Origin of the sequence: uncultured Kordia sp. (genome assembly GCF_947489565.1) — a bacterium.
Lineage (GTDB): Bacteria > Bacteroidota > Bacteroidia > Flavobacteriales > Flavobacteriaceae > Kordia.
Genome location: NZ_CANLEA010000017.1, coordinates 1 through 57,671, shown reverse-complemented (window position 1 = coordinate 57,671; position 57,671 = coordinate 1). Strand labels below are relative to the sequence as shown.

Annotated in this window: 49 protein-coding genes (1 of these 49 running past the window's edge); 20 read left to right on the top strand and 29 right to left on the bottom strand. The window is 33.6% G+C overall.

The genetic code is table 11. The features are described 5' to 3' along the window. Positions 1-429: the final stretch of a class I SAM-dependent methyltransferase gene (locus Q0845_RS20565; protein WP_298517182.1), read on the top strand. The gene continues 1,131 nt to the left of window position 1, outside the view; only the last 429 of its 1,560 coding nucleotides appear in the window; its start codon lies beyond the left edge, outside the window; the stop codon is at positions 427-429. Between the two features lie 76 nt (positions 430-505). Then, positions 506-895 (top strand): hypothetical protein, encoded by a 390-nt coding sequence (locus tag Q0845_RS20560; protein ID WP_298517180.1) that lies wholly within the window; start codon positions 506-508, stop codon positions 893-895. A 143-nt stretch (positions 896-1,038) separates the two neighbouring features. Here the strand turns inward: Q0845_RS20560 and Q0845_RS20555 are convergent, their stop codons facing one another. From Q0845_RS20555 to Q0845_RS20530, 6 genes are all read right to left on the bottom strand, one after another. After that, the gene (locus Q0845_RS20555) at positions 1,039-4,560 is read right to left on the bottom strand and encodes a reprolysin-like metallopeptidase (RefSeq protein ID WP_298517178.1); all 3,522 of its coding nucleotides are present in this window, start codon (positions 4,558-4,560) and stop codon (positions 1,039-1,041) included. A 271-nt stretch (positions 4,561-4,831) separates the two neighbouring features. Beyond that, a complete protein-coding gene (locus tag Q0845_RS20550; RefSeq protein ID WP_298517176.1) occupies positions 4,832-6,514 on the bottom strand; it encodes a S8 family serine peptidase in 1,683 nt (560 codons plus the stop codon). A gap of 27 nt (positions 6,515-6,541) precedes the next feature. Further along, positions 6,542-8,215, bottom strand: a complete 1,674-nt coding sequence (locus Q0845_RS20545) for a S8 family serine peptidase (RefSeq protein ID WP_298517174.1) — start codon at positions 8,213-8,215, stop codon at positions 6,542-6,544. 27 nt (positions 8,216-8,242) lie between these two features. Further along, positions 8,243-9,931, bottom strand: coding sequence for a S8 family serine peptidase (locus Q0845_RS20540; protein ID WP_298517172.1), 1,689 nt, complete (start codon positions 9,929-9,931; stop codon positions 8,243-8,245). Between the two features lie 13 nt (positions 9,932-9,944). After that, positions 9,945-10,166, bottom strand: coding sequence for a hypothetical protein (locus Q0845_RS20535; RefSeq protein ID WP_298517170.1), 222 nt, complete (start codon positions 10,164-10,166; stop codon positions 9,945-9,947). A gap of 114 nt (positions 10,167-10,280) precedes the next feature. Next, complete coding sequence (locus tag Q0845_RS20530) at positions 10,281-11,960, bottom strand: AraC family transcriptional regulator (protein WP_298517168.1); 1,680 nt, start codon at positions 11,958-11,960, stop codon at positions 10,281-10,283. Between the two features lie 833 nt (positions 11,961-12,793). Between Q0845_RS20530 and Q0845_RS20525 the strand changes: the two genes are divergently transcribed. Next, positions 12,794-13,483, top strand: a complete 690-nt coding sequence (locus Q0845_RS20525; protein WP_298517166.1) for an AraC family transcriptional regulator — start codon at positions 12,794-12,796, stop codon at positions 13,481-13,483. 257 nt (positions 13,484-13,740) lie between these two features. After that, positions 13,741-13,989: a hypothetical protein gene (locus tag Q0845_RS20520; protein WP_298517164.1), complete on the top strand. Its 249-nt coding sequence runs from the start codon at positions 13,741-13,743 to the stop codon at positions 13,987-13,989. 77 nt (positions 13,990-14,066) lie between these two features. On the opposite strand, the gene Q0845_RS20515 is transcribed toward Q0845_RS20520, so the two are convergent. The 7 genes from Q0845_RS20515 to Q0845_RS20485 all read right to left on the bottom strand — a co-directional run bounded on the left by Q0845_RS20515 (position 14,067) and on the right by Q0845_RS20485 (position 23,601). Further along, entirely contained in the window at positions 14,067-16,295 is a 2,229-nt protein-coding gene (locus Q0845_RS20515; RefSeq protein WP_298517162.1) for a M43 family zinc metalloprotease, read from the bottom strand. A gap of 293 nt (positions 16,296-16,588) precedes the next feature. Beyond that, a complete protein-coding gene (locus Q0845_RS20510) occupies positions 16,589-17,245 on the bottom strand; it encodes a CoA transferase subunit B (protein WP_298517160.1) in 657 nt (218 codons plus the stop codon). 232 nt (positions 17,246-17,477) lie between these two features. Continuing rightward, positions 17,478-18,176 (bottom strand): CoA transferase subunit A, encoded by a 699-nt coding sequence (locus tag Q0845_RS20505; RefSeq protein ID WP_298517158.1) that lies wholly within the window; start codon positions 18,174-18,176, stop codon positions 17,478-17,480. A 64-nt stretch (positions 18,177-18,240) separates the two neighbouring features. After that, on the bottom strand, positions 18,241-20,607 hold the full coding sequence (locus Q0845_RS20500; protein ID WP_298517156.1) for a transglycosylase domain-containing protein: 2,367 nt from the start codon (positions 20,605-20,607) through the stop codon (positions 18,241-18,243). Between the two features lie 18 nt (positions 20,608-20,625). After that, positions 20,626-21,114: a gliding motility lipoprotein GldH gene (locus tag Q0845_RS20495; RefSeq protein WP_298517154.1), complete on the bottom strand. Its 489-nt coding sequence runs from the start codon at positions 21,112-21,114 to the stop codon at positions 20,626-20,628. After that, complete coding sequence (locus Q0845_RS20490; protein ID WP_298517152.1) at positions 21,098-22,468, bottom strand: regulatory iron-sulfur-containing complex subunit RicT; 1,371 nt, start codon at positions 22,466-22,468, stop codon at positions 21,098-21,100. Before Q0845_RS20490 ends, Q0845_RS20495 begins: the two co-directional genes overlap by 17 nt. Positions 22,469-22,569: 101 nt before the next feature. Further along, a complete protein-coding gene (locus Q0845_RS20485; RefSeq protein ID WP_298517150.1) occupies positions 22,570-23,601 on the bottom strand; it encodes a rhodanese-related sulfurtransferase in 1,032 nt (343 codons plus the stop codon). 217 nt (positions 23,602-23,818) lie between these two features. Between Q0845_RS20485 and Q0845_RS20480 the strand changes: the two genes are divergently transcribed. From Q0845_RS20480 to Q0845_RS20460, 5 genes are all read left to right on the top strand, one after another. Continuing rightward, positions 23,819-24,478: a hypothetical protein gene (locus Q0845_RS20480; protein ID WP_298517148.1), complete on the top strand. Its 660-nt coding sequence runs from the start codon at positions 23,819-23,821 to the stop codon at positions 24,476-24,478. Between the two features lie 546 nt (positions 24,479-25,024). Continuing rightward, complete coding sequence (gene recA, locus Q0845_RS20475) at positions 25,025-26,032, top strand: recombinase RecA (RefSeq protein ID WP_298517146.1); 1,008 nt, start codon at positions 25,025-25,027, stop codon at positions 26,030-26,032. 145 nt (positions 26,033-26,177) lie between these two features. Next, on the top strand, positions 26,178-26,606 hold the full coding sequence (locus Q0845_RS20470; protein ID WP_298517144.1) for a hypothetical protein: 429 nt from the start codon (positions 26,178-26,180) through the stop codon (positions 26,604-26,606). A 33-nt stretch (positions 26,607-26,639) separates the two neighbouring features. Beyond that, positions 26,640-27,179 (top strand): sigma-70 family RNA polymerase sigma factor, encoded by a 540-nt coding sequence (locus tag Q0845_RS20465; RefSeq protein ID WP_298517142.1) that lies wholly within the window; start codon positions 26,640-26,642, stop codon positions 27,177-27,179. Beyond that, complete coding sequence (locus Q0845_RS20460) at positions 27,172-28,938, top strand: hypothetical protein (RefSeq protein ID WP_298517139.1); 1,767 nt, start codon at positions 27,172-27,174, stop codon at positions 28,936-28,938. Before Q0845_RS20465 ends, Q0845_RS20460 begins: the two co-directional genes overlap by 8 nt. Before the next feature lie 93 nt (positions 28,939-29,031). Here the strand turns inward: Q0845_RS20460 and Q0845_RS20455 are convergent, their stop codons facing one another. Continuing rightward, complete coding sequence (locus Q0845_RS20455) at positions 29,032-29,775, bottom strand: 1-acyl-sn-glycerol-3-phosphate acyltransferase (protein ID WP_298517137.1); 744 nt, start codon at positions 29,773-29,775, stop codon at positions 29,032-29,034. A 134-nt stretch (positions 29,776-29,909) separates the two neighbouring features. Here Q0845_RS20455 and trpS point away from each other — a divergent pair, with 134 nt between their 5' ends. Continuing rightward, positions 29,910-30,878 carry a tryptophan--tRNA ligase gene (trpS, locus tag Q0845_RS20450; RefSeq protein WP_298517134.1) on the top strand — a complete coding sequence of 323 codons (969 nt, stop codon included), beginning with the start codon at positions 29,910-29,912 and terminating at the stop codon, positions 30,876-30,878. Between the two features lie 4 nt (positions 30,879-30,882). Here trpS and Q0845_RS20445 read toward each other — a convergent pair whose 3' ends face one another. From Q0845_RS20445 to dprA, 4 genes are all read right to left on the bottom strand, one after another. Continuing rightward, entirely contained in the window at positions 30,883-31,830 is a 948-nt protein-coding gene (locus Q0845_RS20445; RefSeq protein WP_298517132.1) for a C1 family peptidase, read from the bottom strand. A 103-nt stretch (positions 31,831-31,933) separates the two neighbouring features. Beyond that, complete coding sequence (locus Q0845_RS20440; RefSeq protein WP_298517130.1) at positions 31,934-32,494, bottom strand: DinB family protein; 561 nt, start codon at positions 32,492-32,494, stop codon at positions 31,934-31,936. Positions 32,495-32,547: 53 nt separating this feature from the next. Further along, positions 32,548-33,084 (bottom strand): Crp/Fnr family transcriptional regulator, encoded by a 537-nt coding sequence (locus Q0845_RS20435; RefSeq protein ID WP_298517127.1) that lies wholly within the window; start codon positions 33,082-33,084, stop codon positions 32,548-32,550. An 11-nt stretch (positions 33,085-33,095) separates the two neighbouring features. Beyond that, positions 33,096-34,202 (bottom strand): DNA-processing protein DprA, encoded by a 1,107-nt coding sequence (gene dprA / locus Q0845_RS20430; protein ID WP_298517125.1) that lies wholly within the window; start codon positions 34,200-34,202, stop codon positions 33,096-33,098. A 279-nt stretch (positions 34,203-34,481) separates the two neighbouring features. On the opposite strand from dprA, the gene Q0845_RS20425 reads away from it, so the two are divergent. The 9 genes from Q0845_RS20425 (at position 34,482) to Q0845_RS20385 (ending at position 44,741) form a co-directional block, all read left to right on the top strand. Continuing rightward, positions 34,482-35,444, top strand: a complete 963-nt coding sequence (locus tag Q0845_RS20425) for an SPOR domain-containing protein (RefSeq protein WP_298517123.1) — start codon at positions 34,482-34,484, stop codon at positions 35,442-35,444. 194 nt (positions 35,445-35,638) lie between these two features. Further along, positions 35,639-37,726 carry a TonB-dependent receptor gene (locus Q0845_RS20420; RefSeq protein WP_298517121.1) on the top strand — a complete coding sequence of 696 codons (2,088 nt, stop codon included), beginning with the start codon at positions 35,639-35,641 and terminating at the stop codon, positions 37,724-37,726. A gap of 18 nt (positions 37,727-37,744) precedes the next feature. After that, a complete protein-coding gene (locus Q0845_RS20415; RefSeq protein WP_298517119.1) occupies positions 37,745-38,374 on the top strand; it encodes an HmuY family protein in 630 nt (209 codons plus the stop codon). A gap of 10 nt (positions 38,375-38,384) precedes the next feature. Next, on the top strand, positions 38,385-39,290 hold the full coding sequence (locus Q0845_RS20410) for a DUF6607 family protein (protein WP_298517117.1): 906 nt from the start codon (positions 38,385-38,387) through the stop codon (positions 39,288-39,290). Between the two features lie 6 nt (positions 39,291-39,296). Beyond that, the gene (locus tag Q0845_RS20405) at positions 39,297-40,796 is read left to right on the top strand and encodes an ankyrin repeat domain-containing protein (protein WP_298517115.1); all 1,500 of its coding nucleotides are present in this window, start codon (positions 39,297-39,299) and stop codon (positions 40,794-40,796) included. 64 nt (positions 40,797-40,860) lie between these two features. Beyond that, the gene (locus tag Q0845_RS20400) at positions 40,861-41,295 is read left to right on the top strand and encodes a DUF2271 domain-containing protein (RefSeq protein ID WP_298517326.1); all 435 of its coding nucleotides are present in this window, start codon (positions 40,861-40,863) and stop codon (positions 41,293-41,295) included. A 13-nt stretch (positions 41,296-41,308) separates the two neighbouring features. Next, positions 41,309-43,510, top strand: coding sequence for a PepSY domain-containing protein (locus Q0845_RS20395; protein WP_298517113.1), 2,202 nt, complete (start codon positions 41,309-41,311; stop codon positions 43,508-43,510). A gap of 10 nt (positions 43,511-43,520) precedes the next feature. Further along, positions 43,521-43,874: a DUF6686 family protein gene (locus Q0845_RS20390; protein ID WP_298517111.1), complete on the top strand. Its 354-nt coding sequence runs from the start codon at positions 43,521-43,523 to the stop codon at positions 43,872-43,874. Positions 43,875-44,231: 357 nt separating this feature from the next. Next, positions 44,232-44,741, top strand: a complete 510-nt coding sequence (locus Q0845_RS20385; protein ID WP_298517110.1) for an acyl-CoA thioesterase — start codon at positions 44,232-44,234, stop codon at positions 44,739-44,741. Positions 44,742-44,797: 56 nt separating this feature from the next. Here Q0845_RS20385 and Q0845_RS20380 read toward each other — a convergent pair whose 3' ends face one another. The 3 genes from Q0845_RS20380 to Q0845_RS20370 form a co-directional block, all read right to left on the bottom strand. Beyond that, positions 44,798-45,007: a hypothetical protein gene (locus Q0845_RS20380; protein WP_298517108.1), complete on the bottom strand. Its 210-nt coding sequence runs from the start codon at positions 45,005-45,007 to the stop codon at positions 44,798-44,800. 129 nt (positions 45,008-45,136) lie between these two features. Beyond that, on the bottom strand, positions 45,137-47,116 hold the full coding sequence (locus Q0845_RS20375; RefSeq protein ID WP_298517106.1) for a histidine kinase: 1,980 nt from the start codon (positions 47,114-47,116) through the stop codon (positions 45,137-45,139). A 28-nt stretch (positions 47,117-47,144) separates the two neighbouring features. Further along, positions 47,145-47,879: a LytTR family DNA-binding domain-containing protein gene (locus Q0845_RS20370; RefSeq protein ID WP_298517104.1), complete on the bottom strand. Its 735-nt coding sequence runs from the start codon at positions 47,877-47,879 to the stop codon at positions 47,145-47,147. Between the two features lie 1,376 nt (positions 47,880-49,255). On the opposite strand from Q0845_RS20370, the gene Q0845_RS20365 reads away from it, so the two are divergent. Next, a complete protein-coding gene (locus Q0845_RS20365) occupies positions 49,256-49,450 on the top strand; it encodes a hypothetical protein (protein ID WP_298517102.1) in 195 nt (64 codons plus the stop codon). A gap of 95 nt (positions 49,451-49,545) precedes the next feature. Here the strand turns inward: Q0845_RS20365 and Q0845_RS20360 are convergent, their stop codons facing one another. The 8 genes from Q0845_RS20360 to Q0845_RS20325 form a co-directional block, all read right to left on the bottom strand. Further along, positions 49,546-50,778, bottom strand: coding sequence for a peptidoglycan DD-metalloendopeptidase family protein (locus Q0845_RS20360; protein WP_298517100.1), 1,233 nt, complete (start codon positions 50,776-50,778; stop codon positions 49,546-49,548). Next, positions 50,778-51,548 (bottom strand): DUF4292 domain-containing protein, encoded by a 771-nt coding sequence (locus tag Q0845_RS20355; RefSeq protein WP_298517098.1) that lies wholly within the window; start codon positions 51,546-51,548, stop codon positions 50,778-50,780. The genes Q0845_RS20360 and Q0845_RS20355 overlap by 1 nt, the downstream gene beginning before the upstream one ends. 27 nt (positions 51,549-51,575) lie before the next feature. Then, positions 51,576-52,505, bottom strand: coding sequence for a tetratricopeptide repeat protein (locus Q0845_RS20350; RefSeq protein ID WP_298517096.1), 930 nt, complete (start codon positions 52,503-52,505; stop codon positions 51,576-51,578). A gap of 12 nt (positions 52,506-52,517) precedes the next feature. Beyond that, positions 52,518-53,153 carry a hypothetical protein gene (locus Q0845_RS20345; RefSeq protein ID WP_298517093.1) on the bottom strand — a complete coding sequence of 212 codons (636 nt, stop codon included), beginning with the start codon at positions 53,151-53,153 and terminating at the stop codon, positions 52,518-52,520. Between the two features lie 3 nt (positions 53,154-53,156). Then, on the bottom strand, positions 53,157-54,173 hold the full coding sequence (locus tag Q0845_RS20340) for a sugar phosphate nucleotidyltransferase (RefSeq protein ID WP_298517091.1): 1,017 nt from the start codon (positions 54,171-54,173) through the stop codon (positions 53,157-53,159). A gap of 676 nt (positions 54,174-54,849) precedes the next feature. Continuing rightward, entirely contained in the window at positions 54,850-55,284 is a 435-nt protein-coding gene (gene dut / locus Q0845_RS20335) for a dUTP diphosphatase (protein ID WP_298517089.1), read from the bottom strand. 156 nt (positions 55,285-55,440) lie between these two features. Beyond that, positions 55,441-56,904 carry an oligosaccharide flippase family protein gene (locus Q0845_RS20330; protein ID WP_298517087.1) on the bottom strand — a complete coding sequence of 488 codons (1,464 nt, stop codon included), beginning with the start codon at positions 56,902-56,904 and terminating at the stop codon, positions 55,441-55,443. A gap of 94 nt (positions 56,905-56,998) precedes the next feature. Beyond that, complete coding sequence (locus Q0845_RS20325; RefSeq protein WP_298517085.1) at positions 56,999-57,598, bottom strand: hypothetical protein; 600 nt, start codon at positions 57,596-57,598, stop codon at positions 56,999-57,001. Positions 57,599-57,671: the final 73 nt, after the last annotated feature.

Below are 57,671 nucleotides of genomic sequence, written 5' to 3'. Positions count from 1 at the left end.
AAATTGGAAGAGTTGCTCAATGTGCGTTCTTTCTTGGATCACAACAGACCTTTTAATGAACCATCGGGCAATTATACGGGTCATTTATTATCTACTGGAGCCTTTGCTCATCGTGGAAAGCAATTGCATAATAAGGACGTTGCACAAAGTTTGATAGAGCATTTTCAAAAGTGGAAACCGTATATTGAGAAACACGGTTTATTGTTTATTGAGTTGCATACGGTTGCTCCAAATACGGTAGCTATAAACTTAGGCAAAACACCTTGTACTGCGTATGATGTTACGCATGGTTTTTCGGATCAGTATATTGTGGAATTAGATGTGTTTTTGGATGCGATCGCTAAAGCGGGAATTACCATTGATCCGCTGCATTCGTATCATTTTCCAAGCGATGAAATTTCTACCATTAGTATTAATTTGATACAGTAATTTTTAGTAATAACACAACTTTCGCTGTATACAATAACCACAATGCCTATATTTGGATTTTGTAAGTAATTGAACAATGAAACCTACACCTTTAGCTTGGAGAAAATATCCTGAACCAAATGGAACAACGTATTTTACTGTAGATTTAATAGACAAGTCTAAAGTGATTCAATTATTTGATTTCTGTCAAATACTAGAAGCTTCAATTTGGGATACAGGTTGGAATTTTCTATTTGAGAATTATGGGTTAAATGAGATTCTTGAAATAGATACAGAAAGTGGATGGCTCAATGACGAAGATTTAGGAGCATGGATCAGCTCAATTTATTATAACTCATTCATATCTGGATTTGACCCGCAAAACATGGAGTATGGGAATTATTCCGATGAAAAAGGAACGTTTACAAACAAAGAAGGAGTAGAACGAGAAATTAATTGGAAGGAGATTTACGATTTAAAAAACTAAACTGCGTATAATAAAACCTAAACTTTATTAAAACAGAGTTTCACCAGAATATTAAAGATTCTAATCAACTTTTTTTGGGACGAGACAACATAAAAAAAGCCTTGAGAATTTCTCAAGGCTTTTGGTCTTCATAAGATAGGTTATTATTCTCGAATGAGTTTTTTAGTGGTTGTAGTATCGCCGTTACTTATTTGAATCAAATAGATTCCTCTAGGTAAGTTTGCAACATTTATAGTTTTAGTTGCAAGCACTCCTTCTTTTACATTTCTTCCTACTAAATCACGAATTACATACGTGCTTTGTTGAATTCCTTGATCTTTTAGAAGTAATTTAATTTCGTTACCTCGTACTGGATTCGGATAAATTGTTACGTTAAATACAATTGTATCATCTGTGTCATCTACAGTACTACTTATAGGATTGTCTCCTCTACTTGTAGCGCCACCAACACAGAAATTACTCGTTTCAGAACTTCCAAAAGAAGCTCCTGAAGCCAATACCGTTGATCCTTCATTTAATGAATACGAACCTGTTCCCCAACTACAGCACATTCCGTCTCCGTAACTATCTCTCACAATTAAACTATAGCATCCCGCAGGTAAGTTTTGATTAATTACTAAGGTAGAACCATCTGGTTGTGATCCGTACGTTCCGCCAGAAGCTACTATTTGATTGCTACTATTGCGTATTTCCCAACTTGTTTCTTCTGGATAGTTATCAAAATTAAGCGTTAACGTTACTCCTGTCGCCGCAGATAGTGTCGTTACATTTAAGGCAGCACTTGAAGCAGAAACATTTCCAGCAGCATCTTGTGCTTGTACTGTAAATGCATAGGTTGTAGCTTCTGTAAGTCCCGTTACATTTAGTGATGTTCCAGAAGTTGTTCCAATACTTACTCCATCTTGGAATACTTCATACCCTGTTACTCCTACATTATCGGTAGCAGCTGTCCAACTTAAAGTAGTTTCCGTTTGTGTGGTTCCAGAAGCTGACAATCCTGTTGGTATGCTTGGTGCTTGCGTATCTGGTCCGGCTGCTCCAACAACAACTGTATAATCTTCTACTTCTCCGTAAGTGAATGTTTCGCAAGAAGTTGGTATTCCGTTATATTTCATTGATACACGCATTCTTGTAGCTCCATCAGTTGCTGAGTTTGGAATTGTAAATGTTCCGCTTACTGGAGTATTTGTTGTTGCGGCTCTTGACCAAACTTGTTCTCCTGCATCTGTAAAATCACCATCTTGATTGTAATCTATCCAAACCGAATATCCTTCACTATATACCGTTCCTGTCCACGTTGGCGTTACTGTAATTGTATACGCTTGTGATTTTGACACATCGGTTGAAATTGATGTAAAATCAGTGTAAAACTGACCTCCAGAAGAATTATCAATCGTATTCAGTTGTACTCGACCAATATATTCATCATTGATATTGGTACTTTGAGAATCACAATAATTCAATTGAACACTTGTTGTTGTAAAGTTTGTAGATGTTGAATATGCTGAGTTACCACTTGTACATTTGCTACGTACTTGTACTTCGTATTCGGTAGCTGCAGCTAATCCTGAAAGCGATGTAGATGTTCCTGTTACTGCATTTGTAGTCCAAGAAGTTGTTCCTGTTGCACGGTAACGCACATCGTACGTTGCTCCTTGTACAGCATCCCAACTTACGGAAGCTCCAGCAGCAGTAATACTAGAAACTGTTACGCCTGTTGGCACTGTTGCATTACAAGTTACTTGTCCAGCAATGGTAAAGTTTGCATTTGAAATATCAAAGAAGATATGATTTGATCCTTTTACCATAATTCTATTTTGACTTCCTTGATTGTTTGGCACCACGATATCGTGCGATCCATCGTTCGTTACATTTGAAGCTAGCGTGATTGGATACGTATCTCCACCATCTGTAGATAATAAAATATCCACGTTTGCTGCGTTTACTCCATTTCCGGTAGTTCCTGCAACATTCCATGTTACTGTTTGTGTCGTTCCTGCATTCCAAGTTACAGCACTGTTTGGAGCATTGACTACAAATGGACCAGCAGTTCCGTTTACCGTAACCACCATATCGTCGCTATTATTTGCGGCTCCTCCTGCTCTGTTATCTCTTACTGTCAATCTAAAATTTAGCGTTCTGGCAACATTCGGAACAGCTTCCCATTGCCAAGAAGTTGCACCACTTTTTATAGTTGATAATCTTGGAAAGTATCTACTTGTTGATGTTGTTGGATTAAACGAACGAAATGCAACTCCAGAAGTTCCTGTCACACTTGGATAGGTCGTTGCTGCATTATTTTCATCCGATTGTTCCCAACAATACGTTAAGCTATCACCGTCTGCATCCGTTCCATTTCCTGTAAGTACAAATGGCGTTCCTTTTGGAATTGTATAGTTTGATCCCGCATCGGCAGTTGGCGTCGCATTTCCTGTAGCTGTATTTGTTTGACAAGAAGTACTTTTTACATAATTGGTTACTTGCTCAATAGAAAACCAGTGGAAATATGGATCACTGTTCGATTGTACATCCGTAGCTCCTGTAATTCCTGCATATCCCATAATTGTAGTACCACTTCCTGGTTCAAAATGTGCATTGGTTCCTTCGTTTCTAAAACTAAATGTATGGTTTGCTCCAAATTGATGTCCAAGTTCATGCGCTACATAATCAATATCAAACGGATCTCCTACAGGTGTGCTTCTTGATGTAAATGCACTTCCTTTTTGTCTGTTTACACATACACATCCTATACATCCTGCATTTCCGTTATCGGAAGCTCTGGCAAATAAATGTCCAACATCATAGTTTGCTTCTCCAATAACACTTGTCAATGTATTTTGTACTTGACTGTTAAAGCTTCCATTAGAATATGGATCGGTACTCGCATTCGTATAAATAACATCGTCATTATTTGCAATGACAACCATTGTTACATTAAAATCATTTTCAAACACACCGTTTACACGTGTCATGGTTGTATTGATAGCTGCCAATGCTCCAGCTTTTGTTCCGCCGTGGAATGCTGTATATTCTCCTGTGGTAGATACTGCTAATCTGTAGGTTCTTAGAGTTCCATCATCTGCATTTGGGCGTGCCGTAGTCGATTCAGTATTTAAAGACATATCATCTGTTACCTGACATTCAAAATCAGATAAAGAAGCCGATCTGTCTGCTCTTTCATACACCGTATAGGTAGTACGATCGTTTGAAATTGGCTCAATAAATACCGCTTTTTCCGACGCAGATAAGCGCATAGTTTGTATTCCTAAAGGAGATACACTGAATCGGATTACTGCTGTAGGATTGTCAATTCCTTGTCCTGCATACGATTTTATCCCTGGATATCTTGCTGCCAAATCTGGATGTAATACAGGTGCTTCAAAAATTTGAAAACGTTCCATTTCTCCTTTCGCATTTGGAAAGGAAAGTACAATATTAGAATTGCTGTTAGTTCCATCTCTTTGCGGGGCATTTTGCAAAGCACTTTTGAAACCGTCTAGATTTAAATCGAACACCTTTGTTGTGGGCAAATCTTTATTGTGTTCAACAATATTACTGTTTAATGATTTTTGGGAAGTAGACCAAAAATTTTGTCGTCCTTGCGCTTGTGCCATAGAAAAATGTAGCATAGCCGCTAGGACAATGAAAAGTAGGTTCTTTTTCATAATGTAAGAGTTAGGTTAAGTTTTTATAATTACTACAAAATCTAATACATTGAAATTAAAACGATTAGCCATTACTAGATCTGTGTAGTATTTATTTTACATGTAAATTTGTTAATTTTTTAACAATTCAACGATTAAAAGCATATTTTTTCGACGAAATACATAAAAATTATGGTTTTCATTGAAAAATACGCAATAAGCACTTTTATAAACTACTTACATTTTGAGCATAAAAAAACTCCCAAGTTTATAAGCTTGGGAGTTTTTTTATTTACTTTTTTCGTTTCTTCTTTTTAGAGACTTCTTCTGCCATGAGAAGTGCGTTATAGGCGTTGACTATTTTTCCTGATTTGGATAGGGAGCTAAATGGTATTTTCTCAGAAGGTTGTTTTTCTCCATAAGGATAAGGCTGTACTACATCAACATCAAAAGAAATACCTGATGCTAAAATAATTTCTTTTACTTCAATAGCAGATAAATTCGGATAGTGTGAACGAATTAAAGCTGCAATTCCTGCTACAATGGGAGAAGCATAAGATGTACCTGAATAATATGAGGATCGTTTTCTTGTTTGGCAATAAATTTTATGTCCTGGAGCAAAAATATCAACATTTTTTTGACTGTAATTTGAAGATAGCCAAACCATTGTAGAATCTGCCTTGTAGGAGCTTGCTCCTACCTTGATAAAGTTTTTTGCAAACTCACCATTTTCGTCATAGTCATCAGGGTAATCGAATTCTTTGCTTAAATCATAACTTTTGTTTCCAGCTGAAGATACAATTAACACGTCCTTACTTTCGGCATATTGTATCGCTTCTTTTAACCAATTAGGATGCATTGAAAATTCCTTACCAATACTCATATTAATAATTTTAGCACCATTATCTACAGCATACCGAATGGCTAAGGCAATATCTTTATCAAACTCATCACCAGAAACAGATATACTAACTGGCATTATTCTGATTAAATTACTTATTCCGTCTATACCTATATTATTTTTACGAGATGCAGCTAAAATTGACATAACTTGAGTTCCGTGATGTATTTTTTTAGTCCCTTGAATATTATTGTTTCCATAATCAATATCTAAAATATCGTGTATATTATCTCCTTGGATTTGCCTGTCATTATAGCTTAAATTTAATAGAGTATTTAATACATTAAATTCTCTATTTAAATATCTGTCAGTTCTTTTTTTACTAACTCTACCTTTTAAAAATGATTTCATATTGCTTATTTCCGATATTAGAATTGAATCCATAGTTGTTGCTTTTAAAGAATCCAATTGTGCAATCGTATAATTTTTTCTAGGAAAGTAATTAGCTAATACTGAATCTGCTTTGATAAAATTTCTATTAATTCTATTATATTTATCAATATTTTTTTGTCTTGTTTTTTTCTCTTTATCATAACGTTTAAGTGCTCTCAAATATTCATGAAACCATTTTTTCTGATTAGATGGAATGCTAGACAAAGGCATTCTCTTGAATAAAGAATCATATTTTTTTATAATCCTTGTGTACGAATAGCTAGAATTCGGAATTGCATCTCCAATTTTGGTATTTGCATAATTCCAACCTTGAATATCATCTATATATCCATTATTATCGTCATCAATATTGTTATTTGGTATTTCATCTTTATTAGTCCAGATTTGGTCTTTTAAATCTTCGTGATCTATATCCAATTCAGTATCAATTAAAGCTACTATAATAGTATCGGATTTTTTATTCTTTAAAAGTTTTTTATATGCTTTCTCTAAACTTACACCAAGAATAGAATCTTCAAAAATATCTTTGAAATACCAGTTTTGTTTTTCCTTTTGAGTAAGCGCTTGTTTTTTGGCAAAAGCTGATGTTATTATATGTGGCTTTTGCGCTATTTGCTTTGAAGAAGTGCAAGCTATGATAAGGAAAGAGCCCAGAATGATAAGAAGTTGTATTGGTTTCACTGATGTTGTTTTTAGGAAAATTACATGTTACTTTTTTCTTTTTTGCTTCTTTTTAGAAACTTCTTCTGCCAAAAGTAACGCATTATAAGCATTTGCTATTTTTCCTGATTTGGATAGAGAACTAAAAGGAACCAATTCTTTGTTATCTATATTTGGAGGTTTATTGACATTCCAATTGATAGCTACTCCTGAATTTAAAATTATATTTTTAACATCTGATGCAGAAAGACCGCTATAGTAAGAACGAATCAAAGCAGCAATACCAGATACTATAGGTGCTGAATAAGATGTTCCACTACTAAATCCGTAAGTATTATTAGGATAAGTAGTATAAACATTTTTACCTGGAGCAAAAATATCAACACTCTCTCTTCCATAATTAGAAGTGTAATGAACCAAATTTTCATCTAGTTGATAAGTTGAAGCCCCTACTTTTATAAAGTTTTTCAAAATTTCTGTATTTCCTTTATCAGTATCGTCTGGATAATTTTGCATTTCATCCAAATTATAACCTACATTACCTGCAGAAGTCACCACTAAAACATCTCTCTTTTCTGCATATTGTAAAGCTTTCATGACCCAATCTTGATGTAAAGAAAAGTATTTACTCGAACTAATATTGATTATTTTTGCACCATTATCTACAGCGTAACGAATTGCCAATGCTATATCTTTGTCTTGTTCATCTCCATAAGGCGATATTGCAATAGGCATAATTTTTACTAGATTGGTAACTCCTCTTATTCCTTTGTTATTATCTCTGTTTGCTGCAATTAGTCCTGCTACTTTTACAGCATGTGTATGCGCTCCATCTGTGTTATCTGCACTAATTTTATTATTACCATAAAGAGTGTCGTTAATGTCATTTACATCGTCTCCTATAATTTCTCTTTCTTCAAAATCAAGATTTAAATAAATATCTAAATAACGCTTTCTTAATTCAAGATCAGCAACATTTTTAATACTATCTTTTTTTAACCTAATAAGTGTTTGAATATTTTTCTCAACAATGCTACTAGTTGGTTTAAGATTTTGTAGAACTTCTATTGTAAGTTTAGTATTTAAATATTTTTTCCCTAATTGTTTATCCAAAAATATTTTTCTTCTTTTCTTATAATTTAACAACTTTATTCTTCTTTTTACGTATCCTAACTCTTCTGAATATTCTTGCTTTGCTTTTAAATATAATTTGAAGTTAATAGTATCTTTTACCTCATCAATACGTTTATTTTTGAATTTCTTATCAAATTTTCGCATGATTCTAACATATTCAAAATTTGCTCTGTACACTTGATCTCCTTTTGAGTTTCCAAGGAAATTCCAACCATTTATATCATCTATATAACCATTTTTATCGTCATCTAATCCATTATTAGGAACTTCATTAGGATTTTCCCAAATAAACTGCTTAATATCTTCATGATTTTTATGAATCCGCATATCAAGAACTGCAACTATAACAGTATCTGGACTTGCTTGAAGCTTTTCCAATTCTTGATATGCTTTATTCAAACTTATACCTGCAATACTATCCTTAATAATATCTTTATAATACCATGTCTGTTTTTCCTGTTGAGTAAGTGCTTGTTTTTTGGCAAATGATGATGTTATTATATATGGCTTTTGTACTATTAGCTTTGAAGAAGTGCAAGCTATGATAAGGAAAGAACTTAGAATAACAAAAAGTTGTATTGGCTTCACTGATATTGTTTTTAGAAAAATGATAAGCTACTTTTTTCTTTTTTGCTTCTTTTTAGAAACTTCTTCTGCCAAAAGTAACGCATTATAAGCATTTACTATTTTTCCTGATTTGGATAGGGAACTGAAAGGAACAAGTTCTTTTTCTTTGTTTGTAGATGGTTTGTTGACCATGATATTATATGATACACCCGATTCCATGATAATCTGTTTTACTTCTGCTGCGGTTAAGTTTGGGTAATATGAAAAAAGTAAGCTTGCAACTCCACTTACAACAGCAGAAGACAAAGAAGTTCCAGAATCTGTAGTTTCACCTCTTCTACTTAAACATGAAATCCTTGTTCCTGGAGCAAATATATCTACTTCTTCCTTTCCATAGTTTGAAAAGCTATTTATTAACTTTAAATTTAATCTATATGATGTATTTCCTACTTTAATAAAGTTTTTGACAAACTCAACACCATTATTTTTAGTATCATTTGGGTAGTTTTCAATTGTATCCAAATTATAACTATCATTTCCTGCGGAAGTTACAATTAAAACATTGTGCTCTTCAGCATATTTTATTGCGTCATATACCCATTCTGGATGTAAAGAGAAATCCTTTCCAATACTCATATTGATAATTTTTGCCCCATTATCTACCGCATATCGAATCGCTAATGTAATATCTTTATCGTGTTCATTTCCTAATACTGAAATACTCAAAGGCATTATTTTTACTTTATCATTAATCCCTTCTACTGAGGTATCATTTCTTTCTGCAGCAATTATTGAAGACATTTTAGTTGCATGACTAAATTTTCTTACACCCTGAACATTATTATTTCCATAAGGAAAATCATCTAAATCATCAGTATTATCATTTGTTAGATAGCGTTCTTTAAAATCAAAATTCAATTTGTACTCAATTATTTCTGAAAGCAATTCTCTTCTGTTTCTTATAGAACTTAACCTATGACTATATTTTTTATAAACTATTAAGTGTTGTAGTTTTTCTATTTCTTCCTCGTTTTTTAGTGTTTTTTTCAAAGAATCTAATCGTACTTTATCATATGGTTCCTTAATATTAGGAAGATATGATTTTAGGATATTCTCACCTTCTATATAACGATTTATCGCAATATCAAATTTTTCAATATCGCTGCTGACAGTTTTTAGTTTCTCATTGTATTGAGAATATGCTTTTTGATAAACTTTAAATTCATCTTGTTTATTTTTTGAAACTTCTTGTATAGAAGTCATGTTTTTAAACAGAGTATCATATTTTTTTATAATTCTCACATACTCAAAATGACTATAGGGAGCCTTGTCTCCCTTTTTACTTCCTACATAATTCCAACCATGAATATCATCTATATAACCGTTATTATCATCATCAATATTGTTGTTTGGAATTTCATTTTTGTTTATCCAAATTTGGTTTTTCATATCATCTTGAACAAGATCTAATTCAGTATCGATGACAGCCACAATAATTGTATCTCCCTTTTTTCTTTTTAAAAAATTATATGCCATTTGAAGATTAATACCAGGAATGGAGTCCTTGAAAACATCTTTAAAATGCCAATTCATTTTTTCTTTTCCCACAAGCTCTTTCTTTCTCTCAAAAGAAACTATATCTTTTTGTATAGCAGCAACTGTACAAATACAAGAGTCTATCAAAAAAAAACTTGACAATAATAAAATAAGTACCTGTACTTTTTCTTTAAATGACATATAATTCTATTTGTTAACAGGTTTGATCGTCCCTAGTTATACAATTAAGAATACTTCCTGTACATACATCCTCGTTATTAGATGTAGGACCGGTTTGAGTTGGCTCAAGACATTGATCTTTTTTACAACTATCTGTATCACAGAAATCCGTTTGACCTCCTCCAAACACTTTATTTGTATCGTTTACATTTGCAATTTTAACTTTTCCTAGTTTTAAAAATTTAATTTTTTTCATCTTAATTTGATATTTTAATTTGATTCAAAAGTAGTCTCTTCTTAGTTTAAAATAAAGAAATGCATTTCTACTTTCCGTGAAAAGAGAAATAAAAAAAACAAAAGTCACTAACTATCAAGACTTTATCTTTTTTAAAAAATAAGACACATTTAATCCTGTTTTCTTACTAAACGCTCTAGTAAAAGATTCTGTACTAGAAAAACCGGCTTCTATTGCTATAGCATTTATTGTATAATTTCTTAGAATATGATTATTATATAGTTCATCAACTATATATTCTATTCTCAAATTATTAATGTAATTTTTAAAAGTTTGAGATTTATAGTCATTAATTACTATTGATAAATACTTTGTATTTGTCTCTAATTTCTTTGCAAATGAGCTTAATGTTAGTTTAGGGGTTAAAAAAGTTTTATTTTTTTCAAATTCATCAAGCCCATTTAGTATATGATTTAGTGTTTTATTATCAATAGGAATCACTCTCTTTTTTCCCTTAGTCTTATTTAGGTCTTGATTAAGAGATTTTTCTTTTAAAGAAGAGATTATTTCTCTAAACTTTTTCTCATTAGATTTTTTTCTCCTGTAAATAGAAGTCAATAATACTAAAACTAATATTAAAGCCGCAACTAAAATATAAATCCCATATTTAAAATCTTTATTTTTTTTATTTAACTCAGAAATTAATATTTCTTTATTCGCAATTAATCTTGGAGTATCATACTCATAATGAAAAGTTCTAGAAACATTACGATATTCCCTATTAATAATAGTATCGACAACTAGTAATCTATCCATATAATAGAGTTGATTTTTTATATCTCCCTTTTTCTTATAATAATTAATTAATCCTTCGTAAGCTTTTCTTGGCTGTGGAATAATGTATTTTTTAAATTTAAATATACTGTCAACTTTCTTGTAATATTTAACTTTAGTTTCTTCTACTTTAGAAATTGAACCAAGATAATAGTATGTTATAGCCAAATTTGAGTAATCTTTATTAGATTTCAAAAAAGGTATCGATTTTAATAAACTATCTTTAGCTTCTATAAAATTACCTTTTCTATATTGCAATGCTCCTTCAGCCTGAGTAAAATATAGATGACTAAAGCTCTTTATTTTTTTTGCTAGCTTATAGCCTTTTTTATTAACAATTGAAGCTGAATCTTTCTTATTATTTGCGATATACGCAATACTTAAACCATAAAGAGTATTCAGATAGAGATCACCGAAATTTCCTTGCTCATCATAATATTTTAAATTTTTCTTAAAAATACTTAATGCTTGTCTAGGAGAGCCTATTTTTAATTTGAGTAAAGCTATATTATGACTTAAGACATAACTCGTTTCAGTACCTTTATCATGATAATATTTATTAGCTTTTAAATAACTTTTTAAAGAAGCACCATATCTACCTAACTTGAATAAAACTAATCCTCTATAAAATTGACCTGAGGCTAATTGTTTTTCTAATTTATACTCCATTGCATATAAGATACAACTATCTGTATACTTCAAAGCTAATTCTAGGTCATAATATGAAACTCTACACAAACGAATAAAACTATTTGCAATAGCTTTTTTATTTTTTAAAGATCTTGCTTTAGATAATGTGTATAAAGCCACTTCTTTTCCTGTTTCAGTTTTACCTAAATTTTTATTGTGATAAAAAATTTTCTTCAACTCTTCAAAATTTTTTCCTTCTAATGTATCTTTTAGAGAAGTTTGGGCATACCCTAGTAAAGAAAATGAACAATATAATATAATAATGGAGCAAAATTTAAACATATCATTCATTTTCAATAAGTTATATTTATTATTATTTATTCTCATTTCTAGGAAAATAGATTCTCATTTCACGGAATCTAGAAATACAGTTCTTGATTTACAGGGTTTTGAAACATACATTTACACCATCAAAAAAAATCTGATTGCTAAAATAACAGTTTTAATTTTAACAAGCGAAATCCTAATAAATAAAAAAACTGCTCATCACTACAACTCAGATTTATAACATAAAGTATAACCTTTAATAAAAATAGTATGGCATTAGAAAATTTAATTAGCATTGAGTTTACGGAGGAAGAATTAACAACCCTTGATACACATTTATAAGGTATTCAAAGTGTGCTGACTGGTACAAACCATAAATCTTACACCTGATCAACATAGACAATACGGAAGTATTGGAAATCAAAATTGACTGATTGTAGACAAAGCAAAGAATTATATGGAACAATATCCGAATTGGATAAAGACTATAATGCACGTCATCAAATTGAAAATCGTATTAGGAATTTGTATTGCTCCACTCATTTTTATTGTCATTGTGAAGACACTATCAACCAATCACAATAGAAACAAAGTTGATGAAGGAATTAAAGAAGAATCAATGAAGTGATTTAAACTTTTTGTTTTGTAACGAAAATTAAAGATTTTTTGACCTGATGAAGCTTTTTTTGAGCAACATAGCCATAGCTACGTTACGAAAAAAAGTCAAAATCAGGGTAAAACAAGATGAATTTGCAGTCATAAGAAAAAGTTTAAATCACTTCAATACTTAAAAAAATAGAATTGCCATGAAGTTGATATATAAAAATATACTAATGATATGTGTTTGTTTTTTGAACATGGGAGCCATCTACGGAAGTGAAAATAAGAAAGCTTATAAGAGTATCCAAGAGTTATCAGTACCTAAAAAAATGACGCAAACAGATAGTTTAGCATTGCTGGAACAGAAAGAAAAGTTGATTGCAACATTGCTAGAGAAACAAGAAGCTTTTGAACTGAAGTATTTTATACTCATTGGTGTTCTACTGTTCTTAGTCATACTTTTTGGACTGTTATGTTTATTGAATAAGCGTGGCGATAAGCGCTTGGAAAAGATTGTTTCTCTGTTGGAAAAGAATCAAAAATCCGATGAGAGTAATAGTGAAGTAGCAAAAGATAATACGCTAGATATTGATCCCGTGGTGATTGATGCGATATTAGAAAATTTGAAAGTATTTGAACAAGAAAGAGGATTTTTGAATCCTAAGATTACACTGTATGAGTTTGCAAAGAAGCTTCAAACGAATACAAAATATTTATCGAAAGTGATTAATACGTACAAACTGAAATCGTTTCGAAATTATATCAATGATTTACGAGTTCAGTATAGTATTGAAAGACTTAAACAACATCGTGACTATAGAAATTATACCATGCATGCCATGGCACAAGAAGCAGGTTTTAGCAATAGAGAATCGTTCTCTAAAGCATTTCAAAGAAAAACAGGAGAAAGCGTTTCAGATTTTTTGAAACAAGCTCCTTTAAAATAAGTTAGGTTGATTATTAAACTAAAAAACAGCAATGATAGAAGTATCACGTTGGATTGGGGAATCTTTAGGTAACGCTGTTTTTTAGTTGAACAAAGCGGTACTTGCTATAGGTAGTAAGGCCGCTTTTGTTATTTGATATGTAATGATTTAGATAAAAAAATTAGAATCAGCAATTCGATAATCACAGTTTGTCTTTCTTTTTTTGATGATAAAATGTCTCTAGGTTTGAGTAATTATAAACTCAAAATATATAAGTTATGAAGAAAAAGAATATCAATAGTTTACAACTAAAAAAAGAATCTATTTCTAATCTTAATAATCTATTTGGAGGGAAAGACCCGATTACATTTGAATTTACATGTAATACCGTTCAAATTTGTGCTCCAGGAGATACACAAATTGATTGCGCACCTCTTCCTCCACCTACAAATCCGCCACGACTATCAGATTATTCGTTTTGCCTTGACGAAAACGGACATATACATGCCTGTGTGCCTATTGAATAATAAATTTAAAAACAAAAAAACTCCCAAGCTTTCACTTGGGAGTTTTTCACTTTATAAAGTGTATATAGAAGTCAGGGTTATTGTTTTACGAATTTCTGAATAATCTTCTCTTCTTCATCACTTACTTCTAGCATATATACACCAGACTTAAGTTCTGCTACATTTAATCTTCCATCTTTTAATGTTCCTGCTTTTACAGTTTGACCTAGTAAATTCAAGATTCTGTATGAAGAGTTAATGTTATAGCTTGCCAAGTTCACTGTGATATCTCCACGTGTTACCGTTGGCGTGATTAAGTAATCTCCACTAACTGATCCTTGTGGTCCAGAACGTAATGCTTGTATTCCATTACCAGCACTTCTTATTGCTCTAGCACCACTAATACCTGTAATAGTTACTTGATCAATATATACTTGATCTGCATTAGCACTTGCATCACACTGTACTCTAAATCTTGCGTTAGAAGCAAAGTTAACATCAGAGCTATTTAAAGTAACCGTAGCTGAGTAGAATGTTCCGTTGTTGAAGTTAGTTCCACTAGCATAGGTTGCTACCGTACTCCAAGAAGATCCATTGTAGTAACGTACCCAGAAATCTTCTCCATTTTCCATAGAGTTTGGATAGAAATAGAACTTAAATTCTACTTGATCAAATCCACGTAAGTCAAATGTTTCAGAGGTCATTGCAGATGCAGTTCCTGAGTTGTCACGTAAACGCATTGAGTACGACCCTTCAAATGAGCGAGATCCGCTGTAACGGAAACAATCGCTTCCTCCATCTTGCCATCCGTCAAGACCCGTTTCAAAGAATCCTTCGTGTAATAATGTAGTTCCTCCAGTTTGACATGGTGCACAAGATGAACCTCCACAGTCAACGCCTGTTTCATCTCCATTTTGAATTCCATCGTCACATGTTGGTGCTGGTGGTGGTGTGCTTCCTAAACAGAAGTCTGTTGTTTCAGACGATCCAAAACTTCCTCCAGACTTAATTTGTCCGTCAGGTCCTGTTAAAGTATATGATCCATTTCCGAAAGAACAGCAAATTCCGTCTCCGTATGCATCATTAATTACAAATGTATAGCAATCGTTTGGTAAACATAATGTTTCTGTAACTGTAGAACCATCTGGGTTTGCCGTAGAATAGCTATCAGAAGCTACTGTAGTTCCTCCGTCAGTTACAAGAGACCAAGAAGTTTCTTCTGGATAATTGTCAAATGTAATTGTTAAAGTTACTTCGTTGTCTGAGCAACCTGATTGACATGGTGCACAAGATGAACCTCCACAGTCAACGCCTGTTTCGTCTCCATTTTGAATTCCATCATTACATGTTGGTGGCGGTGGCGGTGTAGAACCACATTTGTCAGATAAAGCTAAACTTCTTCTAAAACCTCCAACGTCTAAGACAGCACGCATACGCGCTTTTTGTCCTTGCGTAAATAAGTTCATACATGAATCGTTTGAGTAATCCATATAGTTTTCAACCATATCTGTAGATCCACAAGAAACATTGTTTGTTGGACATCCACTAGAAGGAGCTTGTTGTGTTGGTGTATCAGATACGAAGTCATTTCCACAGTTAGCATCTCCCCAAATATGTCTTAAATTTAAATAGTGTCCTATTTCGTGCGTTGTAGTTCTTCCTCCATCAAATGGTGCAGAAACATTTCCAACTCTTCCAAAATAATTATATGCCATTACAACTCCATCAGTTGCTGCACTTCCTCCTGGGAATTGAGCATATCCTAAAATAGTTCTTCCTCCACTTGTCATTTGTGGTACAACCCACATATTTAAGTATTCTGAAGTATTCCATGGATTCACTCCTCCTTGAGACGAGCTTTTCATAGCGTCATTAGTTCCCCAATCTACTCTAGTCGTAGATTTTCTTGTAATTCCTGTCGTAGCATTTCCATTAGGATCAACTGTTGCTAAGCAGAATTGAATTTCAGTATCTGCAGCTTGTGACCATCTATTATCAGCATCAGGATTTGTTCTTCTAAAATCTTCATTAATAACATCCATTTGCGACTGAATTTGCGCCACACTAATGTTATTCGTAGAATTTGTGTACAGTACATGCACTACTACTGGAATAGTAATAACATTTCCTGAAATACTTTCTTGCGTTCCATTCTGTTGAATACGCTGTCTTGTAAAATCTTCAATTTCTTGCATTCGCTGTTCTAATTGCGGATCAAGTTGTTGTCGATGTTCTAAGTTATCCATCGTTGCGCATTCACGATCTTGCGCGAAGATCGTTCCTACAAATAAAAAACTCAATAAGAGTAGAGTAATTTGTTTTTTCATAAAATTAAGTATTTGATTAGCCAATTGTTTTTAACATAGTGTCAAAAACGCATCAAATATGTTAAAATTTTATGAATTATCCGTTAAAACACATATTTTTTCGATGAAATACGCGAAAATTTTCGAGTTTATGTACGAATTATCTATTTTATAATTAGCTGATAATCTGTAAATTACCCATAGGAATTGTAGACTATGTAGAATGAATCTAATTTTTGATAAATTCATAAAAAAAATGCCACATTTTTAAGAATATGGCATTTTTAGGTATGTTATTTTATATTATTTACAAATTACGCGATCTTCATTTCAGGAATTTCACCTTTTATGATTAAGTTTCCTTCGGTAGCATTTTTAATTTCCTCTACAGATACACCTGGAGCTCTTTCTATGAGTTGAAATCCTTCTGGTGTCACATCTAAAACAGCTAGGTTTGTGACTATTTTTTTAACACAACCCAAACCTGTAATCGGTAAGGTACATTTTTTTAAAATCTTAGAAGCGCCTCTTTTATTGGTATGCATCATAGCTACAATGATATTTTCTGCAGAAGCCACTAAATCCATAGCGCCGCCCATTCCTTTTACCATTTTTCCTGGGATTTTCCAATTGGCAATATCTCCATTTTCTGAAACTTCCATAGCTCCAAGAATTGTTAAGTCTACATGCTTCCCTCGAATCATTGCAAAGCTCAAAGCGGAGTCAAAAAAACTTGCACCAGGTAAGGTCGTTATGGTTTGTTTTCCTGCATTGATGATATCTGCATCTTCTTCTCCTTCAAATGGAAAAGGTCCCATTCCTAAGACGCCATTTTCACTTTGAAATTCTACTTCTATATCTTCTCTAACAAAATTAGCAACCAACGTAGGAATTCCGATTCCTAAATTTACAAAGTAACCGTCTTTTACTTCTCTTGCGATTCTTTTCGCGATTCCATTTTTATCCAGCATATTTTTTAATTTGATAATTCACTAATTTGTGAATTTGACAATGTTTTTTTGTTATGAGTCTAAACTATTTTCTTCAAGCCACCTCATTATCTTTTTTTGGAGGTGACAATAATCTTACTGATTATTTTGATGGAAAAGTCAAAAGTTAGCTTTACAATTATATTTTCCTTATCGTTCCGCATATGTTTTATGAAAGATAATTTTCAAATTAAAACATCTTCAAATCTTCCAATTATCTTTGTCTTACGGTTCTTTGTTCGATTCTTTTTTCATAGTGTGCTCCTTGAAAAATTCGCTGTACAAATATTCCTGGAATATGAATTTGATTTGGATCTAATTCGCCTGCAGGCACCAATTCTTCTACCTCAGCCACGGTAATTTTTGCGGCACCACACATACATGGATTGAAGTTTCGAGCGGTTCCTTTAAAAATTAAATTCCCAGCTTCATCACCTTTCCAAGCTTTTACAAAAGCAAAATCTGCTTCGAAAGCCTTTTCTAAGATGTACATTTTTCCGTTAAATTCTCTTGATTCTTTTCCTTCGGCTACTTCTGTTCCGTATCCTGCTGGTGTATAAAATGCAGGAAATCCTGCTTGCGCAGCTCTACATTTTTCGGCAAGTGTTCCTTGTGGTGTGAGTTCTACATCTAATTCTCCTGATAACATTTGACGTTCAAATTCATCATTTTCTCCTACATACGAGGAAATCATTTTTTTAATTTGACGTTGCTGTAGTAATAAACCAAGACCAAAATCGTCGACACCTGCATTGTTTGAAATACACGTAAGATTCTTTGCGCCAAGCTTTACCAATTCTGCAATTGCATTTTCAGGAATTCCACACAGCCCAAAACCTCCCAACATAAGCGTCATATTATCTGTAACGCCTGCGACTGCTTCTTCTACTGAATTTATCTTTTTATTAATCATCAACCATTATTTTGACTGAAAATTACGAAATTTTTAAAAGATGTTTCTGTTTTTTCAGAATAATTTAAGGCAAATCGAAATCAATACCATCTAGTTTGTCATCATCAGGTTCATCGTCTTTTGAATCGCCTTTTGTAGCAGTTACTTTCGAACAATCGACATTGATGGTCATATCATCTTCATCTGGTTTTGGAAATTTGTCTTTCGATACTGATAATGATTTGTCTGCATAGCATTTTTTCATAAATACCGCCCAAATTGGCAATGCCATCGATGCTCCTTGACCATATGTTGTAGATGCAAAACGAATTTGACGGTCTTCTCCACCAACCCAAGCTCCTGAAATTAAATTTGGAACCATTCCAATAAACCAACCATCACTATTGTTTTGAGTAGTTCCTGTTTTTCCTGCTATTGGATTTTTAAATTCATACGGATATCCTGTCATTATATCTTTGTAAACATGATTTTTTTCCATTCCTTTATGACGCAACCTCCTTCCTGAACCACTTTGGGTTACACCTTCCATTAAGTTTACAACCGTATAGGCAACTTCTTCACTCAATACATCTTTGGTTTCTGGTACAAACTCGTATAAAATAGTTCCGTTTTTGTCTTCAATACGTGTAACAATTACAGGTTTTACATAAACACCTTTGTTTACAAAAGTTCCATATGCGCCCAACATTTCATATAAAGAAATATCAGGTGTTCCTAACGCAATCGATGGCACTTCTTGTATTTCGGCTTCTACGCCTAATCGTTGTGCTAACGAACGCACATTTACAGGACCTACTTTGTCCATTAAACGTGCTGTTACGGTATTTACAGAACTTGCCAACGCACCTTTTAGTGTACGCATGCCTTCGTATTTTCCATCTGAGTTTTTTGGACACCAAGGTTCTAACAATCCATATTTCCCTTCTTCTATACAGTACGGTCCATTTGGCATAGAATCACAAGGCGATAAGTGCAATTGGTCAATGGCAGTAGCATATACAAAAGGTTTAAATGTAGAACCAATTTGACGTGCTCCTTGTCGCACCATGTCATATTTGAAGTTTCTGTAATTAATTCCTCCAACCCAAGCTTTTACTTGTCCAGATTGTGGCTCTAACGACATAAAACTAGCGCGTAAAAAGAATTTCGAATATAATATAGAATCTCGCGGCGTCATGATGGTATCAATGCGCTCGTTTTTGTGTTTCCATGAAAATACAGTCATTGGTGTTTTTCGATCGAATGAAGCAAGAATTTCCTTTTCAGATTTTCCTTCTCTTTTCATGATTTTCCAACGCTCAGAATTTTCTATGGTTCTATCCATTAAGTTATCAATCGTGTTTTGTTCTACATCTACACCAAATGGCGCATTTTTATTACGCTTTTTTGTGTTTTGATGATAGAATTCTGCCTGAAGCTTTCTCATATGTGCTTCCACAGCTTCTTCGGCATATCTTTGCATGCGCGAATCGATTGTTGTGTATATTTTTAATCCATCGAGATAAATATTGTATTCATCACCATTTTCATTTTTAGGATTGTCTTTGATCCACTTTTTCAAGAATCCTTTTAAGTGTTCTCTAAAATACGTTCCCAAACCTTCATTATGCGATTCTGGAGTATAGTTTAACGCTAATGGTAATTTTTGTAGCGAATCTTTTAATTGTTTTGAAATGTATTCGTATTTGTGCATTTGTGCCAATACAACATCTCTTCTTTTCTTCACCTTTTTTGGCCATCTTCTTGGATTGTATAAAGACGAGTTTTTAAACATTCCTACCAACATGGCAGATTCTTCAAGTTTTAAGTCTTTAGGTTCTTTTCCGAAGTAAATACGTGCCGCAGAACGAATTCCATCTGCATTGTTTCCAAAATCGTAGATATTGAAATACATGGCAACGATTTCTTCTTTGGTATACTGACGTTCTAAACGTGTGGCAATGACCCATTCTTTGATTTTTTGTGTTCCTGCTTGGAAGATATTTCTTGATCGAACACCCACAAATAATTGACGTGCTAATTGTTGCGAAATGGTACTTGCTCCACCTTTGCTTCCTAAATATGCAAATGCTCTTATAGTTCCGCGTACATCAATTCCAGAATGATCGTGGAAACGTGCATCTTCGGTTGCAATTAATGCATTCACCAAATCTTTAGGTAATTCTTTATAATCAACAGGCGTTCTGTTATCTTTTAAGTAATATTTTCCGAGTACTTTTCCATCAGCAGAAATTACTTGTGATGCTAAGTTTGTTTGCGGATTTTCTAAGATTTCAAAAGACGGCATTTCTCCTAAAAATCCCCAAGAAGCTAATAAAAATAATAAGAAGATACCTGCAATTCCACTTGCAAATAAAATCCAAAACCATTTGACGAACTTTCTAAATTTACTAGGTTTTTTTTCTTTCTTTTTGACTTGCTTTTTTGCCATTTCAATACGTTGTTTGCACTAATTTTTTTCGATTCTAAAGCCAACCTCTGAGATTCCCTTTAAGCTTTGGACTCCTTGAGGTTCATTAATTTTTCGCATGGCTTGTTGTATGGTTACTTCATAGGTTCCTTTGTAAGGAAAGGGTACATTTTCTTGATACCAAAGTTTACTTTCTTTGGTGGTCATACCAGCACCAAGCCATTTTCCATCGGGTGCTGCCATGTCATACTCTAAAGTATCAGAAACAACATTTCCATTTGGAAAGTTCATGTTTACGATAAGAAATAGGTTCCGAAATTCGTATTCGTTTGTATTTCTCACGTTGATAAACAAGTTGTATTTGTTTATCGTGTCTGGCTGTTGGAATTTGAAATGTAAAGGTGTGTCTTTGTCCCAAGAAGTTCCTGTAGAAACATATTGGTCGAATACACGATTGCCATCACAAGAAATAAATAGTAGTGTACAAAGAATACATACTAAAAATGCGTACTTATTTGGACTTTGCATTTTTGTTCGATTTTTTACGTCTGTTGTTATTCTTGTTCCCAGTGTTTTTTGGTCCTCTAGCATTGTCATTTTGCTGTTTAGGCTTGTTGCTATTTTTGTTACGAGGATTGTTCTTTGCACTGTTGTTGCCTTTTTTGCCTGCGTTTGCTGCTTTTTGTTTTTGGTTGTTATTATTTTTTGCAGTTGCACCAGCTTTGGCATTGTTGTTTCTAGGCTTTTTCTTGTTTTGAGCGCCTCTTCTTTTTCGATTTCGAGTGGGTTTCTTATCAAATCGAGTAAGACTATCTTGTCCTACAACGTTTTCAAAGTCTGTTTTAGTATCTTCTTCAATAAGTTCAATTGCATACTCTTCTAAACTTATTACTTTTTCTTTTTTTGTATTGAGTTCAATGATTTCATTAGCCTGCTCTGTAGTGAGTTTATGCCAATTCATCCATTCGCCTTCATACGCATACCAAATATGTCCTTTAAAGATATCTGTTTTTTGGCAAACAGCTGTTCCTTTTTCGGTATAGAGTTTTACGTCACTTTTTGGAAATTGTTGCAAAGCTTCTAAATACGCATCCAATTCAAAGTTTAAACAGCATTTTAATTTTCCGCATTGTCCTGCCAATTTTTGAGGATTTAAGGAAAGTTGCTGATATCTGGCTGCAGCTGTATTTACAGAACGAAAATCGGTCAACCAAGTGGAACAACACAATTCACGTCCGCAAGAGCCAATTCCGCCCAAGCGAGCTGCTTCTTGACGAAAACCAATTTGGCGCATTTCAATACGAATGCTAAAGGCTTTTGCCATGTCTTTAATCAACTGACGAAAATCTACACGATCTTCTGCAGTGTAATAAAACGTAGCTTTAGAACCATCTCCTTGAAATTCTACATCCGAGATTTTCATTTGCAGACCAAGTGCAATGGCCAATTCACGCGAACGTTTTTTTATAGCTTCTTCTCTATCACGTGCACGCGACCAAACATCGATATCTTTTTGCGATGCTTTTCGATATACTTTTTTGATTTCTTCACTTTCAAGGCTTACTTTTTTCTTACGCATTTGCACACGTACCAATTCGCCTGTAAGGGTTACAATACCCACATCATGTCCTGGAGAAGCTTCGGTAGCTACAATATCTCCTATGCTGAGTGTTAAATTCTCTGTATTTCTATAAAAATGCTTTCTACTGTTTTTAAAGCGCACCTCAATACAATCAAATGGAGCTTGATTGCTAGGCAGCGACATATTTGATAACCAATTGAATACTGTTAGCTTATTACAGCTATCAGTGCCACAAGTTCCATTGTTTTTGCAGCCTCTGGGTTGACCATCTTTACCAGTTGAACAACTGTTACAACTCATATTTTTATATATAGAATCTGCAATTCGGGATATGCAGATGTAGGGTTCGTATTCTTTCTCTAAAAATGTAAAGATAGGATTATTTCTGTAGCATCGAAAATCTACTTTTTATACTTCAATACTTCCGATCGTCCTTTTTTAAAGATTTTGTTGCTAACTTCTTTCCCTTTTCGAAGTTCTTTTTGCACTTCTTTTGGCAAACTGTGTATTTCTTTACAGTCGGCAGAACAGCATTCATTCATGTTTTCGGCGCAGGATTCGCATTGAATAAATAGTAAATGACATGCTTCGTTTGCGCAGTTTACATGCGTATCACAAGGATTTCCACATTGATGGCAATTGGCAATGATATCATCAGAAATTCGCTCGCCTCTTCGGTGATCGAACACAAAGTTTTTTCCAATAAATTTATTTTCTAAGTTTTGTGATTCTACCTGACGTGCGTAATTAATAATTCCGCCTTCTAGTTGATATACTTTTTGGAAACCTTTGTGTTTAAAATATGCGCTTGCTTTTTCACAACGAATTCCACCTGTACAATACATAACAAGGTTTTTGTCTTCTTTGTGTTCTTTTAAGTCGTCTTCTATGATAGGTAATGATTCTCTAAATGTATCTACATCCGGTGTAATGGCACCTTGAAAATGACCAATTTCACTTTCGTAATGGTTTCTCATATCTACCAAAATAGTATTTTCATCATCGAGCAATTCATTAAATTTGGCAGCAGCTACGTGTGTTCCTTTATCCGTTACATCAAAGTTTTCGTCATTCAGTCCGTCTGCAACAATCTTATCTCTTACTTTCACTTTTAGCTTTAGGAATGACTTGTTATCTTGCTCAATCGCCACATTCAATCGTACATTTTCTAAAAATGAAATTGTATCTAAATGTTCTTTAAAGGTGTTGAAATTTTCGGCAGGCACAGAAAGTTGTGCGTTTATACCTTCATACGATACATAAATTCGACCTAGAACTTCTATACTGTCCCAATTAATGAATAAGTGATTTCTTAAAATTTCTGGATTTCCGATGTGTGCGTATTTGTAGAAAGATATCGTCATACGGTCTTTACCGGCTTTTTCGATCAATTCCGCTCTTTCCTTCGCACTTAATTTATTGTACAGTTGCATGCTATATCAATTTTTTAAGTTAAAGCGTATATTTTCGGCAAAAATACATTTTTTACTTAATTCACCATATTTTTTAAAGAATAGATATTTAGTCCTTAAAAAAATATTTTGCTATTTTCTTCAAATTCAAAATTTTACGTATTTAAATTACGGAAATAACTTACTTTTTTATTTCTTGATTTTTTTACATTGCAGTATAACCAATAAAATATTTATCATGAACATTAAAAAAGTAATGCTAAAAACGAGCATTTTAGCAGCCATTGCTCTGATGTGCTTTAATTGTACTAGCAATGAAGTAGAAAATTCAGATTTACGTGAAGAAGCTTTAGATTTTGAATCTTATAAAATAGATTTTGGAAAATCATTCATTGATCTTTCTAAAGACAATCGTTTTAAAGATTTGACACAAGAAGAGATTTTAAAAATCTTAGATCATTATTCTCCAGGAGAAGTTAATACTGCAAAAGCCAATTGTTCAAACTGCGTGCATCATGTTCGCGGATTTGACAATCGTTTAATGCCCGTAGACTCAGGCTGCCCAGTTACTTACAAATGGACAAATACAGGATGTCTTGGCGGAAAGAAAAAACTAATTAACACCTGTACACCTTCCGTTGGATCGGCTGTAATTATGGACACTGGTATTACTGAAGGACATGTAGCTTATGTGCAATCGGTAGTTCTTATTAATCCAAATCCACCACAATATGCCATAAAAATTAATGAAGGAAACAGACCTTCGGGTACTTGTAGAACTATTTGGATTTCCAGTACAGATTCGGAAGTTTTAGGATATCAAAATCCAAATATTGGAATTAATTGTTCAAATACGCCATTTTATACTTGTTCTGCTCCTTTTAGTAGTTGTAATTAATCAAAAAACAACGCTTATAAAAAAAATAGCGCGCTTATAAACTTTGTTCGGTATTATTAAGTCAAAAAATGTACTTTAGTTTTTGTAGATAGCATTACAGTAGGCGTTTTTGGTAGAAAGTATTGTAAAAAATAGAAGAAAAGAAGATGAAAAGCATGTTTTTTTACATTCAAAATAACTTTTTACTGCAACTACGGGAAAAATAAAAGCGCTTCTATGTGGACAGAAGCGCTCTTACTAGCTAATTCATTGTTAATATTAAATTTCTCTATTAAAGAATAGAATTAACAATGAAGCTAGCCACCGTCAAGCCTGCAATTCCCAAATAATGGAACTGTAGCATTATCTCGTGTATTGTAAATAAATCTGTTTGAAACTCTCATTTTTTATAAGCAATTTTACTCAATAGATGTCCAATTTTTGAAAAGGTTGCGTCGGATTATAGATTTTTTTGAGTCGATTTATTTAAAATGAGAAATCGCGAATTGTTTTCAGCGAAAAGAAATAGTAATTTAGCATCGTTCAAATTAATAGAAAATTGACATAATGAGTTCAGATAAAGAAAAAGAAGCAAAGTTAAAAGCATTAAAACTTACCTTAGACAAATTAGACAAAACCTACGGAAAAGGTTCTGTGATGAAATTGGGTGATTCTGTTGTAGAAGAAGTAGATACGATTCCAACAGGTTCACTAGGTTTAGACATTGCTTTAGGAGTTGGTGGATATCCAAGAGGAAGAGTGATTGAGATTTATGGTCCTGAATCTTCTGGTAAAACTACCTTGACTTTACATGCAATGGCAGAAGCACAAAAGAAAGGCGGAATTGCTGCTTTTATTGATGCAGAGCACGCTTTTGATCGTTTTTATGCTGAAAGTTTAGGTGTTGATATTGACAATTTAATTATTTCGCAACCAGATCACGGAGAGCAAGCTTTAGAAATTGCTGATAATTTGATCCGTTCTGGAGCTATTGATATTGTTGTGATTGACTCGGTAGCAGCATTGACACCAAAAAGTGAGATTGAAGGTGAAATGGGAGATTCTAAAATGGGATTACATGCGCGTTTAATGTCTCAAGCTTTGCGTAAGTTGACAGCTTCTATTAGCAAAACCAATTGTACGGTAATCTTCATTAACCAGTTACGTGAAAAAATTGGTGTAATGTTCGGTAATCCAGAAACAACAACTGGTGGAAACGCTTTAAAATTCTATGCTTCTGTTCGTTTAGATATCAGACGTTCTACACAAATTAAAGGAACTGATGGCGAAGTAAAAGGAAACAAAACACGTGTAAAAGTTGTAAAAAATAAAGTAGCACCACCATTTAAAACTGTTGAATTTGACATTATGTATGGAGCTGGTGTTTCTAAAGTAGGAGAAATTTTAGATATCGGAGTAAATTATGAAATCGTAAAGAAAAGTGGTTCATGGTTTAGTTATGGTGACTCTAAATTAGGACAAGGACGTGATGCTGTAAAAACGTTACTAGAAGACAATCCAGAATTATTGGAAGAACTAGAAATTAAAATAAAAGAAGCTATTGCAAATAGCTAAAAAATTATACTAATTATAATAGAATTTATATTGTATTATAATTTATATATCATAAAAAAATCCCTTATCGGGATTTTTTTTATTTTTAGACGCAACCTTTTACTAATTTATACATCTACTTGAAAAGTAGTTTATTATTTTGATTATGAAGAAGATATTATTTTTAGCTTTGATAATGAGCTCGATGGTTTTCAATTCATGCGCAGTTGACGATGGTTTATCAGATGTTCAATTTCAATTTGAGCTTATTCCTATTGACAGTGTTGAAATACCTTTAGCTTTTAACCTTGGAAGTACGCATACCATCAGCGTTACTTACAAACGTCCATCTACTTGTCATTCATTCAGCAATTTTGAATATGTACAACAATCTGGAAACGTTAGAACTGTTGCCGTAGTAAATTTTGTAACTATTGGAACAAACTGCGAAACATTAGAAGAAGAATTTAAAACCGAAACATTTAGCTTTAATGCGCTTGCTGTTGAACCATATACATTTAAATTCTGGCAAGGAAGAGATGATGAAGGAGAAGATATGTACTTGGTATATGAAGTACCTGTCAACAACAACTAAATTATAAGCTACTAAGAAAAACCAATAAAACGAGTGAGTTTAGAACAACTCATACATAATTGTAAGAATAACGACCGTGATGCACAAGCACAATTGTATAGAGAATATGCCAAAAAACTCTACGCTACAAGCTTAAAGTACTCTCGGAACAAGCTTGAAGCGGAAGATAATCTGCAAGATAGTTTTATGGTTATTTTTGAAAAAATTGGTCAATACAATTTCAAAGGCTCGTTTGAAGGTTGGCTTAGAAGAATTACCGTAAACACCGTGCTTCAAAAATACAGAAGTAAAGGTGTTTTTGAAGTTGTAAATGAACGTGTACTGAAAGAAGAAGCAGTAACCGTATATGAAGAAGATGTCTCATTAGATTATTTATTGAGCATCGTACAAGAATTACCCGATCGATATAGATTGGTATTTAATTTATATGTTCTTGATGATTATTCGCATCAAGAAATTGCTGAAATGTTAGGCATTTCGCAAGGAACTTCGAAGTCAAACTTAGCAAGAGCACGTATGATTTTGAAGAACAAAGTAGAATCGTTTAAAAAAAAAATCGCCATCAATGAGTGATCAAAATAATATAGATAATTTCTTTCGGAACCGTTTCAAAGATTTTGAAGCATCTCCCGCTCCCGATTTATGGGATAAAATTTCCGGTAGATTAGATGAAAAGGAGGCTGAGGAGAAAAAAGGAGGCATTGTGTTATTGCCTTGGTTGTATAAAGCTGCTGGAATTGCCGCTGCTATTGCTTTACTGTTTTTTATAGGAACAAAATTTATAGGTGACAATGGTCCAGGAATTGATTCTGAAAATCAAACTACCTCGACTACAAATGACAATTCATCCAACAATGACGCGAACAAAACCAATAACAATTCGCAGGTAACAGACACGAACAATAATAATTCTGAGCAAAATTCAACGCAAGATAAAAATGATACTTCGCCAGAAGATGCCATACAAAATAAAGAGCAAATTGCGAATGAGAATACTATCAACAACGACGTAAATAAACTTGAAAACGGAAAAGATAGTACTGTTCAAAAAGGAAGTGCCTTGCAAAAGGTTCAAAATGCGGTTGCGCAACAAAATGAAAATCAAAACACTTCAAACAATAGTGTCAACACAACTACGCTTCAAAATAAAAATATAGGAACTCAAGAAAATGCAGTTGCAAATAATACCAAAGGTTCAGATAATCAAATAGGAAACGATAAGATTAAAGGACAAGAGCATATTTCTAACAAAATTGAAGCAAATGCAGTTGCAAATAATACCAAGAATGGTTCGGAAAGTAATCACAAAAATACCGTAAAAGGTTCTGAAGCAAATTCGAATGCAAATGCAATTACGAATAAGAATTCATCTGCTGTAGCACAAAACGATACACAGTCAAATTCAAATCCGACAGAAACTACCAATTCAAAAAGTAACACTGCTGATGCTACTACGAATTCAGAAACGACAAATACTGAAACGGCAGTTGCGGATACACAAAAAGAAGAAAAAGACGAAATTAAAAGATCTATTTTAGATGTTATTAATGATTTACATGACTTAGAAAAAGACAAAACAGAAGTAGCAGAAACCAACATAAGCAAATGGACCATTTCACCAAATGCTTCACCTGTATATTACAATACACTTAGCAATGGTTCTCCAATTGATGAAACGTTTGCTGACAATTCTAAAACAGGTGATATTAATTTAAGTTACGGTGTAAATGTTGGTTATGACATTACTGATAGACTTACGGTTCGTTCTGGAATTCATAGAGTAGAATACAGCTACAACACTAAAGATATTGCGTTGGTTCCTTCTTTTGATGGACCAGAATTGACAACGATTCAATTTAAAAATAGCAATGCTGGGTTTAACATTCAAGATCGTCAAGCACCAACAGGTGAAACTTTTTCACAGTATCAATTTCCAACAACGGAAACATCTACAATCTTTCAAAAACAAATTGAAGGAGACTTAAGTCAGCGTATGAGTTATATAGAAGTTCCTGTAGAACTTAAGTATGCTGTATTAGATAAAAAATTAGGAATTAATGTTATTGGCGGTGTAAGTACACTGTTACTAACAGAGAATAGTATCATATTAGATTCTCCGGAGTTATTAACCGAATTAGGAGAAGCTACCAATGTAAATGATGTGAGTTTTAGCACGAATATTGGAATCGGGATTGATTATAAATTTTCCGATCAATTGGAGTTCAACTTAGAACCAATGCTAAAATATCAGTTAAATGCATTTTCAGGAAATACTGGCAACTTTAACCCTTACTCAGTAGGAGTTTATACAGGAGTCAGTTTTAGGTTTTAGTTTTTTAGTTGGTTAGGTATATGCCATTATACCTTAAAAGCAGTGATGTTTGCCAAAAACCGTTTTCTTATTTTTAATAGGAAAGCGGTTTTTTTATGAAATGCCATACGCAGTCAATTCATTCAAAATGATTTCTCTTGCAGTTTTACTCATCTCTTTTTTGTCAGCGACTTCTTTGCCTTCTGTACTTAAAAATGAATGAATAGTTACACGCATACGTCCTGGAGATCCTTGGAAAAAAGAATACGGAAATCGTATTTTATTATCTGCAAAAGTCATTGGCACCACAGGAATTTGATGCTCTATTGCCAAACGAAATGCGCCATCTTTAAAATTGTCTAATACAATATCTTCTTTAGGAACGCCGCCTTCTGGAAAAATACAAATACTCATTCCTTGGCTTAGACGTTCTTGTGCGCTGTCGTATACTGCTTTTCGACTTCTAGGACTTCCTCTATCTACTAAAATACAAGTACGCTTATAAAAGAAACCAAAAATTGGAATCTTAGAAAGTTCTTTTTTACCTACAAATACAAATGGATTTTTAGAAGCTAACAACATCAACATGATATCTGTCATACTCGTATGATTTGCAATCAGCATATAACTTTTACCCTTAATGATTTCTTCTTCTCGCTTAAACTTCGGAAAGAAACCCATTCCATATAAAATAGGTCTTGCCCATAAATTTCTGGCAACCCAAAAAAACTGCGGATACAATTTTTCACTTGTAGTAAATAATAACAAGAATGGAAAAAATATAAGTATAGGAATAAGCACTAAAAGGTAAAACCAAATGCGCCACAAAATTCTTCCAATATTTTTTATTAAAGTCATCTCAGCGCCAAAAATACACTAAAGTTTCGAAAATGCATTTAAATTTTATTTTTATGAAACGAAGCATGACAATTTTTAAAAAATTCTTTATAAATGAAGTACATTTGTCAAAATTTCATAATTAAAAAATACCAATGGCAAGAATACTTACAGGAATTCAAAGCACAGGAACTCCACATTTGGGGAATCTTTTAGGTGCAATTATCCCAGCAATTGAGATGTCTGAAAATGCGGATAATAATTCTTTTCTGTTTATTGCAGACATGCATTCACTTACGCAGATTAAAGACGGAGAAACGCTTAGAGAAAACACCTATAGAACTGCGGCAACCTGGCTTGCATTTGGTTTAGATATTGATAAAACTGTTTTCTACCGTCAAAGTGATATCCCACAAGTAACAGAGCTTGCATGGTATTTAAATTGTTTTTTCCCTTTTTCAAGACTCGAATTAGCACATTCTTTTAAAGATAAATCCGATCGCTTAAGTGATGTTAACGCTGGACTATTTACGTATCCGATGTTAATGGCGGCCGATATTTTATTATATGATGCAGAAATTGTTCCCGTAGGAAAAGATCAAGAACAGCACTTGGAATTTACACGAGATGTTGCTTCAAGGTTTCATACCAAAATGGGAGAAACATTTGTAATGCCTTCAGTAAAGTTTAGAGAAGAAACAATGCTCGTTCCTGGAACCGATGGAACTAAGATGAGTAAGAGTAAAAATAACGTAATTGATATTTTTCAAACCGATAAAAAGCTTCGCAAGCAAGTAATGGGAATCAAAACGGATAGTACACCTATGGAAGATCCGAAAGATCCTGATACAGATAATGTATTTGCATTATACAAGCTTTTAGCTAGTGATGAGCAAATTGCAACAATGCGTCAAAATTATACAGGTGGAAATTACGGATACGGACATGCAAAACAAGCACTCTTTGAGCTGATTGTAGAAAAGTTTGCGACACAACGTGAACGTTTTAATCACTATATGGAAAACAAAAACGAAATTGATGCTGCTTTAGCAGTTGGTGCCGAAAAAGCGCACAAAGTAGCAAACGAAGTTTTAGCAAGAGTACGAAAAAAGGTAGGTTATTAATACCCTACCTTTTCATTATTTCATAACTCACTTTTTCAATAATGAGTGCTTCATAAGCAAAGATTTCATGATAATCGTAACTTATACGCTCGTAGCCTCCATAACGCCAATCTTTTCCCCAAGAGTTTTTAATAATAAACCCTTCTGAATCGTATCCAACAATGGTGACTACATGACCTCCATACGGATTATAATTCGGCGTTATCTTTACTGTTTTATCAAAAGTTACTAGTCTTTTATTAATTCTATCATTCAAATCTGGATACTTTTCTTTGAGTTCAGAGTGTTTTGCGTAAGAACCATTCTGGAGTAAAACTCCATAACCATCATCAGGAGTAATTGTCGTGTACTTATTAGATGTATAGTTATTCCATGCTGGCTGATATAACTCATAAGACACAGGAATTGCTTTTATGCCTTTATCCAACAACTCTTTTAGATATTTCACATTTTTACTCTCTTTTTCTCCTAAATATTTATACGAATCTAAGTTTAATAGTCGTGCCTTATTTTTATGAAGTAAGAAAGAAACTGGTCCAGAAGTAGATTCTGCAAGTGCTTTTCTAATTTCGGAATCTTCATCATTCCATGTACCAGCCATCACTTTAGGATATGGCAATTCTGCCTCTGTTAAAATGCCATATCTATGCAAAGAATATATGTAAGATCTTAAAAAATTACCTCTAGTAATTCCTGTTTCTGCTTCCAATTGTTCGTATTTAAGAGCAGCATATAAAAAGTTTTCACTAATGTCTCTAGGCATATTGGGTAATACTTCTAAAGCTGCTGCCACACCAAATGAACTACAGGAATTACCGTTCCCTTGATTTTTTACAGGTGTTTGCAGTTCTCTATGATTAGTACTCCAAAGCGTTTCGGGGTTTTCAAGTTTTATTTGACTCCAAAGACAATTTACACTTAAAAACAGAATACAAAAAGAAAGTTTTTTCATGGTGTTGGTTGTTATTTTTATGTATTAAATATAAGTAAATACTGAACACTTTTCAAACATAACAAACTAAATATCAAATAAGAAGAGTTTTTTTTAAATAAGATTAGACTGCTTGTGTTGCTAAATAAAAAGTTTTCTCTGCTTGTTTTATATGACGCTCATTATGATATATTATCACCCTAAAAGTATCTCCTAGTCTTAATTTGATAAATTTTGAAATAGAAATTGCCGTTTTAGTTTTATCTAAATTTACATGTTTTGCTTTGCTCAATAAATCAATGATTTGATGTTGCTGGCTAATAAAAATTTCAAGAGTCTCAGCAGTTAGCTTTGAATTCAGAGGATTCATAGATTTAAATGTTTTCATTTTGTTTAAATTCTCTTTGTAAGCAACTGATTTACTAAAATAGTTTCCAAGCCAATTGCTTTTAAAAACTTCTGAGTTTTTATACTTTGAATTCGCTATTCTCTTCGTGATTTCAGGAATATAAAAATCACCATATCGGTTTAAATGTGCTATACATTCCAAAACGCTCCAACTTTGCGGATTTTGTTTCCAGTTTAAAGAGCTTATCGGTTGGCTCTTAAAGCTTTCAATCGTGTTGATATTCGCTCGTGTAAGCTCTAATAAATTTTGTAATAATTGATTTGATGTTGATACCATTGTTTTTTTATGACAAATTTCAGTATCAACTAGTTCAAAAAAATTGATTCAAATTAAGATTTTTTAATTCTTGAAAGTGTTTCAGGAGTCATTCGTAAATATGAAGCAATATACTTATGAGGTATTTCTTGGAACAACTGCGGACTTCGCTGCAAAACTCTATGATACCTTTCTAAAGGTGAAGATGTAAGAATATCTCGTTCTCTTTCCATTTGTTGCAGCACAAAACTTTCTAAAATTGCCAACCACAATTTTCTATTTTCAGTTGATGCATTAATGAAGTTGATATAATCTTCTTTACGAATCGCTTTTACGGTTGTTTTTTTAAGTGCTTGAATGTAAAATTCAGATGGTTTTCCATTTAAAAAAGAATCTAAAGCTGCTATCAAATTATTTCGATATCCAAAACGAATGGTTTGCTCTTCAAATTCATCAATTACAAAAATACGCAGGCTTCCACTTTTTACTAAATACATATTAGTATCAACAGTGCCTTTTACTTTTAAGTATTCATTGCGCTCTAAAGTGATTTCTTTATACCAAAGATCTTCATCATGTATTCGGTCAATCAATGTTGAAATTGGATTCATATTTTTGAGTTTTATATTGCTTCAAACAATTTGCCCGGCAATGGTTTTACAACTCCTTTCATTTCGAGTTGCAATAAAATAGGCGTGATTTTATGAATCGGCAATTTACATTCTAAGGCAATACGATCTAATAATGTTTGTCCTTTTTCTTGTAAATATGAATGAATAATGGCTTCTTCGGGATTTAAATCGACAAATAACTGTTTTTGTACAGGTTGAAACGACTCAACTTCCAATTCCCAACCTAAAAGATACACAATATCTGCTGCAGACGTTAAAATATGTGCGCGTTGTTGTTTGATTAAGTTATTGCAACCAATACTTTGCGAATCACCTACTCTGCCTGGCACTGCAAACACATCTCTATTGTATGAATTGGCAATATGTGCCGTCACCAAACTTCCTCCTTTTTCGGCAGATTCAATCACAATGGTGGCTTGTGTCATTCCTGCAATCAAGCGATTTCTTTTTAAAAAATTTTCTCTATCCGGATTGGATGTACTCCAAAAATCAGTCACAAAAGCACCGTTTTCTTGTACCGATTGCATATAACGGCGATGTTCTTTTGGATATATTTGATTCAAACCATGCGCCAAACAACCTATGGTTGGAATGTCATTTTTAATCGCTGCGCGTTGTGCTACAATATCAATTCCGTAGGCAAAACCAGAAACAATTGTAGGTTGCAATGGTGACAAATTAGCTATCAATTCTTCACAGAATTGTTTTCCATAACTCGTAGCTTTTCGCGTTCCAACAATACTGATCATTTTGGAAGCGTTCAAATTGGCATTTCCCTTTTGAAACAATATAATAGGACTATCTGCACAATGTTGTAAACGTGTTGGATAACTTTCATCCAAAAAGTAATGCGTTTGAATGTTTTCTTTTTGAATAAATTTTAATTCGTTTTCAGCAGCTTTTATATGTGCTGCATTCTGTAAATCGGCTAGAATATACGTGCCAATTCCATCTATCTTTCGTAAGTTTTCTTTCTTTTCTTTCAGTACAGCTGTTGCGCTTCCACAATGTTTTATCAACCTTTTTGCAATAACATCGCCAATTTTTGCGGTTTTTTGCAACGCAAGTGCATATATTAATTCTTCTTCAGAATTCATATTCGTTTCAAATTAAGCTACTAAAATTACAGGATTTTTAAAAGATTAATGAGACGTATATAAAGTTTTTAAGACAACAAAAATGTCCATTTTTACATACCTTCTTTCCGTTTTAAAATTGTCATCAGCATATAAATAGTTGTATTAAGAGCTGATTTCAACATGAAAAAAGAAAAATTATACGATTTAAATTGTTGATTCATACCGCTAAAAACCTAATGTTAATAAAAAGTTACGTCGATATTTTATTGGCTTCAAAATTTTCCTAACTTTGTTTTAATGAGATTAGAATTATACATAAGCGACCTTTTATACAGATACGAATGTGTCACTGTGCCTAACTTCGGTGCCTTTTTAACGCAACGAAAAGGAGCGCAAGTACATCATACGACCAATGCCTTTTATCCACCAACCAAAGAATTGTCATTCAATGCACAATTGAACTCCAATGATGGTTTGTTGGTAAAATACATTGCAGATCTTACAAAGGAAGATTATGAAAGTACGCTACAAAAAGTACTTTCGGAAGTAGATACATGGAAAAAAGACTTAAATAATTCTGAAATTATTTCGCTTGAAAATATTGGTGATCTTTCTTTAAATGTAGAAGGAAAAATACAATTTGAACCATCGTATCAACTGAATTACCTAACCTCATCATTTGGACTTTCATCGTTTGTTTCTTCGGAAATAAGTAGAGTTGTTGAAGAAGTTAGAGAGGAAATACGTCCTATAGTAGTTCAAGAGGAAGTTGAAGAAGCCATTCCGTTACCAATTGTTGAAGAAACACGTCGCAGACGTTTTCCTTGGACATACGCCGCAGCTGCAGCTATTATTTTAACCGCAGGTGTTTTTGGATTTAACGAATACAGCAAGACACAGCAAGAACAACAACAAATTGTTGAAGATGGCAAAGCAAAAAAATCAATTGACAAGTACATTCAACAGGCAACGTTTTTTAGCACAAATCCTGTAGAATTGCCATCAATAAAACTACAAGTTGCTAAAGAAGTACAAAACTATCATGTGGTAGCAGGTGCGTTTAGAATTGAAGGAAATGCACATGAAAAAGTAGCTGAATTGCAAGCAGATGGTTTTGATGCCGAACTACTAGGTCAAAACCGTTATGGTTTACACCAAGTATCATACGCAAGTTTTTCTACACGTGCTGAAGCTGTAACAGCATTGGCAAAAATAAAACAAACCAAAGCGCCAGAAGCTTGGTTACTCGTTACGAAATAAGAATTTTACAAATATACATTTATAAAAGACCGCTACTGTTAGCGGTCTTTTTTTGTATGTACCTAACTATCATTGGGTAACACTTCTCCTTCCCCATTTCATCTTTTTGATGATAAAAATTTCTTGTAAAAATTGTTTATGCTTATTTAGATTGAATTAAAATAAAATATATATTTGCATTCAAATTAAATATAATGAGTCTAAATAAAAATAATATTCTTGTTTGTTTTTTGATGTTTATCGCTGGAATTTTAAATGCACAACAATCAAATACTACCGAAAAAGATTCGCTGAAAACTGAAGCTTTAGAAGATGTGGTCATCACAGCAACCAGAACAAAGCGTCAATTATCTTCACTTCCTTTACCAGCTACTATTGTTTCTAAAAAAGACTTAAAAGCCATCAATGCAGTGCGTTTGAGCGACATTTTAAACGAACAAAGTGGCTTGATTACTGTTCCTGATTTTGGTGGCGGAGAAGGCATCCAAATGCAGGGTTTAGATTCTGCTTATACACTTATTTTGATTGATGGAGTTCCACTCATTGGCCGTTCTGCAGGAACGTTGGATGTAGATAGAATTACGGTTGGAAACATCAAACAAATTGAAATTATAAAAGGCGCTTCTTCCTCTCTATATGGAAATGAAGCACTTGGTGGCGTGATCAATATTATTACGGAAACTCCAAAATATGGTATCAACGGAAGCATTCAACAACGAACAGCTTCGTTTGAAACCTACGATACACGTGCCGATATTGGCTACAAAAATGACAGATTCAGCATTTCCGGATTTGTAAATCGCTACAGTAGCGACGGTTACAATTTGACGAATAACACAGTTTCCAATACTGTTGAACCGTTTGAGAATTACACCATTTCATCAAAAGCAACGTATCAATTTTCTGAAAAAACAGCTCTTCTTTTTTCTGGTAGAATCTTCACACAACAACAAGACAATATTGCTTCTGAAACTTTGCAAGGAGAAAGTAGGGTAAACGAATGGAATGTGCATGCAAAATTAAATCATACGTTTAATGATAAATGGCAAAGTACCTTAGAAGTATACAGCACAAATTACTATGCTTCCGAATTTTTAGATGACATTACTGATAATACAACTTTCAGTGGTGCTTCTTTCGATCAAAATATGATTCGTCCAGAAATACGAACTGTGTACAAAGCTTCTGAGAAAGCTTCATACATTGGCGGAATTGGATATACGTATGAAACCTTAGATCGAACATTTTTTAGTAAAACACCAAAGTTTAAAGCGCCGTATGCGTATGTACAATACGATGGAAATCCGTTAGAAAAGTTAAATGTAATTGTGGGCGCACGATTCGATAATCATAATGTATACGCTTCACAGTTCAGTCCAAAACTAGCACTTCGCTATGAAATCAATCCAAAACTAGCTGTCAAAGGTTCAGCCGGATACGGTTTTAAAGCACCCGATTTTAGACAACTATATTTCAATTTCACCAATGCAACGGTTGGATATACTGTGCTAGGATACAATGCGGTTGCTGATGCCATTGCACAGTTAGATGCCGAAGGACAAATTGCCAATCAATTGGTTCCTGTAAGTGCATTTTCTGATGAATTGAAACCTGAAAGTTCGCTCGCCATCAATATTGGATTCGATTATAAACCGACTTCCAAACTGTCTGTACAACTCAATTTTTTCAGAAATACCATTGACGATTTAATCGACACCAGAATTATTGCCAATAAAACCAACGGGCAAAATGTATTTAGTTATACAAACATCAATGAAGTGTACACACAAGGTTTGGAGTTTTCAAGCACTTGGAAAATAATTGAAAATCTAAAATTTTCCGCAGGATATCAATTGTTGTTTGCGAAAGATAAAGCTGCAAAAGAAGCTTTTGACAATGGAGAAGTATTTGCCAGAGAAAGCACCAATTCGCCTTCTTTTCAGTTAGAAACTTCCGACTATTTCGGCTTGTTCAATCGTTCTCGACATATGGCAAATGGAAAACTGTTTTACAGCATTCCTAAATGGAATCTCAACACAAATCTAAGAGCCGTTTATCGTAGTAAATACGGAATTAGCGATGCAAACGGAAACGGCTATTTGGACAACTATGATGACTTCGTAAATGGATATGCTATTTGGGACTTTGCCGTTAACAAAACGATATATGACAATTATACATTCGGTGTAGGAGTTGACAATTTGTTTGACTTTACCGATCCGCAAAATATCAGCAATATCGCTGGCCGTATTATTTACGGAAACCTAACAATTCAATTCTAATTACTAATACAATTTATCATGAAAACCATCAAATTTTTAACCTTAATCTTACTAAGTATAGGATTCGTTGCTTGTAGCAATGACGACGACGCAACGACGCAATTACTACCTGTAAATTCAGAAACGATCAACAATTTACACGCACCACAAAATGGAGGTCAAGGACAACCTGTTTCAGGAACTTTTGCCAAGTTTAATTTTGCTACTGGCGAAACTACTACAAGCGAAACTGATTGGGATATTGCTTTTAGAGGAACTTCTATCATTATTAATGGAGGCGCTTCTTTAGGAACTACCGATGAACCTGCACGTACAGGAAATGCCGCGGTATATATTGCCGATGGAACTCTGAGTTCTGTAACTGAGGTAAGCTCTGAAAACTTAGTGCAAGATAGCACTACTAGTTATGCTATTGCTACAGGAAGCGGAAATGGTTGGTATACATATGCTGGTCCGCCAACACATTTAATTAATCCAACACCAGGAAAAATACTAGTCGTACGTACACACGACGGAAAGTATGCAAAATTAGAAATCTTAAGCTATTACAAAGACGCACCAGACAATCCGGATGCCTTTGTAGATGAAAGCCGCTACTTCACTTTTAATTATGTGTATCAACCTAATGACAATGTGACTAACTTCTAAATCAATCCTCATGAAAAAAATCGCAATATTAATTGTAATGTCGTTTGCATGTATCGGTATTACACAGGCACAAAGTAAAAAGAAGAAAGACCGAAACGCCATCAAAGAAATGTGTGGTTGTTTTGAAGTTACTTTCAACTTTGCAGAAACATTTCAGTACGATCAAGATTCATTATACAAACCATCTGAAACAAAAATTGCCAAAGGCTTGGAATGGGCAGAATTGGTTGTAGATGAAAAGAATAAAATATCTATCCAACATTTATTACAAGTAGGAAATCCAGCAAAACCACATATTGTAAAACATTGGCGACAAGATTGGCTGTATGAAAATACCGATTTTTATATGTACAACGGAGATAATAACTGGCTTTTTGAAGAAAAATCAAAAGCTGATGTCAAAAAACAATGGACACAAAAGGTATTTCAAGTAGATGACAGTCCGCGATATGAAGGCTCAGGAACTTGGGTTCATGTAGACGGAAAAAGCTTTTGGGAAAACACAACCGATGCGCCATTACCAAGACGTGAGTATACAAAACGAAGCGATTATAACGTAACGGTTCGTGGAAACAGACATGAAATTACAGACAACGGTTGGATTCACGATCAAGACAACTTAAAAGTAGTTCGTGAAGCAGGAAAAGAAGACATCATCATTGCCAGCGAAAAAGGATACAATGTGTATAAAAAAGTGGCGGATAGTCGTTGTAAAGCTGCTGCCGATTGGTGGAAAGCACATCAGGCAAAATGGGCAACAGTTCGTGAAAAATGGAATGAGGTTTACGAAAGAAACTCTCATTTATCACTAGAAGCGAAAGTAGATAATAAAGCATTGTATAAGCATTTATTTGCGGATGAAATCAAGAAAAAAGAAGAAATCAATGAAGTCATTGAATCTTTTGTAAAAAAATAAAAAGCTATGAAAAACATCAAAATATATCCTGTTTGCTTGCTGCTTTTGTTTGTCGGTATGGCTTTAGGACAACAATCCAATGAATTTTTGAGCAGAGCCTATTGGAAAACAAATCCAAGCATTGCAGATATTGATCAAAAAATAGCCAACGGAAATGACATTGCACAACTAGATCGGAATATGTTTGATGCAGTTTCCATGGCAATTATTGAAAAAACAGATAACAAAACCATTAAATATTTACTTTCTAAAAAAGGGAATGACGTTAACAAACTTACGCATGACGGAAGAACGTATCTATTTTGGGCGATATACAGAGATAATCTGGAAATAATGCGATTTTTAGTTGAAAAAGGTGCGAAAACGGACCTCATTGATAGTCACGGATATTCTTTGGCAAACTTTGCAGCAGTTACAGGTCAGTTACATACTGAGCTTTATAATTTTTGTCTCATTCATGGTGCAGATTTTACAAAAGAAGTCAATAACGATGGCGCAAATGCATTGCTGTTAGTAGCACCTTTTGCTAAAAATTATTCAATTATTGAATATTTTATTTCGAAAGGAATTTCACTAAAAAGTACAGATACAAACGGTAACGGAATTTTTAACTATGCGGCCAAAGCAGGAAATATTCCACTAATGAAACGTTTGATTGACAACGGAATTGACTATAAATCTGTAAGTACAAAAGGAGAAAATGCGATCATTTTTGCCAGTCGCGGATTGCGTAGAAAAACGAACACTCTGGAAACTTTTAAATATTTAGCTTCCTTAGGAATTCCTCCAAACATAACAACAACTGATGGAGAAACACCTTTGCATGCACTTTCATATAAATCGCAAGATCTAGAAACCTTCAAATATTTTGTGGACAATGGTGTTAACGTCAATCAAGCAAATGCCGATGGAAACACGCCGCTGTTATATGCTGCTTCCCGAAATGAAGAAGCGATCGTTCGGTATCTGACTTCACAGACAAAAAACATCAATCACCAAAACAAAGAAGGGAAATCTGCTTTATCAAATGCCGTATATCGTAATACGCCAGAAGTGGTCGCTTTTCTATTGGAAAAAGGAGCAAATATCAATGTCGTAGATAAAGAACAAAACAATCTCGGTTACTATTTACTGAAGAATTACAATGCTAAAAAGCCTGAAAACTTCCATAAAAAACTGGCTTTGTTACAACGAAAAGGATTCAATTTTAAGAAACCGCAACCTAACGGAAACACCTTGTTTCATATAGCTGTTGATACCGAAAATATAGACCTCATCAAATATGTACAGTCACTTGGAATTGATGTAAACCAGCAAAACAACGATGGAATTTCACCTTTGCACATCGCAGCAATGAAAGCGAAGAATACAAAAGTTTTAAAGTATTTATTATCCATTGGAGCAGACAAATCGACAAAAACTGCTTTTGAAGAAAGTGTATACGATTTGGCACTCGAAAACGAAGTATTACAACAAGAAAATATAGACATCACTTTTTTGAAATAATCTTATGCAAAAAACAATCATAACCTTTTTTACAATCACTAGTTTACTTGCTGCATGTGTGCTGATGAGTTTTACCAATGCAGAAAAAAGCGCTAAGTATAAGTGCATGATTCAGATGAAAAATTATACTGGAGAAGGCGCATATATTGCCATTTCTTTATTAAATGCGGAAGGAGAATATGTACAAACATTATATGTACAAGGAAACGATGACGAATGGTATTCAGACATTACCGAATGGTGGAAGTTTCATGGAAAAAAACGTCCAGATATTGATGCCATTACTGGCGAAACCATCAGTGGTGGCGAACGCAAAATCAGCGTGATTGAAATACCAGATAGCAAACTCAATACGGGTTATAAAATTCGTTTTGAAACAGCGGTAGAAGATCAGGAATATTATACAGATGATGTACAGTTTGAGCTAACTTCCAAAAGCATTAAAAGTAAAGTAGAAGGAAAAGGATTTATACGATACATTCGTATGATTCCGCAATAAATTTAGCTATCTGATGGCAATTTCAATCTGGAGATATAGTCACCTTGCGTTGGCTATATCTTCTTCACTTTTTATTGTAATGGCTTCCTTGACGGGAATTATTCTAGCATTTGAACCTATTTCAAATCAGCTAGCGCCTTTTGCTATCGAAAATTTAGATGAAATATCCATTGCCAATACTGTGGAGGTTTTACAACAAAAATACGATGAAGTTATTGAGGTAAAAGTGACGAATGATGATTTTGTCGTGGCTGCTGTCATTACAAAAGAAGGTGACAGCGAAACATTTTATATAGATCCTATTTCTGGAAAAAAACTAGGAAATATTGTTGAAAAAGCACCAATTTTCAAATTTGCTACCAATTTACATCGTTCGCTTTTTCTAAAGAGCACAGGACGTTTTTTAGTAGGTTTTGCATCACTCTTACTATTGCTTATTGCCGTTACTGGAATTTTGCTTATTGCAAAGCGTCAAGGAGGTTTTAAACGTTTTTTCTCAAAAGTGGTCAGAGAGAATTTTCAACAATACTATCATATTCAATTCGGGAAAATACTATTTATTCCTTTGGTGATTATTACGCTTACAGGCGTTTACTTATCGCTTGAAAAATTCGCCTGGCTTCCATCCTATCAAGTTTCGCATCAAACCACAGAACTTTCAGAAACAATTCCTGAAAAGATGCTTCCATCAGATTTTAAATTGTTTCAAAATACATCTTTAGCCGAAGTAAAAAAGATTGAATTCCCTTTCTCCACAGACATAGAAGATTATTTTTTGGTAGCACTTATAGACAAAGAAATACAAGTTCATCAATATACAGGAGACATTTTAAGTTCTTACGAATTTCCTTTGGTGGCGTTGGCTTCGCAATGGAGTTTGGTATTACACACAGGACAAGGTAGCATTTGGTGGGCAATTGTATTATTGCTCGCCAGTATTGGGTTGTTATTTTTCATCTATTCAGGTTTTAAGATGACGCTGAAACGTACCAAAAAGCAATTAATACCTAAAAATATTCATGATAAAAACGATGCTGAATTCGTCATTTTAGTAGGTTCTGAAACAGGAAATACTTATCGTTTTGCAACTCTATTTTACAAGGCGCTTCTCGCGAACAGGAAAAAGGTATATATCTCAACATTAAACACATATACGAGTTATTCAAATGCGAAACATCTTATCGTAATGACTTCCACGTATGGCGAAGGAGAAGCACCGAGCAATGCTAAAAACTTTGAAAAGTTACTTCAAAATAGCATCCAAAAAAATACGATTCATTATTCGGTGGTTGGTTTTGGATCGTTACTGTATCCTGAGTTTTGTAAATACGCTGTAGATATAGATGCAATCCTAAAAACACATGGCAATTTCGAATCAATTATGCCCATATGTAAGATTAACAATCAATCGTTTACGGCATTTCAAGATTGGGCAAAACAATGGGGAAATCACACCAAAATTCCCATTAAAATTGAAAAGCCAAAAGTCAATGTAAATCTTAAAAAATTACGTTCATTTTCAGTGGTAAAACGTTCTGAGTTGAATGAAGATGACACTTTTTTAATTCGGCTGAAGCCTACAAAAAAGCAAAAATTCCAATCGGGTGATTTATTGTCTTTCTATCCTGAAAGTGATTTGATAGCACGTCAATATTCTATTGGAAAAATAAACAATGACATTGTATTAAGCGTGAAAAAACATGAATTTGGAATCTGTTCTACCTATTTGAGTCAGCTTGCTACAAATGCTATGGTAAAAGCCAAGATTCAACGAAATTACGAGTTTCATTTTCCAAAATACGCCGATGAAATAGTCATGATTGCTAATGGAACTGGAATTGGTCCTTTTTTAGGAATGATCAACGAGAATCAACAGCACAAAAAACTGCATCTATTTTGGGGAACACGCACCAAAGCTTCTGTAAAAGTGTACAAAGATATTCTCGATAACGGTTTGGCATCTAAAAAACTTACGAGTTTACATATTGCCTATTCCCAAGAAACTGCCACCAAATATTATGTGCAAGATGTCATGAAACAACAGCAAAATTTGATCGCGAATGTGTTAAAAGATAATGGAGTTATTATGATTTGTGGCGCTGTTGCTATGCAAAATCAAGTCTTGAATTTACTAGATACCATTACAAGATCAAAGCTAGAACTACCATTGAGCGAGTTTGAAAGCATGGAGCAACTAAAAATGGATTGTTATTAAAAGAAAATATATGTGTAATTCATTAACAACTATTAGTCAAGTAAATAGCGGAATTTTAACGTTTTGCAAAACCTGCAACATTTATCATTTAGAATTCTCAAACATTTATTTAGAGTTTTCTGAAGCGCAATTTGAAGAATTCAGCGCTTATCTATTCACTATTGAAATTGGATATTGGGAACATAAATATGCAAATGTGAATATAAAGCGTAAAATTCCAATTCCTACCACGCAGGACAATTTAATGTTACTGTTTAATAGGCATGAAATAGAAGAACTCAAAGTCCTTTTTTGTAGCAAATCAACTTCAGAAAAGCCACTTTTAGATGTTTCACAAATAGATTACACACTTGTTATAAATTAAATATTTAGCCATGTAAAAAATAACAAAGCATGAGAAGAAGTACTAAAGATTTGCCAATTATTCGATACAAATCTTCTCATACAACAAGGGACTTATAAGTTTTATAAAAATTGGTTTTAGCATCAATTACACTACGTTTTTATTATAAGGTGTTTATGGAAGTAAGGTGAATTGATCCGCAAATTTTAAAACTTATTGTTTGTAATTTATAGGTGTTGAAGTTATAAGATTACACACTAATTGCACTATGTATTACAGAAAGCCCTTGTGAACTAATTGCGCTCTTAGGAGCGCAATTATTGTTGTTTTTTAGCTTTGTTACAAACGAATCTGTGTACCTTTGCAAAAAATGTATTGATGGAAACAAAACATCCAAAATCATCGAAAACGGTTATGACCGACTTGGTATTGCCAAGTGAAACAAATCCGTTAAATAATTTATTTGGTGGCGAATTGCTAGCACGTATGGACAGAGCTGCAAGTATTGCCGCACGTAGACATTCGCGACGTATTGTAGTTACGGCTTCTGTGAATCATGTAGCGTTCAATCGTTCTATTCCTGTAGGAAGTGTGGTTACGGTTGAAGCTAATATTTCTAGAGCTTTTAAATCATCCATGGAGATTTATATTGATGTTTGGATTGAAGATCGTGAATCTGGTATGCGCGATAAAGCGAACGAAGCTATTTATACGTTTGTTGCTGTAGATGATACGGGACGACCTGTACAAATTCCTTGTTTAGTTCCAGAAACGGAATTGGAAAAAGAACGTTTTGATGGCGCGTTGCGAAGAAGACAATTAAGTTTAGTACTCGCTGGAAAGATGAAACCAGATGACGCCACAGAATTGAAAGCCTTATTTGGGTAATAATTTTATAAAAAACTAAAAGCGGGAAAATTAAATTCCCGCTTTTTTTATTATTTCTAAAAGGTACACATAAAATCTGTGTCACAAAATAATGTACCACAATCTGAAGTACAATCTGCTCTGGTACAGTTCCATGCTGTCTTTAAAGGTCCACATCCATCAGAACATCCTGATGTAAATGCTCCTCCAACTAGATTATCGTCTTTATTCAAATCGGAGATTGATTTTTTGTTTAGTTTTAATGATTTAAGATTTCTTTTTTTCATGATTTAATTAGTTTTTGTTTATACTCAAACTTATTTTTTTATTTCTCATGATAAAAAACTACTGAGTCGGAATGTAATTTTGGTGAACCTGAATGTTCTTTTAATGAGGTTAAGTGTAAAAAACGAGTATTATGCTACTTTAAAATTCCCATATTTCAATGGAATTCTGAAAGTTACCATTGTATTTTCTATGGAAGATACTTCGTACTGAATGTCCATTTTGTGTACTTTTTGAATGTTTTCAATACGCTGTTTTATGATATCTGTACTCATGGAACGATGCAGCATTCCCGATTTTTTTGGCGAAGTAGTCATGCCTTTTCCGTTGTCTGTAATAGAGATTAAAAGATCGCTCTCTCTTTTAGAATAGTCAATGGTAATTTGCCCATTTTCTATGGAAGAAATACCGTGTATGATGGCATTTTCTACAAAAGGTTGTGTCAACATGGGCGGAATCATAATATTTGAACAATTTAATTCTTCAGCAATTTCAATAGAAAATGTAAAGTTTGCATTGTTGTTTAAAGATTGTAATGTCAGGTATTTTTCAATAAAATTAATTTCTGTTTCTAACGGAATGAAGTCAATATCTGAAGATTCTAACATGTTTCGCATTAAGGCGCCAAATTTTTGCAAAAATGTAGTCGCAGTTTCTTTGTCTTCTTTGTAAATGTATCCTTCTATCGCAGCTAATGCATGAAAAAAGAAGTGCGGATTGAGCTGCGTACGCAAAAACCGTTGTTGCAATTTTTCTTTGTCTAAGTTGATAATTGCTTCTGTAAGTTTTTGCTTTTGTTGTCTGTTTTTATACCATATCAATCCTAAAATAAAGAGCAGAATTATACCTCCAATAATTCCATAAATAACATACGATTGTTGTTCTATTTTTAGCTGTTGCAATGCTTTTTCTGAGTTCAGCAATGTGATTTGCTTTTGCTTTTTGTCATTTTCATACTTTTCTGTGATTTCGGCAATGGCTTTTTCTTGATTTTGACTGTGTAAGGTATCTTTTAGCTGGTTATACAGCACAAAAGTTTCCGTTGCTTTTTTGTACTTTTTTGATCCTTGATATGCTTTTGCCAAATCACTGAGTAAAGGAACTTTTTCTGCTGGAATATTGGTTTTTTCGAGTCCTGTTTCTAAATATAAAATTGCTTCGTCATACGATTTGAGTTGTAAGCATGCGTAACCCGCTTTGTAAAATAAAAAATATCTAAATTCAGGATAATTATATAGCTTTTCTGCTGTTATTGCTTTCTGAAAACTTTCTAAAGCAATTTCATAAGTTTCCGCCGAAAGATGCATATTCCCTAAGACAATATAGATTTTTGGCAATAAACGTTGTTCTTTTTCGGCTATACAAAGTGCTTCTGCTTTTTTTGCATACATAAGTGCTTTTGGGATCTCTTCCAAATTTTGATGTATCAGCGATTTACTCATATAAGTACTGATTTGCATGTAGAGAAATCCTCCATAATTGAGATCTTTTTTATCTATGGATGCTATTCTTTTTATTAATAGCGCTTCCAATTTATCAAGATATTCTAAAGCTCTTTTGTAGTATTTTAAGCTAGATAAAATTGCACTAATGCTGGATAAGTTTACAAAATAGTTAATATCATCTTGCATGTTTTCACTTTCATAAATAGCCGCTGTTTTGTAATAGATTTCTAAGGCTTTTTCATTGGTATTTTTATCCAAATATATTTCTGCCAACGATAAGTAAAATTTGAGCAACGCATATTTATATTTTGGCTTATGAAGCATTACAGAATCCTTTTGAATAGTTGTATGAATCAGTGTTTCTGCTTCTTCATACTTTTTTTCAAGTTGTAGCAAATATATTTTACGACTAATGGCATCAAAGCGTGCCGGAGAGTTTTTTGTGAGTTTGGTATATTTTTCTAGATATACTTTTCCGCTATCAATATTTTTGCGTGCATAAAAGGTGATAATTTTTATGTAATTGCTTCTATTTTCTTCTATATTTTCCGCTGTCAGTATCCGTTTAGTACTATCAATCACACGGTATTCTTCCTGTGTATTAATGTCTTGACTTTGCAAGCATACAGGAAATAGCAAGCTGATAATGGCAACAAATATTCGCATTCGCTTATTTTAGATTTAAACTTTGATGTTACATAATGTTCAATCGTTTGTATAAATTTTCTTTGAACGTTCGTCCTATTGGAATATGCGTACGTTCTTTAAGACATAGCATTTGCTCTTTTTCGTCAATGTGTACAATATAATTTAGGTTAATTCCGTACAATCTGTGTACTTGGATAAAGTGAGAATTCAGGGAACTTATCAAGGCTTTTAAAGAGTTTCTCAATTGAAATTCTTTGTCATTTTTATCGACAAGTGTCACATAGTTTTTAGAAGTAATTTTTAAGAGTTTGACTTCTTGTAAATTTATTTTTCGCAGCTTGTATCCTACTCTCACGGTTAAAAAAGTGGCATCATCTTCGGTAGAAACTGCTGTGTTTTCTTGATTAATATTTGGTTTTTGTTTTTGTAAAGCCAATTCAATTGTCGCTTTTAAGGTTTCTTGCTGAATGGGTTTTACTAAATATCCTGATGGCTGAATTTTTACTGCTTTTTCTATGATATCGCTTGCTGTTAAAGCCGTCGTATATATGATAGGAATGGACGAAAAACTTTTAATGACTTTTGCTAATTGAATGCCTTCGTTGTCATTTTGCAGATTGATATCGAGCAGAATAATGTCTGGGATATTTTGTTGAATAGCCTGCAGTGCTTCTTCAAAAGTGGTGCAAATTTGCTGTACTGCATGTCCGATGGCTTTTACTTTTTCTTGTAAAGCATACGCATGATTTTGATCGTCTTCAACAATACAGATTTTGGCCATTTGTAACTTTTTTTCAGTTTAAATATAGGGTTTTTATTTTAGTTGTTGGTTGCTTGTTTTTGGTTGCTAGGTTTTTACTTATGCTTTGGTTTTTTGTTTTTGTTTGTACTGAACTTGTTGATTTGTTGATTTGGTTTTTTGCCTTTTTGTTTACACTGAGCTTGTTGAAGTATTCATTTGTTTTGTAGCAAATACATGAATTATTTTAGTAGTTAGACGTTTGTTTTTATGTCTGCTGAACTTGATGCAGTATCTTACCTCTTTTATATGTTTTTGGTTTTCAAGTTGATATTTTTTGTCACGAATTCACGAATGTTTTTTTGGGTTTACTCTTATGTTGATTTGCACGAATTTGGGCATTTGTTGCCAATTTATTTATTTGTTTACACTGAGGTAGTCGAAGTGTTGCTTTGTTTTTGTCAGTTGGAATTGCGTGTACTTTTACATTTAAAATTTTGAGTTTTACATTTTGTATTTAGCTCTTTAGTTTTTGTCACGAATTCACGAATGTTTTTTGGTTTACTCTTATGTTGATTTGCACGAATTTGGGCGTTTGTTGCCAATTTATTTATTTGTTTACACTGAGGTAGTCGAAGTGTTGCTTTGTTTTTGTCAGTTGGAATTGCGTGTACTTTTACATTTAAAATTTTGAGTTTTACATTTTGTATTTAGCTCTTTAGTTTTTGTCACGAATTCACGAATTATTATAGCTTTTCGGGGTTTTGCGTCATGCTGAACTTGATGCAACATCTTATCTCTTTATATGCTTTTGACTTTTGAGTTGGTCTTTTTTGTCACGAATACACGAATTATTTTTAGTAATTAGACGTTTGTCTTTACATCATTTTGAACTTGATGCAGCATCTCATCTGTTTTATATGTTTTTACCTTTTGAGTTGGTCTTTTTTGTCACGAATACACGAATTTTTTTAGTAACTAGACGTTTGTATTTACGTCATTTTGAACTTGATGCAGCATCTTATCTCTTTATATGTTTTTGCCTTTTGAGTTGATATCTTTTGTCACGAATACACGAATTTTTTTTAGTAACTAGATTTTTGTCTTTACGTCATACTGAACTTGATGCAGCATCTTATCTCTTTATATGTTTTTACCTTTTGAGTTGGTCTTTTTTATCACGAATACATGAATTTTTTTAGCTTTTTTTTGTTTTTGCATCTCGACTCCGCTCGATATGATATCTCAAAAAATAATGCACTTTTATTACTTTAAAATTTCATCTAATTATATTTTTAGATAGAACTAAAAATAAGTTTACCCCAACAATAAAATCAATAAATACTACATTTTGCAGGACTTACTTTTTGATTGTATGTTTTAATATTGAACACCATTAATATTAAAACATTACCATTATGAAAAAGCAAAATTTGAAAGAGTTACGACTCAACAAAAAAAGCATCTCTAATTTAAGCTATGAAGTTCTTGGCGGAAAAACCTATGAAACTATTCTGTCATATGACGGTACATTAAGTACGATGGCTCCATGCCAAGGAGGCACTAGCTGTTGCAATAATACAGATACTTGGGAACCTGCGCCTATTGGATAGCAAACCTAGGAAATAGTATTGATGAATGAAGCGGACTTTTTTGAGTCCGTTTTTTTGATGCCAAATATACTCTAGCTCCGCTCAGTGTAGCTTTGCTACATTCTATACAACCAAGTTTCTGGATTTAAACGTGTAGTGTTTTTGAAGACTGTGAATTTAAGTTCCGTTTTTCCGTTACTTTTATTCGTAAACATTGTTCCGATTTGCTGCTTTTTAGAAACTTTATCACCTGTTTTTACAGAAACCGATCGAAGTCCGAAATAGGTTGTAAAGTAACTTCCATGACGAATTAAGACACATTTTACACCTTCTTTTGTAGTGAATATTCTGGTGATTTCTCCTTTGTAAACAGCACGTACAGTTTCACCTTGATTTGTAGCAATGATCACTCCATTACTCACACGTGTTACATTCGGGTTTACAACATCGCGATAGTTTCCATAACCACGTACTTTGGTTCCTTCGGCAACTGGCCAAATATGCTTTCCTTTGTTGGCTGCAAAACTGCTTCCAATGGCTTTGGCTTCTGGAGTTAATGCATAGGTTTTGCTTGTAGTGGTTTTTCCAGCTTTTTTGTTGGAACTCGCAATGGCATCACGGATAATTTTGTCTATTTGACGATCAATTTCATCTGCTTGTTGTTGCTTTTTTCGGACTTGTGCTGCGTATTTGTTTTTGTCTTTTCGCAACGACGTCAACATTTCGTTTTGTATCTTTTTTTCCTTCTCGAATTCTTTTTGCACTTTTCGGTTTTCGACAATGAGTGCTTCTTTTTCCTTTTTTTGTTCCGAATAGGTTTTGTTGAGCTCTTGCAATTCTTTGGTACGAACCACAATAGCTTCTCCTTGCTTCTTGCGATAGTCCGTGTATTGTTTCATGTATTGCACACGTTTGTAGGCTTGCAGGAAGCTTTCCGACGAAAGTAAAAACATCAATCTACTCTGTTCTGAACGACTTTTGTAAGTCTTTCGAATCATTTCAGCATAGTCCGCTTTTAGCTTCGTTAAATCGTCTCGTAAGTCTGCTATTTTCTTGATGTTGTTATTGATTTGACTCGTCAATAGATTCGTTTGACGATTCATCACTTTAATCAAATCACGCTTTACACGAATTTTATGATTTAAGCTTTGCACATCTTCAACAATAAATTTCGTTTTAGAGGTGTTTTTGCGAATCAATTTATTGATCAGTCGTATTTCTTTTTGCAAACGCTGACGCATAGCTTCTAATTCTTGCTTTTTGTCCTGCGCCATACTTGCAGTACTTACCAATAAAAGTAAGACTACTGTAATTTTTCGAATGATATGTTTGTTAAATATTGACTTCACTAGATTTTTATTTCGGTATATCCACTTGGAATTTTAAACGGAAAACGCACTTTTTCGTTGAATGTTACTTTGCGATATTCGACCTCAATTTTTGTAGTTTTATTGAGTTCTTCCGCTTTTATTTCTACATTTTTCGGAAATGCTTGTCCTGTTATTTCTTGGTATGTTGGATATTCAATGGTAAGCAAACGTTGTTCTTGCTTTTGTGCTAATTGTTGCTTTTTTACTTTGAAATGAAACGCATCTAAAAAGAATAAGCGTTTGAAAAGTTCAAAATCTTCCTTCGGAATTAACGCATAGGTTTTATCGACAACTTCCGAGTCAAATTTTTCTTTTTTTAGATTGAATAGTGCATCACCAATTAGTAAGTTTTGTACTTTCTCAAAATCCAATTCAGTTCCAATAAATTTACTGATGAGTTTAAAATCGCCCACAAAATAAGTATTATCCAATTTGCTATAGAATTTTACTTCATTCGGCGTCATGTATATTTTTACAAAAGATAGTTTCGCGCTAATCCAAATGGCTTTGTCTTTTTCCATGCGTAGACTTAGCGTGAAGTTATCTTGCATTTTTCCATCATCAAAATTCACTTTTAGTTTCCCACGAATCGTTTTGAATTTTAAGCTATTTCGGTAATGGTTTTTGATGATATTTTTGGTAGACAGATTGGTAACTTCACCCGAAGACACTACTGTTTTTGTAGACGTACAACCTACTAAAAAGAGTAATACCATACTAGTGATATAGATGTGAATTCTGTTTTTCAAATGTTTTATTTTAATGTGCGAAAACGCTTATTGTATTTTTTTACGGTAAAATTTTTCCTTTTTGGAGTTGCCCATTTTCTTGTATGCGTCAACAAAGGTTTGATAGAATTCTTTTTCAAGTGGCGCATCATCAATAATATAATCCAACCCAATTTCAAGCATTTCTATCGCTTGCTTGTATTCTTTTAACGCATTTAATGCCTTTGCATTGTATAGATATAGTTTTGGTTGCGAAGGAAAGTCACTCAAACCAAGTTTAGCCAATCGATTTGCAGCTTCATATGATTTGGTTTGTAAAGCGTCTTTTACTTGATCTAATATTTTGCCATCGCCTCTAACTCTAGGTTTTGGTGTTTGATCGATAATGTCAGCAACTTTACCATCGGACTTCTTTTTTTTGCGGACTTGTTTTTCCAACATCAACTTCATATTGGCAGCTGTAAATGATAATCCGCCACTTTTTTGAAGTTTTTCAAGTTCCTTTAGCGCTTTTTTGTATTCGCGCATTCCAACATATACTTTGGCAATTTCTTCTCTAAATATTGGATTGAGTCGTACTACTTTTTTTCCAGTGTCTAAAGCTTCTTCACGTTCGCCCATTTTGACTTGCACATTGAATAAGCCCGTAAGATACCATTGATTTTGTGGTTTTTTGTTGACTGCCGTTTGAAACGATTCTTTCGCTTTGTCATATTCTTTGAGTGAGAAATAGTTTTTTCCCAGCTCAAAAGAAATCGCTGCGCTGTTGTCTATTTTCTGGCATTTCAGCAATTCATCTACAGCACGATCAAAGTTTTCAATACCGCGTTGTTTTAGCGCTTCAAAGAAATGTTCTTGAAAATCGTCTATGTTTTCTTCTAGTGAAATTTCGGCACTTTCTTCTTCTTGTGCATGTACAAACGCAGGAATTGTGAATAGCATTCCTGAAAGTAATAGTATGTACATGTATTTTTTCATCTGTCTTTTAGTTTAATTGCAGTTATTATATGCTTTTACAACCGTTTCCACATCTTGTTTTCGGTAGGTTTTGTCTTTTAGTTTTGCTACTATACTTGGGCAATCGGCAAAATATTCCATCGCTCTTTTCTTAAACGATCTGGAAATACGTATGGTGATTAAAGGTAGTGCTATTTTTTCACCTTTTTTTAATACATAAAATTCATCAAAATCATTAAAGTCATACATTATAGGCTGCATAGTTCCTGGATGAAATACCGCTGGCGATGATGTATAACTTACACTTCGCGCATATAACGTTGCGCTTCCTTTTGTGATGACCTTAAAAAGCTCATGTTTATTTTTAGAAACCGCTATATATTTGTAAACAGCAGTTTCTGAATTCTCATACGTAAAGACAACTTTATCTACTTGTTTGTGATCAAATTTTTCCTTTTTTGCCTTTTTATTTTTTTTGAATTTTACTCTTTGTTTTCCACTGAAAGAAATCAAATCTTTAGAAACTCTTGGAAACTTAATGAGTCCGTTTTTTGCCGTTCCATTTTTTAAATACAATGTTCCTTCTGTCCAACCATGCTGCGCAAAGGTTTGAAGACTTATAAAGATACATAGTACTAAAATTATTTTCTTTATCTGTATTGTACTCAATTATTATTCCAAGCTTGAATAGTCTCCAATACTAATTTTAGTGAAATTTCCATCAAATTTTGCATGGTTTCCAATCATAGCTTCGTCTAAATTAGCATTTTTTACCGTAGAATTGGTTTGTATTAAGCTATTTTTAAGACTTACATTTTCTAATTGTGTATGGTCTCCTACGGAAACATTTGGTCCTACTGTAGAATTTTTAATGACTACATTTTCACCGATATAGCATGGTGGAATGATTTCTGAGTTGATTACTTGTGCAGAATCTGCCACTAATTTTTCGCCATCAGCTTGTAAAAACCCTAGTATTTTTCCATTCGTTTCTACGGTTACGTTTTTGTTTCCACAGTCCATCCACTCGTCTACTTTCCCAGTCACAAAACGACGTCCTTTTGCCATCATTCCTTTGATTCCGTCATTAATCTGGTATTCGCCACCGTGAATGATATTATTGTCTAATACGTATTGCAACTCTTCTTTGAGAACGCCCACATCTTTAAAATAGTATATTCCGATCACCGCTAAATCTGATACAAATTCTGCTGGTTTTTCTACCAATTCTATGATTTCGTTGTTGTCATTTAATTTTACAACTCCGTATGCTTCTGGACGCTCTACTTGTTTTACCCAAATAGCTGCATCGGCATCTTTGTCCAAATTAAAATCTGCTCTTATTAAAGTATCAGCATAAGCAATTACGGCTGGACCTGATAAAGAATCTTTTGCACACATAATAGCATGACCTGTTCCTAACGGTTGATCTTGGCGATAGATACTTGCTTTTGCTCCTAAACTTTCTGCTAATTCCGTTAGACTTTCTACCACATCATCTCCAAAAAATGCTGGATCTCCTAATACAAATGCTACTTCTTCGATAGGTTCTCCTAATACTTTTGCGATATCAGAAACTAATCGGTGAACAATTGGTTTTCCGGCAATGGGAATTAATGGTTTTGGAACCGTAAGTGTATGTGGACGAAGGCGTGAACCTCTTCCTGCCATAGGTACTATTATTTTCATCTCTTGTTGTTGTTTAGGTTTTACTGTTGGCTTTCGCCGCTAGTTTTTATTGTTGTTATCTTTTGACTGTTTTTTGTCAATTTGGTTTTTTTGTTGATTCGTTAATTTGTTGATTTGGCTTTTGCTTACTCTTGTGAGTTTTTTGTTGATTTGTCTGTTTGTTAATCTCTTAACTCAACGCTTTTAACTCTTAGCTTAGCTTTTCGTGCTTACTCTTGACTTTTAACTTTTACCACGAATGCACGAATCTTTTTTATTGATTTATGCTTACTCTTGTGAGTTTTTTGCTGATTTGTCTGTTTGTTAATCTCTTAATTCAACGCTTTTAACTCTTAGCTTAGTTTTTCGTGCTTACTCTTGACTTTTAACTTTTACCACGAATGCACGAATGTTTTTTGTTGATTCGTTGATTTGTTGATTTGGTTTTTGCTTACTCTTGTGAGTTTTTTTATTGATTTGTTATCTGTTGCTTCTTGTGAAAGTTACTAATACCTATTGCCCAAAACCTAATGCCTTTATACTTTCAGAGTACTTCTCGATACAATTTTCTATCTATCTAGACTGAGCTCGATATGACAAAAATCACTCGAAGTGATGTTTTGTGTTTTTTAGTGATTAGGTTTCTGAGAATCCTGTTTTAATTTAAAATTTTACATTCAACATTTAGCATTTAATACTATTTCGTTCCTGTGCTTCCAAATCCGCCAGCGCCTCTGTCTGTTTCTGAGAGTTCGGATACTTCTTGCCATTCGGCACGTTCATGTTTTGCAATGACTAATTGCGCGATGCGTTCTCCATTTTCTACCGTAAATGCTTCTTTGGATAGATTGACAAGAATTACACCAATTTCTCCTCTGTAATCTGCATCAACAGTTCCAGGAGCATTGAGTACTGTGATTCCTTTTTTTGCGGCTAATCCGCTTCTTGGACGTACTTGTGCTTCGAATCCTATTGGTAATTCGATGAACAATCCTGTTTTTATGATGGCTCTGTCCATTGGTTCTAAGGTAACTGACTCCGAAAGGTTTGCACGTAAGTCCATTCCGGCGGAAGCCAACGTTTCATAGTGTGGTAATGCGTGTTGGGATTTGTTGATGATTTTTATGGTCATTGTTTGATACTTTTTTAGGTCTTGGGTCTTGGGTCTTTGACTTTTTTATTTGTCTTTTTGTTAATTCGTTAATCTGTTTTTTTGTCAATTTGTTGATTTGCTTTTTTAAATACTTTTACATTTAAAATTCAGCATTTAACATTTAGTATTTCACCACTAAGAGCCTTTTCGTAATAAGCGTTTTAATTCTTTTCGTTCGGCTAAATATATTATTGCCAAAAATACTAAAACTAATGCAGTCACAAGGATATAATTTCCTCGAACTCCGTCATAGAAAACGATTGCTGTAAATGCTGTAGCTAGTATGACGTATCCTCCTATTTGTTTGATATTGTATGGTACAGCATAATGCTTTTGTCCAAGGAAATACGAAATAACCATCATGCTTCCGTATGCAACTAATGTTGCCCAAGCTGATGCCATGAATCCTATGATTGGAATCATTAGTAAGTTGAATACGATCGTTACCATCGCACCAAAAATAGAAATGTACATTCCGTACTTTGTTTTGTCTGTGAGTTTGTACCAAATGGAGAGATTGTTATAGATTCCCAAACAGAGATTTGCCAAGAGAATGATAGGCACAATGGCCAATGCGTCTAAGTATTCTTTTTTACTGATGAGAATATTTGCAAAAATGTCAATATAAGCCACCACAACTAACATAAAGATTGCTCCAAATATGGTAAACCATTTGAGAATGGTAGCATAGTTATTTTTAGCATTTTTTTCTTTTGCATGATTGAAAAAGAAAGGTTCTGCACCTAATCGAAATGCCATGATGTACAAGGTCATGAAGACTCCAAGTTTGTAACAGCCAGAGTATTTTCCCATTTCGGCATCGCCAATAAATTCTCCTAAAAAGAGCTTGTCAATGTTTTCATTAGTTACAAATGCCAAACTTCCTACCATTATAGGCGATCCGTAAATTAAGAGTCGTTTTAGAATACTGAAATCATACGTCCATTTGATTTTGAGAATATTCGGCAGTAATAATATAAGCGTCAATAGACTTGCAAATACATTTGCTAAGAATATATATATAACTTCTGGTTCTCCATCTACATAGAAGTTGAGCGCATCTGGCAACATTCCTTCCGAAAGGATTCCATTTGGAATTGCCCATAAGAAAAGTATGTTTAGCACAGCTAGAAATACAATGTTTGCAATTTTGATTCCCGCAAAGCGAATCGGCCTGTTGGTTACACGCAAGTAGGCAAATGGAATGACGACAATGGTGTCTAAAAATACTGTCCACACCAAAATTTTGACATACATTACTTTTTCAAATCCGAAAAAATGTGTGATTTCTGATGCAAAAGTCAAGCCTAAAGCTAAGAAAATGAACGTTGTAAAGAGTAAACTGATAAATGATGTGGAAATGATTTTTCCTTTTTCTTGTTCTTTACTGAAGAATCGGAAGAATGCAGTTTCCATTCCGTACGTAAGCAACGCATTCAGATAAGCTGCGTATACATAGTATTCTGTATTGACCGCATAACGTTCTGAACCAAAAGCGTCGGTATGTAATCTGACTAATCCAATATTGACAGCACGTGGTAGTATTGCTGCAATTCCATAGATTATGGTGTCTTTGAAGAACTTTTTTAGTGCGCTCAAGGAATGTTTTGTTTACCTTTCAAAAGTATTGATTTCTACGGGCTTTGCCAAAAGGATTTTTACATGATCATTGAGATTTGAATATATGCGATATTTACTGCTTATTTGGTGGTGCGCTTGGATAGTATATTGGGAATCTGTAGATGATGTTTTCAAGCTTGTAATATTTTAGTTTTCCATCTTCTTCATAACTAATGATTCCTTCGTTGTTTTTTAACTCGCCTGGAAATTTAGGCTGTAATTTTGGCGGTTCGTTTCCGGCTTCTTTTTTATGATCATTGTGTAGAATGATTTCTTTTTCAACAGGTTTTAGATAGCGTGCTACATATAATCCGTTGTTGTTGGTACTATTGTCTTCTAATTTTGTCTTTTCGCCTCTAAAATAAAAATCCTTTAGCGTGATTTTTTTTGTATTTAGATTTTGAATAGTCATGTGTACATTGAGTCCGCCTCCGCCGCCTTCTTGTCCCGAAGTCCATGGTTGCGAAAAGGAAGATAGCACCGTAAATGGTGGTTTTTCTTGAAGTTTCATAGTTGTTTGTTGTGATGAACAGCTTGTAAAACCGATGAGTAATAGTATGGGAAGTATGTTTTTGATGTATTTGTGCATGTTTGTTTTTAGCTTACTTTGTTCTGAATTTTTGTTGATTTGTTCATTCGTTGATTTGTTGATTTGTTGATTTGTTTTTTTCACTCATAACCCAACACTTTTAACTCTTAGCTTTTTGTGCTTACTCTTGACTTTTAACTTTTACCACGAATTCACG

Excerpts from the sequence above, each read along its gene's own strand:
- dprA (WP_298517125.1), bottom strand. The coding sequence starts at position 34,202 with ATGAATTCTGAAGAAGAATTAATATATGCACTTGCGTTGCAAAAAACC.
- Q0845_RS20365 (WP_298517102.1), top strand. The coding sequence starts at position 49,256 with ATGAAAAAGCAAAATTTGAAAGAGTTACGACTCAACAAAAAAAGCATC.
- Q0845_RS20455 (WP_298517137.1), bottom strand. The coding sequence starts at position 29,775 with ATGACTTTAATAAAAAATATTGGAAGAATTTTGTGGCGCATTTGGTTT.
- Q0845_RS20435 (WP_298517127.1), bottom strand. The coding sequence starts at position 33,084 with ATGAATCCAATTTCAACATTGATTGACCGAATACATGATGAAGATCTT.
- Q0845_RS20400 (WP_298517326.1), top strand. The coding sequence starts at position 40,861 with ATGAGTTTTACCAATGCAGAAAAAAGCGCTAAGTATAAGTGCATGATT.
- Q0845_RS20555 (WP_298517178.1), bottom strand. The coding sequence starts at position 4,560 with ATGAAAAAGAACCTACTTTTCATTGTCCTAGCGGCTATGCTACATTTT.
- Q0845_RS20535 (WP_298517170.1), bottom strand. The coding sequence starts at position 10,166 with ATGAAAAAAATTAAATTTTTAAAACTAGGAAAAGTTAAAATTGCAAAT.
- Q0845_RS20350 (WP_298517096.1), bottom strand. The coding sequence starts at position 52,505 with ATGAAAAAATACATGTACATACTATTACTTTCAGGAATGCTATTCACA.
- Q0845_RS20340 (WP_298517091.1), bottom strand. The coding sequence starts at position 54,173 with ATGAAAATAATAGTACCTATGGCAGGAAGAGGTTCACGCCTTCGTCCA.
- Q0845_RS20405 (WP_298517115.1), top strand. The coding sequence starts at position 39,297 with ATGAAAAACATCAAAATATATCCTGTTTGCTTGCTGCTTTTGTTTGTC.
- Q0845_RS20485 (WP_298517150.1), bottom strand. The coding sequence starts at position 23,601 with ATGCAACTGTACAATAAATTAAGTGCGAAGGAAAGAGCGGAATTGATC.
- Q0845_RS20425 (WP_298517123.1), top strand. The coding sequence starts at position 34,482 with ATGAGATTAGAATTATACATAAGCGACCTTTTATACAGATACGAATGT.
- Q0845_RS20370 (WP_298517104.1), bottom strand. The coding sequence starts at position 47,879 with ATGGCCAAAATCTGTATTGTTGAAGACGATCAAAATCATGCGTATGCT.
- Q0845_RS20495 (WP_298517154.1), bottom strand. The coding sequence starts at position 21,114 with ATGCAAAGTCCAAATAAGTACGCATTTTTAGTATGTATTCTTTGTACA.
- Q0845_RS20395 (WP_298517113.1), top strand. The coding sequence starts at position 41,309 with ATGGCAATTTCAATCTGGAGATATAGTCACCTTGCGTTGGCTATATCT.
- Q0845_RS20525 (WP_298517166.1), top strand. The coding sequence starts at position 12,794 with ATGGGAGCCATCTACGGAAGTGAAAATAAGAAAGCTTATAAGAGTATC.
- Q0845_RS20530 (WP_298517168.1), bottom strand. The coding sequence starts at position 11,960 with ATGAATGATATGTTTAAATTTTGCTCCATTATTATATTATATTGTTCA.
- Q0845_RS20410 (WP_298517117.1), top strand. The coding sequence starts at position 38,385 with ATGAAAAAAATCGCAATATTAATTGTAATGTCGTTTGCATGTATCGGT.
- recA (WP_298517146.1), top strand. The coding sequence starts at position 25,025 with ATGAGTTCAGATAAAGAAAAAGAAGCAAAGTTAAAAGCATTAAAACTT.
- trpS (WP_298517134.1), top strand. The coding sequence starts at position 29,910 with ATGGCAAGAATACTTACAGGAATTCAAAGCACAGGAACTCCACATTTG.
- Q0845_RS20540 (WP_298517172.1), bottom strand. The coding sequence starts at position 9,931 with ATGTCATTTAAAGAAAAAGTACAGGTACTTATTTTATTATTGTCAAGT.
- Q0845_RS20460 (WP_298517139.1), top strand. The coding sequence starts at position 27,172 with ATGAGTGATCAAAATAATATAGATAATTTCTTTCGGAACCGTTTCAAA.
- dut (WP_298517089.1), bottom strand. The coding sequence starts at position 55,284 with ATGACCATAAAAATCATCAACAAATCCCAACACGCATTACCACACTAT.
- Q0845_RS20500 (WP_298517156.1), bottom strand. The coding sequence starts at position 20,607 with ATGGCAAAAAAGCAAGTCAAAAAGAAAGAAAAAAAACCTAGTAAATTT.
- Q0845_RS20440 (WP_298517130.1), bottom strand. The coding sequence starts at position 32,494 with ATGGTATCAACATCAAATCAATTATTACAAAATTTATTAGAGCTTACA.
- Q0845_RS20505 (WP_298517158.1), bottom strand. The coding sequence starts at position 18,176 with ATGATTAATAAAAAGATAAATTCAGTAGAAGAAGCAGTCGCAGGCGTT.
- Q0845_RS20510 (WP_298517160.1), bottom strand. The coding sequence starts at position 17,245 with ATGCTGGATAAAAATGGAATCGCGAAAAGAATCGCAAGAGAAGTAAAA.
- Q0845_RS20490 (WP_298517152.1), bottom strand. The coding sequence starts at position 22,468 with ATGAGTTGTAACAGTTGTTCAACTGGTAAAGATGGTCAACCCAGAGGC.
- Q0845_RS20385 (WP_298517110.1), top strand. The coding sequence starts at position 44,232 with ATGGAAACAAAACATCCAAAATCATCGAAAACGGTTATGACCGACTTG.
- Q0845_RS20375 (WP_298517106.1), bottom strand. The coding sequence starts at position 47,116 with ATGCGAATATTTGTTGCCATTATCAGCTTGCTATTTCCTGTATGCTTG.
- Q0845_RS20445 (WP_298517132.1), bottom strand. The coding sequence starts at position 31,830 with ATGAAAAAACTTTCTTTTTGTATTCTGTTTTTAAGTGTAAATTGTCTT.
- Q0845_RS20480 (WP_298517148.1), top strand. The coding sequence starts at position 23,819 with ATGAACATTAAAAAAGTAATGCTAAAAACGAGCATTTTAGCAGCCATT.
- Q0845_RS20420 (WP_298517121.1), top strand. The coding sequence starts at position 35,639 with ATGAGTCTAAATAAAAATAATATTCTTGTTTGTTTTTTGATGTTTATC.
- Q0845_RS20415 (WP_298517119.1), top strand. The coding sequence starts at position 37,745 with ATGAAAACCATCAAATTTTTAACCTTAATCTTACTAAGTATAGGATTC.
- Q0845_RS20520 (WP_298517164.1), top strand. The coding sequence starts at position 13,741 with ATGAAGAAAAAGAATATCAATAGTTTACAACTAAAAAAAGAATCTATT.
- Q0845_RS20560 (WP_298517180.1), top strand. The coding sequence starts at position 506 with ATGAAACCTACACCTTTAGCTTGGAGAAAATATCCTGAACCAAATGGA.
- Q0845_RS20390 (WP_298517111.1), top strand. The coding sequence starts at position 43,521 with ATGTGTAATTCATTAACAACTATTAGTCAAGTAAATAGCGGAATTTTA.
- Q0845_RS20380 (WP_298517108.1), bottom strand. The coding sequence starts at position 45,007 with ATGAAAAAAAGAAATCTTAAATCATTAAAACTAAACAAAAAATCAATC.
- Q0845_RS20470 (WP_298517144.1), top strand. The coding sequence starts at position 26,178 with ATGAAGAAGATATTATTTTTAGCTTTGATAATGAGCTCGATGGTTTTC.
- Q0845_RS20515 (WP_298517162.1), bottom strand. The coding sequence starts at position 16,295 with ATGAAAAAACAAATTACTCTACTCTTATTGAGTTTTTTATTTGTAGGA.